We start from the raw sequence: 56916 nt of genomic DNA on the forward strand, positions 1-56916 counted from the left end.
GAATATTTAAAAGAGAAAACTGTTTCTCGTGAAGATTTCATCCAACTTCAATCTGAAATCAAATTAAAAGAGGATGAGCTCAAATACTTAAAACAGCAGACTGTTCCTCGTGAAGATTATATGGCTCTTCAAAATGAGTTGAACAGGAAAAATGATAAAATCAAAAGATTGGAAGAAATTAATACTTTCTTCAATGAGCTTCAAGAAGAACAGGAAGCTTATGATACAATCGAAAGGACTCCTCCTTTCAGGTTAGAGAAAAAACAACATAGATAAATTTAAATTCCTTTTATTGGAATTGGTTTTTGAGTCAAAATGAGACTAATCATCTCATTTTTCTTTCTATTTTTTTTAGTTTCATTATTTTTCATATGAGTATCTACATGTGTCTGTCAGTTTAATATTTTTTAGCGCCTTACTATGATATAATTCATTACTCGTCGGATAATTTTAACAAACTCTGATGTTAATGTTAAAATAATTGTGTGTAAATGTGAGTATTATTGCACTTGTTTTCCCTTCGATTTTTTGCAATGTTATTTTTCTTACTTTAATTTACTTTATACCATAAAGTATTTATATAACCTTAAACTCATGTATTAAGTAGAAAGGTTTTGTCAACACTATAACTTGTTTTCTCATGTTGATGTTTAAACTGATCTAATTATTTATAAAATTAAAAAAAGGTGATTATTTATGGCACAAGGACAACCAATTTTTATTTTACCTGAAGGTACTAACAGGTCTGTCGGTAGAGATGCACAAAGAAATAACATTTTAGCTGGTAAAGTATTAGCTGAAACTGTAAGAACTACTTTAGGTCCAAAAGGTATGGACAAAATGTTAGTTGACGGACTTGGAGACATTGTCGTAACCAACGACGGTGTAACAATCTTAAAAGAAATGGATATTGAACATCCAGCAGCAAAAATGCTCGTAGAAGTAGCAAAAACCCAAGAAGACGAAGTTGGAGACGGAACTACTACTGCAGTTATCATTGCTGGAGAATTATTAAAAAAATCCGAAGGATTACTCGACTCTGACATTCACCCAACAATCATAGCTATGGGATACAGAAAAGCAGCAGAAAAAGCACAAGAAATCTTAGATGAAATCGCAATCGATGATGTAGATTCTGAAGTATTATTAAAAGTAGCTATGACTGCTATGACTGGTAAAGGAACTGAAGCAGCACGTGAACCATTAGCAAAATTAATCGTAGATGCTGTTGAAGCTGTAGCAGATGAAGATGGCGTTGACATCGACAACATTAAAATCGAGAAAAAAGACGGAGCTGTTGTTGAAGAATCCAACTTAGTTGAAGGTGTAATTGTAGACAAAGAAAGAGTACACCCTGGTATGCCATCCGAAATCAAAGATGCAAAAATCGCATTAATCAACACTCCATTAGAAGTTAAAGAAACTGAAATGGATGCTGAAATCACAATTACTGACCCTGCTCAAATGCAAGCTTTCATCGAACAAGAAGAAAAAATGGTCAGAGACATGGTTGACAAAATCGTTGATGCTGGTGCAAACGTATTATTCGCACAAAAAGGTATCGATGACTTAGCACAACACTACTTATCCAAATCAGGCGTTTTAGCTGTAAGAAGAGTTAAAAAATCTGACATCGAAAAATTATCCAGAGCAACTGGCGCAAGCGTCATCACCAATTTAGATGACTTAACTCCAGAAGACTTAGGTAATGCAGGCATTGTCGAAGAAAGAAAAATCTCCGGTGAAGAAATGATCTTCGTAGAAGAATGCAGCGGAGCTAAATCCGTAACATTATTCGTAAGAGGAAGTACCAAACACATCGTAGATGAAATCGTAAGAGCAATCGAAGATGCAATCGGTGTTGTAGCAGCTACCGTAGAAGACGACCAAGTTGTTGCTGGTGGAGGAGCTCCTGAAATCGCAATGGCTAAAAAACTCAAAGACTACGCAGAATCCATTTCTGGCAGAGAACAATTAGCTGTAAACGCATTTGCAGAAGCTTTAGAAATCGTACCTAAAACCTTAGCTGAAAACGCAGGTTTAGACAGCATCGACTCCTTAGTAGACTTAAGAGCAGCACAAGAAGACTCATTCTACATGGGATTAGATGTATTCACTGGTGAAGTAGCAGACATGAAAGAAGCTGGCGTAATTGAACCAAAACGTGTCAAAAAACAAGCTATCCAATCTGCTTCCGAAGCAGCTGAAATGATTTTAAGAATCGATGATGTCATTGCATCAACCAAAGGCCCTGAAGACATGGGTATGGACCCATCCATGGGCGGCGGAATGCCTCCAATGATGTAAATTTAAAGAAATTTTCATAATTTCTTTTCTTTTTTTATTTTTATGAAAGACAGACTATTTTTCCTATCATCAGTTGATGATGAAATATATTATCTGAAAGATACTATTTTTGTTAAATTTAATGTTAAGCGTAACGGAATTTCCACCTCCAAGTTAAATGGAGGATTTTCCAACAACTTCAAAAGCGTTTTTAACCATCATTTATCTCAGGAAAATATTGATTATCTGGAAAACCATGATGTTGGTGATTATCTAATTCAGCATTGCTGGTCATTAAATATTGATTCTTCTTATTCAACCGGTTTGACCACTCTTGCTAGAATGAAAAACGTGAGTATTGTAACAAAATCGTTTAAAAGTTTGGAAGTTGTTGCATTGACGACTGCGGGAGTTAGAACAAATGCAGTAAGGGCAGGTGATCCTGCAGCATATTATGAGGAAAACGGCAGGTTCGGCACAATAAACACGATTATTTTAATTAATGCTCATTTGGAATATGAAACATTGCTTGAAGCGTTCATGACTGCAACCGAAGCGAAAACAGTTGCATTGAATGATTTGAAGATTCCATCACAGTACTCTAACGGCTATGCAACTGGAACAGGAACAGACGGTTTGTGCATATTTTCCAATCTGGAATCTGACAATACTCTGACAAATGCTGGAAAGCACTCCAAATTGGGGGAGTTGATTGCAAGTGCTGTTTGTGAATCCATTAAAAAGGCAGTTAAAAAACAGGTTTGGATATCTGAAAAATCACAATCAAATGCATTGGTTAGACTAAATCGTTATACCTTGGATATCAATGAGTTTTATGATAATCTGGATTGCGATAAAGAGGAATTTATTAGGCTATTGCAAAAGGATATGAAAAAACAGGATAATGTAGCAATTACAACTTCAATTTTAAACCTGATTGATGAATTTGAAAATAATTTGATTGAAAAAGAAGTGGCATTTAACCTTGCATGCTTTATAAAAGAAAATTGTGAAAGTTATCCTATAAGAAGTTTATTGGAATATTGGATTAACTATTTTATTGATTAACAAATTCGAATAATCTTCAATTCGCTATTTCTCAGTTTATTGGGTATATTTTTTATATTATTTTTTTGAACAGATATAGGCATACATAAATTTCTAATAATATAAATGATAAAATAAAATATTGATGATTAATTAGAAAGTATAAATATTTTATAAAATATAAATTAATTATACTCTGGGGAGGTTTTATTAGTGGGGAACACATTGGATAAAAACAATTTCTTAAATTTTCAAGATGACCTTAAGTTTTTAATTAACTCTGAAATTCGTTTGAAAATTTTAGGATGTTTATATAACTCTTCGGCATCAATTAAAGAAATAGAAGAAAAAACCGGCTATAGCTATAGTTCTATACTTGATAATATTAATAAACTGGAACAAAGAAAATTTATTTACAGTATTGATGACAAATTTTATTTATTCAATAAAACAAAGATTAAATTAACTAATGTGCTTTATTTTAACAAAGCATGCACTTTTTTAAAAGAAAAATCTGATTTTTTAAATTATTCTCTTATAGATATTAATATTGATACCATTAAAGATTTATCTGCATTTGAGGGATCTAAATTAATCGAATCCAATAATGTTGATTTATTTAAAGCTACTGAAATTTTTCAACGTTCATTGATGGGATTTAAATTTTTAAAAGGAATATTTCCTTATTTCCATCCAAAACATGATGATATTATAAGCTATTGGATTGATAATGATTGTACTGTTGAATTGATTCTTCCCGATGAGGTTTCCGAAGCTGTAAAAAATTTTATTAAAGATTATGTGCCTAAAAGTCCAAACATTAAAAATAAATTTGTCAAATTAAAACCTAATGACTGCAATATTCAATTTGCATTCACAGTTTCTGATAAATGTTTGGTACTGGCGTTTTATACTAAAAATGGGGAGTTCAATCAAAATGCGGTTATCACTTCCACTAGTCAAGAGGCTATCGAATTCGGATTGAAACTTTTTGATGAATATGAAAAATTATGCGGGGATTATGTTTCATTAGAAGACATTATTTATCCAAACGGCAGGGGGGAATGATTATTAGCTCCAATTTTTTTGATGAAAATAGCAATTTAAGTGATTTTAATTATCTAAAATTTATTCTTTCATCTGAAACAAGATTAAAATTATTGCTTAGTTTATATGAATCCAGTAAAACTGTTAAAGAACTTGAATCAGAGTTCAATAGAAAATCAGGGAATATTTCTAGAGGGCTAAACGATTTGAAATCTTGTAAATTTATTACACGTTTGCCGAATAGGCAATATGCTGTTACATCAATAGGTTTTTTATTTGCAAAGAATTTACAAAACCTATCATCTAATTTTGATAATATTGACAATCAAGAGAGATTTTGGGAAGACCATGCTATTAAATCAATACCGAATCGTTTTTTAAAAGACATTTCTTCCTTTAGCGGGGTTTCATCTGTAAAGTCCAATATCACAGAATTCGCTAAGCCTATAAATGTATATCTGGAAAATATAAAGGAATCTACAGATATCTGTATGATTTTGCCGGTATTTTCAAAGATTTTCATGGATTCAATATATGAAGCTTTAATTGACCATGAAGGGCATTTGGATTTATTAACTGCTAAAACAATTTATGATTTAATTGTCAAATCCGATTCTGATAATTATTTCAAGGCATTGGTTCGGGATAAAAAGATTGATTATTATATTGTTGAAGATCTGTCAAATATCTTTTTTACTGTCTCTGACAAGTTTGCATCAATATTTTTATTTTATGATGATTCTGTCTTTGATAATTCTGAAATGCTTTTAGTTGATGAAGAATCTGGTATTGATGATGCTTATAGGTTCTATTATTCTTATAAAAATTATATTTTGAAATAATTTTTTTATTTTTTTTATTCGTTTTTTTTTTAAAATTATCTTTTTTTCACTGATATGAATATATTAATTTTATATCATCAACATGAATTTTTTGCATCAACATGAATTTTTTACATCAACTCATAATCATGAAATTTAATTTTAATTTTTTAATTCAATCATCTATTTTCATTGGCTCTGTGAATTTTTTGCATATTTTTTAGTATTTTTATTTTCATATAAATTAAAATCACTCTAATAAAAAATTATCAAGATTCCTTAAAAATATTATTTAATCTATATTTATCTAGTAATACTAAAAATTTACGTGGTTAAGTAGTAACTTTTATATATGGGGCTTGTAATATATTAAAATAGAAAACATTTGTATTCTATTTAGTTATTTCTAAATTAACATGTTTTTAATCATGTTTTTTAATGAAATACGTGTTTGGAGGGGTTATTTATAAACATTTTTTGTTTATATTTCCTTATTTTTCCACTTAAATTTTATATGAATGTTTTAATTAAAAGAGGTGAAAAAAATGGCAACTTTTAAAGGATTTGCAATGAAAAGACTCAATGAAATCGGATGGGTAGAAAAAGAAGTTCCTGAATGTGGACCAATGGATGCAATCATTAAACCAACTTGTGTATCTCCATGTACTTCCGATATCCACACTGTATGGGAAGGTGCTATCGGTGACAGAAGAGACATGATTTTAGGTCACGAAGCTGTTGGTGAAGTTGTTCAAGTAGGTGACATGGTTAAAAAATTCAAACCTGGTGACCGTGTAATTGTTCCTGCTATTACTCCTGACTGGGATGATGAAGCAGCACAAAGAGGATTCCCATCTCAAACAACCGAACCTCTCGGTGGTTGGAAATTCTCCAACTTCAAAGACGGTGTATTCGGTGAAAGATTCCACGTAAACATGGCAGACGCAAACTTAACATTCATCCCTGACGGATTATCCGATGAAGGTGCATGTATGTTAACCGACATGTGGTCTACCGGTATGATGGGTTCCGAAAACGCAGACATTCCTTTAGGTGGATCTGTATTAGTTATCGGTATTGGTGCTGTAGGTCTTTCCGCTATTGCTGGTGCTAAATGTTTAGGTGCAGGAAGATTATTCGCAGCAGGTACTCGTCCAATTTCCGTTGAAGTTGCTAAAAAATACGGCGCAACCGACATCATCAACTACAAAAACGGACCAATCGACGAACAAGTAAGAGAATTAACTGATGGCGCTGGTGTAGACTCAGTAGTTATTGCAGGTGGTAACTTAGAAAACACATGGGCTGAAGCTATTAAATCTGCAAAAGCAGGAGGAACCGTATCCAACGTAAACTACTTAAGTGGTGCTGACAACGTATTAATCCCTCGTGTAGAATGGGGTTGCGGTATGTCCAACATCAACATTAAAAACGGATTATGTCCTGGTGGAGCAGTAAGAATGGAAAGACTTGCTGACTTAGCATTATGCGGCAGACAAGACCCAGAATTATTAGTTACCCACAAATTCAAAGGTCTTGAAAAAATCGAAGATGCTTTACTCTTGATGAAAGACAAACCTAAAGACTTAATCAAACCTGTAGTAATGTTAGATCTCGACTAGATATAGTTTATGTAATGATCTTATCATTACATATTATTTCTTTTTTTTATAAGGTGATATTATGAAAGTTGCAGTTATTGGCGGAACTGGTCCACAAGGTCTCGGAATTGCAAAAAGATTTGCAATTGAAGGTGTTGAAGTAATTGTTGGATCCCGTAAAGAAGAAAAAGCTTTAAGCATAGTTGAAGAAACAATTGAAGAACTTAAAGATTATGATTTGAATATGGTAGGTATGGCTAATGAAGATGCAGCAAAAGCAGGAGATATCTTAATTCTCACTGTGCCTCTTGCAGCTCAAAAACCTACACTTGAAGGAATTAAAGAATTTTGTGCTGATAAAATTGTTCTTGATGCAACTGTTCCTCTTGAAACAGCTATCGGCGGAAAACCATTCCGTTTCATTGATTTAATGGAAGGATCTGCTGCAGAAAGGACTGCTAAAATCCTTGAAGGAACCGGCGCAAAAGTAATATGTGCATTCTGTAATATCAGTAACTCCCATTTATCCAATATTCCAAATGAAATCGACTGTGATTGTTTAATTGCAGGAGATGATAAGGAAGCTAAAGAAGTTGCAATTGAACTTATAGATAAACTTCCTGGTATTCAAGCAATCGACTGCGGAATATTAGAAAAATCAAGGATAATTGAAAAAATCACTCCATTATTAATCGGATTGAATATTAAATACAGATCCCATTATGGAGGACTTAGAATTACTGGAATCCCACAGTTCGAGAAATAAGATTGAAAATTTGAGTAATTTTTATACTGCTCTATTAGTAAAATAGTTGTCTTAAAATAAAATTGGTATTACTAATATATTTAATTTCAACTTCAGTTAAATATTTGGGAAATTATGTCCATCTCTATTCCATAATTTCTTAATATTTAACTTAAGATTCCTTAATTATGAGGTGATTTTAATGATAATGGTTTTAGCAAAAGCAATTCCTAAAGATGAAGATGCATGTGCAAAAATTGTAGAATTTGCACAAGATTTAATTGAGAACACTAAAAAAGAAGAAGGAAATATAGATTATAATTTATATTCCAATACTGCAGATGGCACATTGTTATTTGTAGAACAATGGGAATCAAAAGAAATTTTAGGTTCACATTTACAAACAGATCATTTCATCAGATTCGGAGAAAATATTCAAGATTTAGTTGCAACCGAACTCATCATTGATGTTTTTGATGCAAATGCTGTAGATCTTTAAATTTTCTTTTTTTCTTTTTTGAAAAATTAAATACAATTTTCACTCTGTTGAATTGAATTCAACAACATCTCCATTGTCTTTAACGATTTTTGCAATTGATTCTTCCGCTTTTGATAACTTGTTTTCACATATTTTAACTAATTGCATAGCATTGTTAAACTCATCGATTGCATCGTCCAACGGCACATCTCCGTTTTCTAATTTGGTCACGATTTCTTCTAATTTTTCTAAACTTTCTTCAAAACTTAAATTTTCCATTTATATCACCCTTGTATTTACAGTCCCGTCATCAAATTCAACATCAAGCTTGTCCCCAGACTTTACGTCTTTTGCTGAAGACACCACTTTTCCTTCTACCTTTGTTAATGTATAACCTCTTTTCAATGTCAAAAGAGGATTAAGAACATTTAATTTATCAACGTTTCTCATATATGGTTCTCTTTTCATTCTAATTATTTCATCAGGATTTTTCATAATATTCTTGTTTTTCATTTCCAGCAACTTGTTTCTATTTTCTGCAATTATATTTTTAGATGAAAACTCCAATTTTGTAACCAGATTATCCAATGTCATGGATTTAATTTCGTAAATGGATTCAGGATTTTTAAAAATCTGCTTTTCAGAAACATTTTTTAATTTTATTCTATTTTGTATAATCTTTTCGTTAATGTCTTTGTTTAATCTGTTTCTTAATTGCATAATTTTGAATTTAACGTCATTTACATCCGGAACGGCCATCACTGCAGCGCCTGTTGGTGTTGGAGCTCTCACATCCGCTACAAAATCGGATATGGTGAAGTCAACTTCGTGGCCCACTGCACTTATGACGGGTATTTTGCAGTCATATATTGCCCTTGCGACAATCTCTTCGTTAAATGGCCATAAATCCTCTATGCTTCCTCCTCCACGACCTACAATCAATGTGTCAATGTCAAATTGTTGTGCATGTTCAATTTGACGCACGATTTGAGGGGCAGCCTGTTCTCCCTGAACAAGTGTTGAAAAGACCAGGACTTCACAATATGGATATCTTTTCTTGATTGTTGTTATGATGTCCCGTATTGCTGCTCCGGTCTGTGCAGTAACGACTCCTATTTTTCCAGGGTATTCTGGAATTTCCTTTTTATGGGCATCATCAAATAGGCCTTCGGCTTTAAGCTTTTTTTTCAGCTGTTCAAAGGCAACGTGCAGGTTTCCGATTCCGTCTTCAGTCATTGTTGAGGCGTATAACTGGTATTTGCCGTCTCTTTCATAAACTTCGATTTTTCCTTTGATAATCACTTTCATGCCGTTTTCTGGCTGAAATTTGAGGCTATGCTTTCTTCCTTTAAACATCACTGCCGGAATTTGTGATCTTTCATCCTTTAATGTAAAATAGCTATGTCCGCTTGGATAGGTTTTGAAATTGGATATTTCACCCTTGACATAGACATTCTTCAGGTTATTGTCAAATTTCAGCTTTCTGTTAATGTAGGCGTTAATTTGAGATACTGTTAAACATTCAATCTCCATAGGTTCACCTTTTAATTAATGTTAGTATATTGTTCTTATTAAATACAATTTTTTATTCGGAAGCAGTTTTGCCGTCTTTTTGAACATCGGAAGTTATTTTGCCGACAAATTAAATATTATTCACTATATTTAAATATTAAATTGAACATAACTTCAAAATGGAATTATTTTAATCTTTAAGACTGAATGAATGAGGAATTTTTATGGCGGCATTTGAAAGAGTAAAGTCAGGTATCGACGAGTTGGATGAGACATTGGATAACATCCGTCTGGGAGATAATGTGGTGTGGCAGGTTTCAAACCTTAAGGAATTTTCTTATTTTGTAAATCCCTATGTAAAACAGGCATTGGAGGATAAAAGAAATCTGATTTACATTAACTTCGGCCAGCATGAGCCGTTAATCCCAATGGATGAAAGTGATTTTGAAAAACTTGAAGATGAAAGAAACAATCCAGATACGGAATTTGCAATGATTGAAAAGGAAGGGATTAAAATCTATAAGGTGGACCCGATGGAGCAGTTCGAGTCCTTTACATTGGAAGTCCACAATATCATTACAAAAGAAGGATTTGATGCATTTTACGTATTTGACTGTCTTTCAGACCTGCAGGCAGCATGGGCAACAGATTTGATGATGGGAAACTTCTTCAGAGTAACTTGTCCGTACCTGTTCATCCTTGACACTGTCGCATTTTTCCCTGTCATTCGAGGAAAACATTCCTTCGAATCCATTGCAAAAATAAGGGAGACTACCCAGCTGTTTTTGGATGTTTATTCAAAAAACAATGATGTTTATGTTCATCCTTTGAAAGTCTGGAACAGATATTCTCAAACAATGTTTTTAGGCCATAAATATGATCCGGAAACAGGCAGAGTTACAACATTGACTGATGGAATGGAGGTTTCCAAATTTTATCAGGTAATCAATTCCGCTTCAGCATTCAACAATGAGCAGAGCACAGATAGCTGGGAGAGATTCTTTACAGCTACTGAACTCCTGCACCAAAACGGCGTTGATGTATCGGACAAATGCGATTTGATGTGTTCTATGATGCTGGCTAAGGATGATCAGGTCATAGAAAAAATCAAGCAGTACTTTGACTATGAGGACTACATCAGCATATACAACCGTCTGGTTGGAAGCGGAATGATAGGTGGTAAGGCCTGCGGAATGCTTCTGGCCCGTAAAATCATAGAAAAGGACCGTCCGGATTTATATGCCAATTTTGAGCCTGACGACTCATTTTATATAGGTTCTGATCTGTTCTACACATACATAGTTTCAAATGACCTTTGGAACATTCGCGTAAAGCAGAGAACCAAGGAAGGATACTATGAAGCGGGCCGTGAATTGGAAGAGGGCCTTAAAAACGGAACATTTCCAGACGACATCAAAAACGAATTCAGAAGGGTTTTGGATTATTTCGGCCAAAGCCCAATCATTGTACGTTCAAGCAGTCTTTTGGAAGACGGATTCGGCAATGCATTTGCAGGAAAATACGAATCAGTATTTTGCGTAAATCGTGGTTCTTTGGAGGAAAGGCTGGAAGCATTTGAAGATGCGGTAAAAACAGTCTATGCCAGTACGATGAACATTTCAGCATTGGAATACCGTTCGCTAAATGATTTGGATGACTGTGATGAACAGATGGGACTTCTGGTTCAAAGGGTATCAGGGTCATATTATGAGGACTATTTCTTCCCTACAATAGCGGGTGTTGGATTTTCATACTCCCCATATTCTCCGCAGCCTGACATGGGGCATAACGGAGGAATGCTAAGGCTTGTAATGGGGCTTGGTACTAAAGCGGTTGACAGAACCCAAAATGACTATCCGAGGATAATCAATTTGGACAGGCCACATGCAATTGACCATCCGGATGTTGCAGAGCGCCACAAATACTCACAGCATTCCCTTGATGTTCTGGATTTAAGGGAAATTTCCCTGCATGAAATACCTGTTGAAAAAGGTTTGGAGGTTCTTCCAAGATATGCAAAACGTCCTGTAATCGAACATGACACCGAAGCCGAGCGGAGATTCCGGGAGCGTGGAAAGAAACGTGAAATCGTTTTTGTAAACTGTAACGGTATTGTAAACAACGACAAGTTCATTTCAATGATGAAAGATTTGCTTAAAACACTTGAAACCGCTTATGACTATCCTGTTGATGTGGAATATACAGTCAACATTGGTGCAGACAATTCATTTGTAGTCAATCTCCTTCAGTGCAGACCGCTTCAAATTTCAACAACAAAGGAAGTCATTGAAATACCTAAGGATGTTGGCCAGACTTATTTCCATATCAAAAAGGCATCAATGGGCAGGTCAAGAAAAGAGCGTATTGACACTTTAGTCTATGTAGACTCACACAAGTATTATGAATATCCATATGCCAAAAAAAGCTTGATTGCAAGAATAATTGGTGAGATAAACTCATATTGCAAAGAAAACGACAAGACCTCAATGCTGATAGTGCCCGGAAGAATTGGAACTTCATCTCCTGAACTGGGAATTCCTGTTGTATTTGCAGAAATCAGTCAATTCAGAGCAATTTTGGAAGAGTCCTACAGTAAAGTGGGATATGTTCCGGAGCTGTCATTCGGAAGCCATATGTTCCAGGACCTGGTTGAGGCAGACATTTATTATGGTGCCATTTTCGAAAATGATAAAAGGTTGGCCTTCAACAAGGATTTAATCAGAGATTATCCGAATAAATTGTTTGACATTAATTCAGAACTTGACAGCGAAATATATGACATGATTCATGTAGTCAATTTCGATGATGACAATCTTGAATTTTATCATGACATGAGAAATGATGAATCTAAATGTATTTTAAATTGAAAATACAATATATGTCATAGGTGAGACTATGAGAATTAAAGATGAATTATTTGGTAAAGAAGTTCTCGATGCGGACATTCAAATTGTTGGTAAAGTAAGTGATGTTGTCTTTGATAAGGATTCCTTTGAAATTACAGATATCGTACTTAAAAAAACCGGCTTTTCAGAACAGATAAAATCCAGTGAAAACATGATTCCAATGGAACTTGTTAAGGTTATTGGAGATAAAATTCTGCTTAAGGGCGAAGATGATATCTAATTGATTAATATGGTTTCTAAAGATTATTTAATTGATTTATTAAAGGAAAATGAAGTATTTCTTGAAGGGGATTTCACATTATCTTCAGGAAAGAAAAGCAATTATTACATTAACATGAAAAAGGCAATCACTGAGCCTGAAATTTTATCCACAATTTCAAAATTAATCACAGAAAAGATAGCTGATGACGACATTGACAAAGTGGCAGGACCAGCTTTGGGTGCAGTTCCGATAGCTACTGCAGTCTCTTTAGAGTCAAAACTCCCTCTGTTGATGATTCGTAAGGAAAAGAAAGGTTATGGTACTTCCAAACTCATTGAAGGTGTGTTGAATGAAGGCGATAATGTTATTGTTGTTGAAGATGTCTCAACTACTGGCGGATCTCTTCTAAAGGCAATTAAAGCCATTCAGGAAAATGGTGGTAATGTAAAAAGAGCCTTTGTTGTAGTTGATAGGCAAGAAGGAGCTATTGAAGAGTTTGAAAAAGCAGGAATAAAATTAGAACCTTTAATAAGTGTTAATGAGTTTTTCGATTAAAAAAAGAAAATAATAGTCAACTACAACGACATAGTCGTGTAGTTGTTCATTTTTTTACATGATGAACAAAATGAGGAAGTTCATCAATTATTATTTCTAATGCGGTTTTAACGGCATTAGGTGAACCGGGCATTGAAAAAATTATGCATTTTTTATAGATTCCGGCTGTTGCTCTGGAAAGCAATGCTGCAGAACCGATTTCCTCATAGGATTTCATTCTGAAAATTTCTCCAAAACCATCTAGTTTTTTTTCAAAAAGTGATTCAACGGTTTCAACGGTTATGTCTCGTGTATCTAGTCCTGTTCCGCCGGTTGTTAGAATGACATCAGTGGATTTGGATATCATCTCTTCGATAGCATTAATCAGTGCATCTTTTTCATCAGGAATTAAGATTCTTTCGGTTAAAGTATATCTTGATTCAATTTCTTCTGAAATGTATTTTCCAGAAAGATCCACCTTTTTTGATTTTCTACTATCGCTTAGGGTAATGACACCGCATGTGATGTCTTTTGATGATTCATTTTGATGTTGTTTTGAAGTTTCACTTTGCATATTTCTTTTGGCAATGATATTCCCGGCATTATATGCCTTAGGAATTGCCGTCCTCCGTTCATTTGTTTGGCATATAACCTAAAATATATTTTATTCTGGTTTCCAGATTATGAGTATGCAATGTTATTTTGGCGTTTTAAATGTAATCGTCACAGTTATTGTATGTGACCGATTCAATCATTCTCATTTAAGCTATAGGCCATTTAACATATGCACAAACCATAGACTTTAGAATAATATGTAAAAAGTCAACAAATGCTGGCTTTAGCCATATCTCCTAAATATAGGTGTTTACATTATTATTCTATTGATTGTCAATTTGTTTTCTAATATCAATATATTCATCTAGGTTTTTAATTAATCTATCGCCAGGATAATAAAATATTTTTTTCTCGAATTTTTCTTTGGTAACATATCTGTGACTGCAAATGATATCCAAATGGTAAGTAATGGTTTTATAGTCCAGTTTTAACCGTTTGGATAATTGATTTGCATTACTTGGTTTAATCAATATTTCATCGATTATTTTCATTCTTGTTTTTCCACCGTCACTGCCCATTAACATGGAATACAGTTCCTTATCTTTAATTTGTATGCTTTGAATACTGTTTGAAAAGATCATTCACTTACCCCTAATTCTTTAATCAAATCATATGCCCATTTCAGAGCATTTTTATCTTTTCCGATTAAAATTTGGGAATCATCATAATGTCCATCTTTAAAAAATAAAGTGAGGGACATGAATTTTTCAGAGTATGTTAAAAATATTTTCAAATTGTCTTCTGTGATTTTGATGAGTACTTTTTCGTTTTCAAGTAATTCCTGTTTGAATGACTCATTTTCACAAATGGAGTCATAAATCTCTTTGCTAATGATTAATCTTAATTCATCAATTTTTTCATTGTTTAAAAGATCAATCATATGCTTGAAATGATTTTCAGAATATATTGGCATGATTATCTGTAATTTGCGGGCATTTGAAATTAATTTTATGTATCTGTTGAATGCAATGGATAAATCGCTTGTTGTTGAATTTACGTATTCTGCATCTTTTAGAAGATAAATACTTTTAATAATTTCATCTGGAATGTCAGTCAAATCATGATTGTCCCAAAAAGTCTCGTTTTTTGCTAGAGAATACCAGTTTTCAATCAATTTGACCATATTTGTGGTTAATAAATAACCATTTGATGTTAATTCGTAACATTTTTGAGCTTTTCTAACCAAATTAATTGCCTCTAGTTCTTTAAGCCCGTGCAAAATGGTTGCAGAAGGCTTTTTTAATTCATTTCTAAGTTCATCCAAATTTCTTGGAATTCTGTACAATGCCAAAAGTAATTTAGCACGCATGCTAGACGTCAAAATATACTTGACATCTTTAAATTCTTTATTAAGTTCCTGTTTGGTCTGTATGTTGGTCATTTTATCACCATGTGTTTTACGTGTTTAAATAATTCGTTGGCCCATTCATGTGATTTTTCGTCATCTGAAATCAGGATTCTGTTCTGGTCAAAACTTCCGTCGTTTTTAAATAGTCCTAAACTCATTTTTTCATCACATATTGTAAGATACAAATCCAAATCATTTGTAACTGCATATATGGTCAGTCTTCCGCTGTTAATTGCTTCTTTTTTTATTTTATCATTAATTGGGGAGATCATTGCTTTAAATATGGTTCTTGGAACAATCAGTTCAACAGTTCCATTATTTTGCAATATTGTTTCAATTAATTGAGGGTATTCAGGATGCAAGTATGGAAAAATGGCTTTCACGTCTTTTGATTCAATCAACTGGTTTTTTGTGGTATTGTGTGTTTTGTATATGTCTAATGGTGTTGTCTCAATTAGTTCTGAATCTTTCAGAGCGGTAATGTTTTTCATGGAATCGATGCCTAACTGGGTTATGTTGTGTTTGTTCCAGAAAGCATCATAATCATAGATTAGGTCAACGCTTTTTTTGAAGTCCATTAACGCTTTGAAATAGATTTCAGCCATTGGATTAATGTAATATTTCTTTTCGACTTTTCGGATATAGTTATTTTCCTCTAACTTGTTGACATTACTTGAAACGGAACTGTAGGTAATGTTTGTCTTTTTTACAAGTCCGCTGACGTTGTTTGGCTGTTCATGGAGTTCACTTAGGATTTTTAATCGGATTTCGGACTGTGCAAGGAATCTGATATTTTCATTAATTTCGCTAGGGTTATGCATTTTTTTCTCTCCTTTTTTTTTTATCATGAAAAAAATTCTTGAAATTCTCAATGAATTTTTCTGCAATATCAATTCTTCACATCTGAATTTAAATAAATTTTTCCAAATTTATCCCAAATCTCTCCAAATTTTATTCTAAGCTTTTTCCAATCTTTTTCCAGATTTATCCCAAGTCTCTCCCAAATCTTTCCCAATCAAATTTCACACTTGAGTCAATATTTCAAAATGTTTTAAAATATTGCCAAGATTTATTAGTTTTTATTGTGAATATATTTAATCATGGAAATTTGTTACGTGTTGGATGCATCGGCATTCATTAACGGGTTTGAGATTTCTTCAAAAAGGAATTTCACAGTTCCTGAAATCACTGAAGAAATCAAGGATTTCGAATCTCGTCTGAAATTTGATGCAGCAATTGACCAGGGATTATTAGTTATACAAGATGTAGCATCTCAGTATTTATTTTGTGTAAATAACATTATTTATGAAAGTGGTGATATTTTAAGATTGTCATTTCCCGATAAGAAATTGATTGCTTTAGCATATATGTTATCTCAAAAGGGAGAGAATGTAAAAGTCATTACTGATGATTATACTATTCAAAATACTTTAAAAATAATGAATATTGATTATTCCGGTGTAATAACTGAGGGAATTAAAGGAATTTACAATTGGAAGAAAATATGTGAAGGTTGTAAGAAGGAATATCCTGAAGACTATAAATTTGATGACTGTGAGATATGCGGATCTAAAATTTTTAAAAAAAGAATCAAGGTGAACAGATGAAAATAGGCGTTGTTGTTCATGGACCCAATGTCATTGATTCGGGCTATGCATTAAAATTAATCAATTTGCTTGGGGAATATGGTGAAGTCAAGGCAAGACTGGGAGGAACCATGGGTCGGACTGCAGTCATTGATGCGGGTCTTGAAAATGTCATAGACATTTCAAGAAAACTGGTTCCAAGCGACTCCTTAAAGATTTTTCATGATGAAAATGTTGATGTGATATTTTTACTTAATTATGGAAAATCCGATGTAACGGGACAGGTATTCGGATATAAGGTCTTTAATCATTATATTGAAAAAATATCTGACAATAACATTCCAGTAATTCAAATTGAAAGGCCTGGCGAAGATGACGGAAGCATAATTTGCTGGAACGGTGATTTGGATATTGCCGAGGAGTTGTCTGTGAAATTGGGTTTGGCCAAAATAACTCCTCAGGAGGTTTATGACAATCATATCAGACAGGATGATGCCGGGGTCAATCAAAGAATTGTTCATGGAGTCAGTCCGGGTGAAAATATAATGGTCAACAGTGTTGTTATTGGGAAAACAAACTCTGACAAGCTAACCTTGATATCCAAGGATAATCATATTGTCGATATCATAGGTGGGGAACTTAAGGCTCACGGTCTTGAAAAGCTGGGGGAAGTTGATCTTGAATCCGCCATTATAAAGACTGGTCTTTTAAGACATGCAAATGTTACTCCAAGGGTTATCGGACATGATGAGTCCAGCGGTTTTAAGGTAACATTTTTAGACCATGCCGGTGAGGATGTATATAAATTCAGGGATTCGTCTCTGGTAATTACTGTTGGTGATGACACTACATTGATATCTTCTGATATTTTGTACCGTTTTGATATACCTGTAGTTGGAATAACTGATGGCGATTTGGATAAGGTTGTAGAATCCGGATTTAAGGTTAAAAATTCTATCATCTTTGAAGTTGAAAGTGGCTTTGATGACATCTGCGGTCAAGATATTAAAACGAAAATGTTTGGTGGCGGGCAGGTCACTTATGACTATTCAAGCATCGGTGAAGTTGAAGGCAAAATAATCGAAATAATAAAAGATATTAATTGCAAATACAAAATTAATTATATTGACTAATAGGAAGTGTAATCTTTGGATTTTAAAAATCTCGTTCGTGAAATTCAAGAATTTAAGGGAGTGTCACGTAAAAGCTCAATCGACAATGTAATTTCTCTTTTAAAAGAATCATATAATGTTTCAGGGGATGTTGTCATTGACATTGGGGATGACGCTTCAGCTATTGACATTGGAAACGGTCAGGTAATATTGCTTGCTGCAGACGGAATATGGGGGGACATAATGAACGTCAACCCTTATTGGGCAGGGTACTGTTCAGTTTTAGTAAACGTCAATGATATTGCGGCAATGGGTGGAAAACCGCTGGCCATGGTAAACATAATGTCAATAAGCAATGATGGGATTTATGAAGATTTATTAAACGGAATCAAAGATGGATGTTTGAAATTCGGTGTTCCAATGGTTGGAGGGCACCTGCATCCTGATGGTGAAGTGGACTCATTGGGAGTTGCTATTGTTGGAATTGCCCAAAAGGATAAAATAATAACAAGTTTTGGAGCTGAAGCGGGCGATAAGGTAATTGTAGCAATCGATTTGGATGGAAAACCTCATGAAATGTTTTCCCTAAATTGGGATACCACTTATGACAAAGATGCGCAATTGGTCCAAGACCAGATTACCGCTGTACAATACCTGGCTGAAAACGATTATATAAAATCAGGAAAGGATATTTCAAATCCTGGAATATTGGGAACATTGGAAATGCTTTTGGAAACGTCCGGTAAAGGTGCTGTCGTAAATCTGGAAGACATTCCAAGAAATGAAAGTGTTGAATGGGTAGACTGGCTCAGGTCATATCCTGGTTCAGGTTTTGTTTTCACGGCTAAAGAGGAATATTGCGAATATATTAAGGACTATCTTTCAAGATTCTCAATCGAGGCAAATGTCGTTGGAGAAGTCACTGATTCCAATTCACTTTACCTGAATTACGGCGATGAACAGGCAGAAGTTTTCAATCAGGACAAAAATCCTGTATTCATATTCAGATAATTATGTATCAAAGTATTGACGGTATATCTATAGATGACTATTCCTATGATGTAGTATGTCTCAATTGCAGATATTGGATTATTAATCCCGGGGGAATGGTTTGCGGCTTTGGAAAAGGCTTTACAAATCCCGATGATTCATGCTGCATGTTCGTGGCATTGAATTCTATGGATGATGATTATAACAGTTACTTAAATAAATCACAAAAAATGGAAATTTGGAAAAGCAGCTTTTAGTTAAGGTGGTTTTATGGATGTTGGAATAATAATATCAAATTCATTAAAGTACCCTTTTAGGAATATCAAGAAATTGCCGATTCTTTTTGTTTTATTTATTTTGGCGGCAATAATTCCATTGGGAATAATATTTGACAATAGATATGTTACAATTTTCGGAGTTATCTCATTTTTCTTATTTATTCTTATTGTTCCGGGATATTTATTTTCAATTGTTAATATAGGCGTAAATGAATCTGCAGTGATGCCTTCCTTAAGTTTCAAAAAGAACATTTATGATTCTCTTAGACTGTTTGTCTTAAGGATTGCATACATGATTGTGCCTGCATTGGTATTCTTTATTGTCCTGTCCACACTGGGAATGTCAAGCATTGATATGCTATCAGATCTCAGGGTTCTTAGTTTTGCACTGACTGCGGGCCTGATATTCTTCATTGTTTTAATCACATATCTCCTATTTGAAGTGCTGCTGTTTTTTGCAAAAGCCAGATTGGCTTATTTAAACAGTTTGACTGAGGCTTTAAAGATTAATAAAGTGGTCGGAGATATTAGGGCTATTGGTATTGGAAGGATTATTGCATGGCTGATATTCATGGTGATATTGCTGATAGTTGCTTCATACCTTTCATCACTGGTAATGATGATTCCATATGTTGGATTTTTAGTTTATATGATTATTGTCATTCCAACATTGGAAAGTATAGGAAACTATTCATTGGGACTTTTATATTCAAACATTGCTGTCAATAATGATGCAAGTTTGGATAAGTTTGAAAGGGAAATCGAATTATTGAAATATTTTGATTAATTAGAGGTAGTTAACGTTGATTAACTATCCTTCATTCTTTTCTATTTTTTTAACGTTTGAAAATTAAAATAAAAAAAGTCAAGGATTACAGACCTTGCACGGCATGTATCCCTGTGAAATTGCATCGTTTCTGCTGTTGAAATATACTCTATTGTGTTCTGCTGTTTTTTGACCCCAACTGCAGGTTGATTTATGGAATTTGCCTGAATTTGAGTTTCCGATATAATCTCCGGTGTCACTGGAGCCGGAATCTGATTGTGTATTCGCATATGTGTGCTGTGATGTTGGAATGTGTGTTGAACCGTCCGCCCAGTTATACGGATAGAATTCACTTGGAGGAATGTACATTACCTCGGCAAGACCTTCCTTTAAAAGCATCTCATTCACATTTTTGCCGTCAACAATAACGACAGCCAATGTACGGCCGTATTTATCATTGTGTTTGGCATTGTCAATATCAAGCCCCACCTCTTTATTTAAACATAATTTCTGAACAAAATTTTTTGAGGTAATATAACCCTCAACACCTCTCTCTGGAGTGTTGACGCCAACAAAACGTACTTTTTTGCCGTTGTTTAAATAGATGGTATCTCCATCAACAACTTCTGTGCACACTGCACTTTCTTCAACCTGACAGTCAGTATCGGAGTATTTGCCCAAAATATCGGATGCTGACATGTCATGGTATTTTGATGACGGAATATTGTGTGTAAATCCTGTTCCGGTATATGCGGTTGCAACTGAAATTGCTCCTACAGCCAATATCAAAATCACGAGTAAAGAAAAAACATGTTTTCTGGTAATTTGCATTTCTTTTCCCTCCTTATTATATTGTTAGAAAAGTGTGTTAATATAATTTTTGAAATTCAAATAAATAATTTTAATATATAATAAAATTATAAATATATAATATTAAAAATTCTTATTAGGAGATTGTATGTTAATTAAAATTAATGGAGAAGAAATAGATGTGGCAGAAGGCTCCTCAATTCAGGATGTGATTGAGGAAACTAATGCTCCATATACTCCTGGTAGTATTGTTTGTTTGATAAAAGGAAAAAAGGAACTTGAAAAAAATATAAGCAAATATAAGATTAAGACAACTCAGGGTTCCATAATCCTTCAGCTCGACGAATCTGATGAATCCAAACCGTTGGTTGACGTTTGGAAAAATCAGTATGAGGAGTTTGTCGATTTGGACATAAGGTGGTCAACCCCTACTGAGGTGGCTATCGGTCCTGTCGTAACCGATCTGGAACCTACTCATGATGAATTCAAATATTTTGAAGGAGATGTTGTTTTAAGTTTATCTAGTTTTAGTAATGAGTCTACTCACTTGATTATGCTTAAGGAGAACACCACCAATGTTTATGGTGTACCGCCATTTAATAAAGGTATTTTTGCCCGCGTTATTGGAGGTAGAAAAACATTGGAAAATCTCACTGATGATGATAAGGTAACTGGTATAGAACCTATTATCGAGAGAAGCACAACAACCGACAGTGCTTCTGTATCCGACCTGAGCATTGTTCTGGAAGAGGGAAATGAGTTGTACACATATATCTCTTTTGAGATTGATGAAAACTCCCCTGTCTGTGTAGAACATTTGTTCTCTATAGTTAAGGATGGCAGAATCAAAGTTTCTTTTGATAGTGAATCATTTTTAGGATTTTATGAGTTGGAAGGGCTTGAAAAACCTAAAGAGGACACCACTAAAAGAAATCGCGGAACAATGACTATCAGAAATAATGGTAAAGGTGTAGGAAAACTATTTATTTATCGTGAAAACAGAGTTTTAACTCCAAATCACACCACTGTAGGTAACATCGTTCAGGGTATGGAACTTATAGATATAGCAAAGGAAAATGATTTCATCACTGTTAAATCAGAACAGCAAAGACTGATGCTATTGAATAAAACCCAAAGTGAAGCTACTGAATTGTTGTCAGCAGCAGGTGTTGAGCATTTAATTGATGGATTGGTTGATGATGATGCAATTATCATAGAGCAAAATCCATTGCATACGATTGATATCCTAAAAGAAGGTAAAGTAATAACTAAAGCTATCAACAAGGAGGATTTATGTAAAATTAAATTTGTTGATAATGCGCCAAGGTCTGTTAGATACTTCAAACTATTGTCTGGCCTTTTGGAAAATCCTATCGGTCAAATAAAGGTTCACTTTTCAGTACCTGGAATGCACATAGTTATTTTTGAGGGAGATAAAAACTCCGCCAAAGGTTTAATCCCTGAAAATAACCCTGTCGATAAAGTAATAAGAGGTCAAATAGGTATTACTAACATGTCTTCCAAAAGTGCAGGTTTAATAGGTGTTAGATTTGAAGATAACGCCGAATATGGACCAACTGCAGAGACTTTTGGAGCAACAAATATTGTTGGTGATATTGTTTCTGATTATGATCATCTTGAAAAATTAAAAGAAGGAGTTGTAGTGTATGTCACCGAATCTAACAATGAGTCCTGATTTAGGTAAAGAAGATTGGGATCCGGATGTAATTACTCGTATGATTTTTATTGGGCCAGGAGCTCATGTAAGTGAACAGGAGATAGTTAGTGAATTTCATATGCTTGGTTTGCCTCTTACAATAAAGAACACTTGTTATGGGTCAATGATAAGTGGCAAAAGTGAAGATGTTTATAAGGCAATTGAAGAGATTAGAAAACTAGATCCAAGCCACATTTTCACAAAGGAAAGAGGTTTCGCTCCGGGAGATCCTAGAAGATGCAGAGGTCACAGATTTGGACCGAGAGAAGGATTCCACCAAATGGAAAAAGAATATAGAATACTTGGTTTTGTATCCGAAGCTTTAGATAATCCTAAAGAAGTGGAATTAGAAGAGAAAAAACCAATTGAAGTTGACGAATTTAAAAAAATCATGAATGAATGTTTAGAAAATAAAGAATAGGTGAAAACATGGTTAAAATAGCTATTTATCCTCCAAATTCATTAATCTTAGCAGATTTACTTGAAAGAAAAGGTCATACTCCTTTAGTTCTTCAAAAGCAAATTAGACAAAAAATCAAAGACCCGGAGATTGATTCTCCACCTATGAACATCACTGAAGATGACCCGATTAAAGGCCTTAAATATGCGGCTATCGAAGTTCCTTCCGGTGTCCGTGGAAGAATGGCAATTATCGGACCGCTCATAGATGAAGCTGAAGCAGCTATTGTGGTTGATGGCGCTCCATATGGTTTTGGTTGTATCGGCTGTGCTAGAACTAATGAATTATCAATATTTTTACTCAGGAATAAGGGAATTCCTGTTTTAGAACTTACATATCCTACTAATCAAGATGAAACATATGTTATGGTGAATGAAATAAATGAATTTATAGATTCACTTGAAGAAACTGCTGGGGAGGAATAATAATGGTTAAAATTGCATTAGTTTCATGTGGAACAGAATATAGTGGAATTCAAAAGGAAATTGAAAAGGCTGCAAATAAATTTGGTGCAGAAATTGTTCTTCCTGAAATCGATTTGGACTACATTGACGAATCTTATGAAAAATTCGGATTTTCAGCTCAAAGTTCAAGTCTGAAATTAATGATTGCAAGAGCTATGGCTATTGTTGAAGGCAGATCCAAGCCTGACGCAGTATTTATTGCAACTTGTTTCAGATGTGCTGAAGCCGCATTGGTAAGAAATGAAGTTAGACGTTTTATCCAAAACAATACTCGTATTCCGGTAGTTACTTATTCATTTACTGAAAGAACAAAAGCTGATGAATTGTTCATCCGTATGGAAGCGTTGGCTACTACTGTAACTCGTAGAAGCATTCTTGCTCGTGAAAAACAAGAAGGACTTACCCTTGGTTTGGATTCAGGTTCAACCACTACAAAAGCGGTTCTTATGGAAAACAACCAGGTTATCGGAACAGGTTGGACTGCCACTAAAGACATTATTGAATCTGCACAAACAGCCGCTGCTGAAGCATTTGCAAACACAGATTATGGCTGGGATGATGTGGACGGTATCGGAACAACCGGTTACGGTAGGTTTACCATGGGTCAGGAATTCGGTGCAGAACTCATCCAGGAAGAACTGTCCGTCAATGCTAAAGGTGCAGTATATCTGGCAGACCGTCAAAAAGGAGAAGCTACAGTACTGGACATAGGCGGTATGGATAACAAGGTAATCACTGTAAACAACGGTATTCCTGATAACTTCACCATGGGTGGTATCTGTGCAGGTGCATCCGGAAGATTCCTTGACATGACTTCCCGTAGGTTGGATGTGGACATCACTGAGTTAGGTCCGCTTGCAGTACAGGGTGACTGGAGAAAAGCAATGCTGAACTCCTATTGTATTGTATTCGGTATTCAGGATCTTGTTACCACTCTTGCGGCAGGAGGTTCCAAAGCTGATGTCGCAGCTGCGGCATGTCACTCCGTATCTGAACAGGTTTATGAACAGCAACTTCAGGAAATTGACATTCGTGAACCTTTAATCCAAGTAGGTGGAACCAGTTTGATTTCAGGTCTTGTTGAAGCGGTCAGTGAAACTTTAGGTGGAATTGAAGTCATTGTTCCAGAATACTCACAACATATTGGTGCTGTAGGTGCAGCTCTTTTAGTATCCGGAATGGGACACAGACATGATGATAAATAAATTTAAAGGGTTGATTTAATGTTAGTTGAATGCTATGATGAAAGAGGCGCTGAAGTTTACGAAATCATCATAAAGCAAATCTTTCAGGATTTGGTTTTAGGAGCTTCCGTTGATGATTTGAGAGCTTATGTCAATCCTGATGATCCTGTATTTGTCTTAGCTATTAAAATGAAGAAAACTTCAAATGCAGTTGCTTTTGGAGATGTCGCCACTTTAACTTATGTTAAGGATGAGGACATTACCAGAATTATAGTCGATAATGAAAACTATCTTCCGAATATCTTAAAGCAGTTATGGAGAAGATACTCAAGGGAAGAGATTTATCAGCCAAACAGATATCAGCTGGAAATTGCCGGGGACCATGTTGATTTGGGTACCATTATTGTAGATGACCCTCACTCCAATCTGCAAAGAAGGGTTTATGACGCAATATTTAGGATATTGCCTGAAGGATTTAAAATCATTAAGGACATGTCAACAGAAGATATCGTTACTGTTGTAGCTACTGACGAGCTAATTGCCGATGCATGGATTGAAAAAGCTAATGAATATATTGCTGAGTTAAGTGACCAATAGAAAACTTTAAATATTTGTTCGTATCAATACAAAATAACAGGAGTTATATGTCGGAGAAGTGATAGTATGGCTGAACATAAAGGTTCAAGATTTGCACACATAACAAAAGCACATCCATGTTTCAATGAAAAAATGCACGATAAAGTAGGTAGGGCACATGTGCCGGTTGCACCTAAATGTAATATCTTTTGTAACTTCTGTACAAGAGATATTAATGATGAAGAAAACAGGCCGGGAGTTGCAAGCTGTGTAATGGATGCAGATGCTGCAATTAAACATGTTAATGACGTTACTGCTGATGGTCCGATTGCTGTTGTAGGAGTCGCAGGACCGGGAGATTCACTAGCTAATGAGGAAACATTCAAATTCTTTGAAAAACTTGCTAGCGAACAGCCTGATTTAATCAGATGTATGAGTACAAATGGACTTTTACTTCCAAAATATGCAGATAAGCTTGCAGAACTTGGAGTAAATTCCGTTACAGTAACAATAAATGCGATTGATCCTGATATAGCAAAAGACATCTATTCTTTCATTAAGTATGAAGGTAAAGTTTACAAAGGTCGTGAAGCTGTAGAAATCTTAATTAAAAACCAATTGGAGGGTGTTGAAAAAGCTGCAGCCAACGGTTTGGTAGTTAAAGTTAACTCAGTTTTAATACCTGGATTGAATGATGAGCATATTGTGGAAATAGCTAAAGAGGTTAAAAAACGAGGTGCTTCTTTAATGAACATTTTACCTTTAATTCCTTTAGCTAAGATGAAAGACTATGAACGTCCGGACTGTTCAATGATGGAAAGCATCAGAGAACAAGTGGAAGAAATCATACCTGTATTCAGGGCATGCACCCAATGTAGGGCGGATGCTTACGGAATACCTGGTAAGAAAAGCGAAGATTATCATTTAGGAATGACTCCACAGAGTCATTACTAAAACTCTTTTTTTTATTTTTTGTTTAATTAAACAATTTTTAATGGTTATTTTTTTTTGCATGTGATGGCTTTCACTGTAATTTTAATCAGATTAAAAAAGAATGGGAGGAGCGTTTTTAACGCTCAAATTAAAAATTTTATTCTAAATAAGGATTTCCGCTTGCTTCTTGTTCTGCATAGTTTGAAGCTAATTCAAATGCATCCGCACCATCACTTTGACCGCCTACAACAACTCCATATTGGTTGTAGTAGAAGTTGTATTGAGCATCATAGTAAAGTATTTCATCAGTTTTGTTGGTGGCATTTGTAGTATTGGTTTTAGTAGTATTATCGTATTTTATAGTGCTTGCAGTTGAGTTAGCATTGGTTTTATCGTTGGTTGATTTTCCTTCAACGATTTTGATGGTTTCTTCTAATTTGCAAGGGTTATATTTGTTATTTCCAGTGTAGTTGATAATGACTTTGTGGTCGCCTAAAGCCTCATTATACAGTACCAGATATCCGTTACCGTGTTCGTCAGTAATGACTGAGTAATTTTCATATTTTCCATTTGCTTCAAAGCTTATGTTTACTTTTTGAGATGCAATTTCTTTTCCTTGTGCATCTTTAAGTTGGAATTCGATGTCATCTCCATTTTTCAAGGTTTTTTCACTTAACATTTTTATTTCAGTGTTGACTTTTGCTTCGGCAGCGATTGCGCTTCCTGCCACAACAGCAACAATGAAAATACTTAAGAGTACTAAGATTATTTTTTTGTTCATTATTTTCTCCTCCTTTATGTTATTTTATATTCATTTATATAAATATATTTGTTATTTGTATTCATATTGAGTATAATATTGTTGTCATTATATTGTTTTGAGGTTATTTGTTTTCATTGTATTTTCTAAATCGCAAAATTAAATATCAATGAAAAAGATAATTTAATTAGTAACGTTAATTTTATAATTTTCGAGGAAAACGATAATATGGTTAAAACTTATGTTTTTGGACATAAAAGTCCTGATAGCGATAGTATCACTTCAAGTTTAGTAATGACTAACTTGGAAAGGGAATTGGGAAACGATGAAGCTCAAGCTTTTAGATTAGGTAACATCAACAAGGAAACTGAATTTATTTTAAATTATCTAGGCATTGAAGCGCCGGAATTATTGGAAAGCGTTGAAGATGATGCTAATGTCATTTTGGTTGACCACAACTCTCCTGCTGAATCAGTGGACAATTTGGAAAATGCCAAAATTTTAAAAGTTGTTGATCACCATAAGCTTGCTTTGGAAACTTCATACCCGTTATTTTTAAGATTTGAGCCTGTCGGATGTACAGAAACTATCTTATGCAAACTATATGAGGAAAATGGTGTTGAAATTTCAAAGGAGATAGCTACTTTAATGTTATCTGCCATTATTTCAGACACTTTGCTTTTAAAATCACCTACAACAACTGATGATGATAAGGCAGCTGTTGAAAAACTCTCAAAAATTGCTGAAATTGATGCAGAAGGATACGGTTTGGAAATGCTTAAGGCAGGAACTGATTTAAGCAGTTTCACCATAGATGAAATTTTGGCCCTTGATGCAAAACAGATCGACTTTAAGGATGTTAAATCAATTGTAAATCAGGTCAATACTGCAGATATCAGTGATGTTATGGCAATGAAGGATGATTTGGAAGCAGGAATTAACAAAATCATTGAAGAGGAAGATTTGGACTTGTTCATGCTTTTGATTACTGATATTGTAAACAGCAACTCCCAGGTAATTGCACTTGGTAAGGATGCCTCTCTTGTTGAAAAGGCATATGGTGTGACATTGGAGGATAATACTGTTTTGCTTGAAGGTGTTGTTTCACGTAAGAAACAGGTAGTGCCGATTATGACTGAAAATGCATGAAGTATTAGTGGGATTGTTAAAAATTCAATTTTACATAAAAATTTATAAATGATAACTTGATAATGTAATATATAAGATGTATTTTTAATACGTCTCTAATCAAATCCTTTATTGGGTTATTTACTAAAAAAAGCATAATTATAAACAATGCTCAAGCATTAAACAAAATTAGAAACTAACACTTAATTATGCTTTTTTTATCTATTTTTATGACATTTTTTTTAAAAGGTGTTAATATGAAAACACTTGAATGGGAAGAAAATAAACTAAAACTTATTGATCAAAGAAAACTTCCTGATGAGTTGACTTATGTTTACTGTGATAATTATCAGGATGTTATAACTGCAATCAAAAATATGACTGTTCGTGGTGCTCCAGCTATTGGAGTATCAGCGGCTTTTGGAATGGCTCTTGCAGATATTGATGGAGTTGATTTGGATAAGGCTGCAGTTGAGATTAAGGCTGCAAGACCGACTGCAGTTAATTTGTTCTGGGCTGTTGACAGGGTATTGAACAGTGATGATGCCCTTGGCGAAGCATTAAAAATGTATGAAGAGGACATGGCAACAAACAGGGCTATCGGAAAATATGGTGCTGAGATAATCGATGATGGTGATACAGTACTGACACACTGTAATGCTGGTGCTCTTGCATGTGTAGATTATGGAACTGCATTGGGAGTATTTAGAGCAGCACGCGATGCCGGTAAAAACATTAATGTGATTTGTGATGAAACCCGTCCGCGTGGACAGGGGGCAAGTTTAAGTGTTTGGGAAATGCAGCAGGAAAACATTCCGGTAAAACTGATTCCTGACGTGGCTTCAGGATTTTTGATGTCACAGGGTAAAATTGATAAGGTTGTAATAGGCGCCGACAGAATCGCAAAAGGCGGTGTTGTAAACAAGGTGGGATCATTTATGGTGGCGCTGGCTGCAAAACACCATGACATTCCTTTTTATGTGGCAGCACCATATTCAACTTTTGATAATGAAATCAATATTTATGATACTGTAATTGAAGAGAGGGACGGTGATGAGGTAAGGTACTACGGCGGTGCTAGGATATGTCCTGAAGGTACAGAAGTAATAAATCCTGCTTTTGATATTACTCCTAAGGAATTGGTTACTGGTATAATTACCGAAAAAGGAATTATTGACCCAATCTAATAATGCTGAAAAACAATGTGTTTTAATATGATGATGTTCAAATAGTAAAGTAAGTTTAACATATGGTGATAGAATGCAAATTGAATACAACAAAGAAGAAAAATTGCCTCCTTTAATAGAAGATTTGGTTAATGAACTGCAAAAAGATGATTTTGTACATTTTAAGATATTATGTGCAAATGAGGTACATCATTTCCATAAGGAAGAGGATACAATCATCGAGTTTCAGTTAACCTATGTAAAAGAAACCAGACCTAATGGGGACATGCTGTATATAGCTTATCCTGATATTTTCAGAGTTAAATTATATAGGGATTTAGAACAATATCTTGAAGATGAAAAGAAAGCTGATGCTTTTGAAGATTCCGATTTATGGACTGGTAATAGGATTATTTTCTAATTACCTTTCTTTTAATTTTTTAAGACCTTTCCGTCAATGGCAACATGCCATTCGTCGGGTGAAATTGATTTTACCTTTCGACAATTTATGATTTCCACTTTTTTTCCGGCACTTTCGCATGCCATTTCAAGACGTTTTATTCCTTGTTCATATCCATTTGAAAACTCATAATAATTGATTGTTCCACCATCTTTAATTAAATCGACGGCAACATCAAGGAAAGTGTATGCAAGGCCTGGAAGATTCATAATTATCCTGTCAAATTTGCAGTTAAATGACTTTGAAACCTCTCTCACATCTCCGCAGTATGGTTTGATGGTTCCTTTCAGTTTGTTTAACCTGATATTCTCCTCCAAATATTTTATTGCTGATTCGTTAATGTCAACTGATATAATTTCAACATTTCTGTTTCGGGCTATTACAATCGGGAAAGGCCCTATTCCACAGAACATGTCTAGGATCTTTTCACCATCACGGACACTTTCCATTACTCGTTTTCGCTCTGTTGCGAGTCTAGGTGAGAAATAGACTTCACGAACATCAAGTTTCAGGCGCGCTCCGTGTTCCTTGTGAATTGTAACAGAATCGTCAACACCCGCTAAAAATTCCAAATCTCGAATGCGTATTGTTCCTTTAATTGCACTTTTTTTCATATAAACTGCTTTTCTTTTTGTAAATTTATATGCTGCATCTCCAATGATTTGCCTTTTGTCGTATAACTCATCAGGGATTTCCAGAATCACGATATCTCCAATTGTATCGAAAGAAGTTTTCAGGTTTTCAATTTCCTCTGCTGTCAGTTCATCTTCAAGCAGTTCGGAAAAATTTTTAACAATCTTTTTCATAGGCTCCAATTCAATATCGACGATTTCATAGTCATCAAGGTCCTCATTGACTGGAATATATCCGTATTCTCCGTCAGCCTTGATTCGAAAGTCCATGTTCATCAGGCCTTTTTCCATTAGTTTTATACGGGTGTCATTCAATTGTTTTAATGGAACTTTTACACATTTCATAAGATTTATTATGTTTAAATTATTATATAATTTAATATGTTTTATTTAGTTGGTTTAGGATTATTTGATGAAAAGGACATATCTTTAAAAGGTTTGGAATGTTTAAAAAAAGTTGATAAGATTTATGCCGAATTTTTCACATCCAGATTGTTCGGCTCCAGTCTTGAAGCTATTGAAGAGTTAATTGGAAAGGAAATTGAAGTCCTGGTACGGGGTGAGGTTGAAGAGGAACACAAGTTTATCGAGGAGGCCAAAACTTCCGATGTCGCATTGGTTACCGGTGGAGATCCTTTGATAGCAACAACTCACAGTGACTTTTTAGTGCAATGCTCAAAAAAAGGGATTGACTATGAAGTTATTCATGGCTCTTCAATATTATCCTCTGCACCAGCTATTTCAGGTTTACAAGGCTATAAATTCGGTAAAGTAACTACAATTCCTTTTCCGGATTATAATTTCTATCCAAAATCTCCTTACGAGGCTATTGAGGAAAACTTGAAAATGGATTTGCATACACTTGTTCTGCTTGATATTCAGGCTCACAAAGACAGGTACATGACTGTCAATCAGGGTTTGGAATACCTTTTGAACATTAAAGATACTTTGGACCGCGAAGGTTTGATTGACGAAGATACTTTGGCGATGGGTATTGCACGTGTTGGTTCAAAAGATGTCTGCGTTAGGGCAGGTAAAATCTCAGAATTGATTGATTTTGATTTTGGAGGTCCACTTCACTGCATAATAATTCCATCAAAACTTCACATTGTCGAAGCGGAGTATTTGGTTCAAATTGCCGGAGCGGACTCTAATATTCTTGATGATGTTTGATTTATAAAAAGGGGGAGTTGGAAGTAGTTTTCACTACTTCCATGTTTTAGAACATATTTTTAACATTTCGGAGATTATAAAATGATTGACTGATGTTCATAGATAGATATGTAATTTAATTCATATCGTTTATTAATTATATTTTAATTCTATTTAAATGTTATTGTTTTTTTCATAAAATATGGTGAACTTTTTTTTATTTCTTTTATAAAAAAACCATAATGCTATCTTTAAAATTGAGTTTATATTGGGATAAGTTCTTTAATATGAAATTTTCAGTAAAAAAAGGGGGGGAGTTTCGGAAGTAGTTTTATTTGCTACTTCCTTAATGAAACACATTCTATCATTTTGGAGATTATAAAATGGTTGAATCGTGTCATGTGCAAATATGAAATTCAATTCACATCGTATAATACTTATATTTTAATATTATATAAATGTTTTCATTTGATTTTTTAATTTAAAAAAGAATAAAAAAGGATTTTAATATTTGTAAAATCCTTTCCCTGCATTGATGCGGGTTTCACCATCATCTATTTTTTCCTTAAGCATTTTAGCTATTTTTCCAGGTGTGGTTTCAGGGTCCTGTGCTTGCGGGTTCATGATGACAATATTGTATGCGGTTTCAAGACAGGCAATGTCCAATATGTGGAAATGACCTGCTGGTGCACCTGTTGCTAAAATCCATGTTTTGTCATTGGTTTCATGATCTGAAACATCATTTGCAGCAATGCTTCTGCAGCACTTAAGAACGGAACTAAAATGGAATTTAAAATGTATCTCTGCTTCCTCCAGCGACCACTACTTTTTTAATTGTCATTTTGTTCGCCTCTATGAAAACTATATTAATAGTTTACATGTGTAACAGTAGTGTATATGATTTTTAAATTTGCATCATTTAAAATACATTAATATATTAGAAAATCTATATTTTTACACACAAGTTAAGCAAAGTGGTGATTTTATGGAAAGAAATAAAATGATTATTGTGGCATTGATTGTTGTCATTGCATTAATTCTCATTGGTTTGGCTGTAGCTCTTCCGGGATTCAGCAAGGAAAAGACAAATATTACCGTTCAGGGTGGTAATGATACAATTAGCCAGGGCGAATCCATTAATGTTAAGCTGACTGACGTAAACGGAACCCCAATTGACAATGAAACAGTAAACGTCACTATCACAAAAGTTAATAAAACTGCTAATAAAACTTTAAATAAAACAGTTAAAAAGAAAACCGTCCATACAAATAAGAAAGGTGTTGCTAAAGTCAAGATAGATGAGGAACCTGGAGATTATATTGTGGATTGTACTTTCAGCGGAAATGATGAATTTGAAGAGGATACAACCACTGCTGAGGTTGAAGTTGTCGACTATGATGATTCAGACTATTATTCCGAAACTCAAAGTGATGATGGTGATCCAGGAGCATTCTACAGTGAGCAGGAAGGAAGAACCATATATACAGGCGAAATCCATGACGCTCCTGACGGACACAGGTATATGCATTTAGGATATAACGAATGGGAAATGATTGATTAGATGATTCATGAAAATGCCAGTAGGGTATGTTCAAACTGCAGATATTGGGTGGTGGATGTTCAACTTAGAGGTTCTGCCGATGGTGTAATATGCACTATGGGACAGGGCCATACGAACCCATCTGATACCTGTCCACTTTTTTTACCTAAAATTAGCTAAAGCAATATTTTTTTACTTTCAATTAAAAAATTTTCAAATCAAGGGGATTTGGTCCTCACATACTCAATCTTTTTTTGAAAAAACATGAAATAGAATTATAATAATGATTTTAATTAAGCTTTAAAATTACTGATTCGCACGAATATTTAATTTCATACATCAAACTGACTTGAAAAAACACTAACGCATTTATTAACTAGTGTGTACAATCTATTTCTATGTCTAAAAACAAACGCGTTACAATAAGCATCAATAATGACATTGACTTGAATTTTCGCAAAATAGCCTCCAATAAAATGTTATTTAAAACTGGATGGTATTCAAAAGCAATTGAAGAAGCAATGTTGTTGTGGATTGAAAAAGAGGACAAATAAAAAATTTTTTTCTCTTTTTTTCTTTTTTTTACATTAACTATTTAAATAAAACTCTACTATTTATTAATATAGAGTGGTGTTAAATAATGGAAAGTGATGAATTTAGAACTGTTAGAGTTTATACTAAAAAGTACAACAGTAAAGACAAAGACGGCAATCCTATTGAAAAAGAATCTCAACAAAAGCAAGTAAGTCTAAAAAAAGAGGATCCTTTTCAAGATAATGAACTTGTAAAAGTATTGGCGCAAAAGGAATATGAAGACTTAATTGAAAATCAGTTTTCAGACGAAAAGCTCAATGAATTCGACCAAATCATTCAGGATAAGGATGCTGAAATCGAAAATTTAAAAAGTCAGATTCAGGCATTGAAGGGTTCATTTTTTGATGATGTTGGTTCACTTAAGGAACAGCTCACTGATAAGGAAGAACTTCTGAAGGCCAAGGATGAAATTAATGAGCTAAATAAGAAAATCACAAAAATCGATGATGAAAGGGTAGCTATTTTTAAGGAACTTGACTATAAGAATAAGATGATTCTTGCATATAATGTGGAGCTCAACAAATCTATTTTAAATGCCATTAATGTTGTCATTGATGAAGCCAGGGACAACATCAACAGGCGCAATGCCGAGCTTGTGGACGGTTTGGAAAAATCAATTGAAAAATCCAAACATGAAGTCAATGAAAAGAACAAGGCTATAGCATATGATATTCAGGCAACTGTTGAGGATATGAACGAGCAAATCAGAAACACCAGCACTCTTAAAATGGTACTCAACAAAAGAAAAATTAATTTAAGAGTACCTGTTGATGACCTGCTTAAACCATTCGAATTTGATTTTGACACTGAACAGTTACTTGCAGGTCAGGCTTTGGAATTGGATGCTTCTGAAATTCTAAAGGAAGTAATGCCAAAACTTCCTGAACCATTTTCCAAATATATTGACACTCTCGATGAAGAAGACATTCCTGAAACAATTGATATTTCATCAAAAAAAGAGGATTAAGTTATGAGAACATTCAAATCAGGTAAAATCACTTTTGAATATCCGGATTCCTGGGAAGTGGAAAAGGCGGATATCCTGTCCAATCCGGACTGCATCGCCACACTCTCTAAAGGGGAAGATAATCTAGTAAATGGGGTTATGTTTCCCACAGCCACAAATCTTGATGACTATAAGATTTTCATGGAGGATGCGATATCTGATGATGGTGGAGTGATAATGTCATCTGATTTTGTCCAAATTGCCGGAAAGGATGCTATCAAGCTTCACGCTAATATGGACATGCCTGAAATTAATTTTGATATTCATACCTATGTTTTCATTGAAAACAGGAATATCTATATTTTTGAAATGAGAACCTTGGATATTTCCGGTGAATCCGAAAGGGAATTCAAGAATATGATTGAAACATTTAAAATAACTGGGTAAACTCAAGCAAATAATCCATGCAGGTTCTGTCAAGTATTTTTAAAATTGAGATATTTTGTGGGGTGGTTGCGGAACGTTCTTCTACGAGATTTCTCAATGACCTGTTTTTCATGTGTGCATGGATTTCCTTTATGACAAACTCCATATTCTCAATATTTTTTTGTTCTAGTTCTTCCTGAGTGATGTTTTCATAAATAGGATAGGTATTCAAATCATATGATTTTGTTGGAGTTTGCAGGACATTTAAATGACTGTAATAATTTGCAGAATCCACTAAAAATCCGTCAATGCCCATATATGTTAATATTGGCATGAATGAAAGCTCTGCAAATGAAAAAATAAAATAGCTTGTTTTTTTAGCTTCTTTTTTAAGGGAAATTACAAGTTCGACAAGGTCTTTCGGATTGGTGAGAAGAGCATCACCGTTGGCTATGATGAATCCGTTATATCCGATTTCCTCTAACTGTTTTAAACATTCTACTCTTAAATCAGTATATTTGGACCCTTGGATTACTGCAATGTCACATTCATTGACATTTTCCTGGGCAAGTCTTAAAGTCTCCTTAACGTTAAATTCAGCAATTTCACGGTCAATGTTATATGCAGACCCTTCATTTGGAGCAATTTTCAAATCTTTTTTATAAAATATTTTTGGTGTTAGCTCGCCGTCAATTTTTCCTACTCTTCCAGGTCCGTCATGTGATCTGATTTCGAATTTTTTTATCATTTGATTCATCCTATTTTTTGTTGGTATAATATTTGAAGTTAATATTTTATTAAAATTGTTATAATGACTGTAACCTTTTTGATTACACTGACTAAAATTTTAGTAACCTTTATATATTAACTTTTAAAGAATATTAGTATGGATTTGAGGAAATAGTTCCAATGATTATCCGAGGTGTGTTTTCAATGACTATTATAAATCGATTAAAATCTCTATTTACTGGAGAAACAGATAAAGAAGAGAAAGACATCAGTAATGATGTATCAAACACATCTGATGATGTCCAAGTTACATCTTCACAAATTGTAAATGATGATGTCGTCTCTGGTACTAAAACTACTGTTCCTAGAGACCCAGTAGTTAAGAAAGAACCAGAAGCAGACAAAAAAGATTTAACTTTTAAAAGTGACATCGAAACTTTAGAAGAAGCTGTCAATCCTGAAAAAATTGTGGAAAAAGTTAAGGAAATTACTGTAAGTGTTGAAGAAACTTTAGAAGGAGCCAAAGAACTCCGTGTTGAAGTTGAAAAGAGCACTAAAGTAATTGAAGAAACTCCTGTTGAGGAGGAAGCAGCTGAAGAAACTTCTGAAGATAATGTCGAAGAAGTTAAAGAAGATTTAAACAAAAAAGAAACAAAGAGAGATACTATGACTTTATTGACTGATAAAGAATTATTAACTGATAGTAATCGTGATCCAGATTTCACTGCTGAATTTATTGACGCAGGTATTGAAACTGTAAAACACTGTTTCCAATGTGGTACTTGTAGTGGTAGTTGCCCATCTGGAAGAAGAACTCCGTACAAAGTAAGACAAATTGTCAGAAAATGTTTATTAGGATTAAAAGAAGAAGTTATCACTGATGATGCTTTATGGATGTGTACTACTTGTTACACCTGCCAAGAAAGATGTCTCAGAAGTGTTAAAATCGTTGAAATTATTAAAAAAGCTCGTAACATTGCTGCTCATGCAGGATACATGGCAAAACCACACAAAATGACTGGTGTATTTGTAATGAACACTGGACACGGTGTACCAATTAACGATACTGTTAAAGCTTTAAGAACTAAAATTGGTCTTCCAGAAATTCCACCAACAACTCATGCTTATCCAGAAGCATTAGCTGAAGTACAAAAAATCTGTAAAATCACTGGTTTTGATGAATTAATTGGTTACGACGAAGCAACCGGTGGATTAAAAGAATAAATTTATTAGGAGAGTTATAATATGGAAATTGCATACTTCTTAGGTTGTATTATGAACAACCGTTATCCTGGTGTTGAAAAAGCTACCAGAAAATTATTTGAAGCATTAGATATTGAATTAAAAGATATGGAAGGAGCATCTTGTTGTCCAGCTCCTGGTGTATTTGGTTCTTTTGATGAACAAACCTGGGCTACCATTGCAGCTCGTAACTTAACTCTTGCTGAAGATATGGGTGCTGACATCATGACCGAATGTAACGGATGTTTCGGTTCATTATTTGAATGTAACCACATATTGAAAGAAGATGAAGAAAAAAGAGCTGAAATTAACGCAAACTTAGCTGAAATCGGCAGAGAATACAAAGGTACTATTAATGTAAAACACTTCGCTCAAATCTTAAGAGACGATGTTGGTTTTGAAAAATTAGCTTCATTAATTGAAAAACCTTTAGACTTAAACGTTGCTGTTCACTACGGTTGCCACTTCTTAAAACCTACCAAAACTATTGGTATTGAAGATAATGCTGAAAACCCAGCTATCTTAGATGATCTTGTAGAAATCACTGGTGCTAAATCAATTGACTACAAAGACAAAATGATGTGCTGTGGTGCTGGTGGAGGTTTAAGAGCTAGAGACAAAGACGTTACTACTAGCTTCACTAAAGAAAAACTCGACCACATGACTGCTGCTGGTGTAGATGCAATTGTTAACGTATGTCCTTTCTGTCACATGCAATTTGATGTAGGTCAAGTTGAAGTAAACGAAAAATACGGAACTGACTTTGCAATACCTGTATTCCACTTAGCTCAATTATACGGATTAGCTATGGGATTATCAGCTGAAGAATTAACCTTCGATGCTCAACAAATTGATGCAACTCCTGCAATCAAAAAAGCATTAGGTGAATAGATTCAATAAAAAGGATTTTTCAATCCTTTCCTTTTTTATTTTTAGGCATTGAAAACACATTTTGGATAGTTATCATATTTTATGATAACTTTTTTTTATCAACATTTTTTTTGTTTTATTATATACGAACAGTTCGTAAGCATATTTATATATGACGAATAAGAAAAGATATACTATTAATATATATGAGGTGTAATTATGTTTGTAGCAACATTAGATGGTATTTTTAAATATTCTGACCTTCCAGAAGAATATGAGCCATATGTACAATTTAAAGCAACAATCGATAAAAGAAAACTAAAACCAAGTGATGAAATCGCAATTTTAAACATTGCCGGAACTTCAACTCATCATGTTCTATTCTTAGATTCTTATTCCAGCACCGAAGAAATTGAAAGAGAATTAAAAGATGCTGATGCAAAAATCAATCACACTACTTTAAAAATTATAGGTGGACATTTATGAGTTTACCATCAGAACAAAGCTGGTTAGTTCTTCATAATCTCATTTCTGATTTGACTAAAAAGGGATATGAGATGCCTAGTGGAATTAACTCTGAGATGGGTTTAATAAGGTCCTCTATCAGTTCATATAAAAGAGATCCTTCCCATCCTGATTTGATTAATGGTTTGGCTCAAGCTGAGATGTCTTTAAATAATATTCAAGGGACTGTATTAACTATTGCAGAAGAAGAAGGGGATGAATATGTCGATCACTGGCTTGATTTATTTAAAAGAGCCATGAAAGGTGAAAAAGTATTCGAATTCTCTAAATCCCGATCAAAATTTTTAGTAAATGCACCTCCTGGCTTAACTACAGGTATGATAAATTTAAAGGAAGCATTAGCTGAAGAAAGAGTTCAAGAAATTGCAGAATGGAATGGTCTCATTATTGAATTTGACGATGATACTAGAATTCAGTTGCATGGAGATAAACCTGACCTTCAGGCAGGTTTGAAGGAAATGGGATCTTTCTTTTTAGAACAACAAGGTGATTAGATGACTAAAATTTTAGCAATAAGTGATGTTCACGGTGAAGAAAACGAAAATTTATATACATATTTAAAAAATAATGACATTGACTTGGTATTGATTCTTGGAGACATTACAGATTTCGGACCTTTGGAATTTGTAGGCACTTTCATTGATAAAGTGGCTGAATGTGATGTTGATGTAATTGCTATTCCTGGAAACTGTGACCCTAAAGGTATTTGCAATGCTATTAATGAAGTTTCATTCTGTCTTCACAATAACATTATCGCTTACGGAGATGCAATATTGTTTGGATATGGCGGATCCAATGAAACACCATTCAACACCCCTGGTGAAATCCAAGATAACAAAATCTATGGAGATGTTTATGAACTATTGGCCAATTATGATTATGTATACAACACAGATGTTCCTAAGGTAAAAATATTGGCTACACATGCTCCACCATACAATACCGAAGCAGATAAGATGGAAAACGGAGAACATGTAGGTAGTTCAGGAATCTTAAAATCAATTCATGAATTTGAACCTGAAATTAATGTTTGCGGACATATTCATGAAGCAAGGTCTCTCAGTAAAATTGGAAAAACTACTGATGTAGCAAATCCGGGCATGCTTAAAGATAATGGTGCTGTCTTGATTGATGTTAAAGACGGCTCAAATTATGATATAAGCATAATTTCTTTAGATGAATAGAATTCATCTTTACTTTTTTTTATTTTTTCTCATCTCAAAATTCAAATAACAAATTTTATTTAATATTATTTTAAAATATCTTATCATATTCAAGCCCATGGTGTTATTATGATTTGGATTACAAGTGATGTTGATGGTAATGTCTATAAGGAACCATTTTCTAAAGGAATTTTGTCACGTTCGCTTGATATCTCAGATATTGGGGCTCAAAAGGCTCATGAAATAGCTAGTGATATTGAAAAGGAGTTAATTGAAAATGGAATTACCGAAATTCCAAGTTATGAATTGGCAAATGTGATTTTAAATCACCTTGAAAATATTAATCCTGTCATAGCCAATAAATATAGAAATTGGAGATCACTCAGGACTTCCGAAAAACCTCTTATTATTCTTATTGGTGGAGCTTCAGGTGTTGGTACTTCATCCATGGCTTTTGAACTTGCAAGCAGGCTAAGATTAAAAAATCTCATAAGTACAGATATGATTCGTGAAGTAATGCGTAAAATGCTTTCCAAAGATTTAAGCCCCATTATTCACAAATCAAGTTTTGATGCACATGAAAGCATTAGAACAACATCAATCAGGATAGACAATGTCATTGAAGGATTCATCAGTCATGTTGATGTTGTTAATGTAGGTATTGAGGCCATTATTGAGCGGTCTGTAAAAGAAGGTATCAGCATTATCATTGAAGGGGTTCATGTTGTTCCGGGTTTTATTAAGCCGGAGTTAATGGAAAACAATAATATTATCATCTTCACATTAACAGTTGATGATGAGGAATCCCACAAGCAGAGATTCTATTCAAGATGCAGACAGCCTTGGGTAAAAAGGTCACTTGAGAGATATATGGACAACTTCGATGCAATAAGAAAAACTCAAAAATTCTTAAAGCAGCAGGCAATAATTAATGATTCTCGTATTATCGACAATATGGATATTAATAAAACCATTGAGATTATGGTAAATGATATTCTTGATGAATTTGGAGGTATGGATAATGTTGAGCAACAAAAAAGTAAAAGACATAATGACCACTGATGTAATTACAACAACAGGAGATATTGATGTTGTATATGCATTCGAAAAGTTGATGGAACATAAAATTAGTTCCCTTCCTGTTTTAGAAGGGGATAAGTTGGTTGGAATTATAACTGCGACTGATGTCGGCCATAATTTAATTTTGGACAAATATGAATTGGGAACAAGTGTGAATGAAATCATGATTACATCCGTCATTACTGTTTCTCCAGAAGACAGTGTTGAAGATGCAATTAAAATCATGAAAGAGGGTGTTTCAGCTTCAGGTATTTTAAATCAACTTCCAGTAGTTGAAAATGAAAAGTTAGTAGGTATTATTTCTGATGGGGATATTATACAAGAAATTTTCTAATTTTACTTATTAATTTTTTTAATTTTTAATTTTAGGGCTTTTTCATTGATTTACTATAATTTTATATTTTTCTTAGAATAAGAAATTGTCCAATATTTTTTTCATTCCAGTAAATGTTTTCTCTTCTAGTAACTGGTTTTTAGGTAACATTTATATAATATTAAATGCATATATTATTAGTGGCTAGACTGGAGGGTTAGGGGTCCTCTGTAAGCACACACCCCCTTTGGTGCAGTTGAAGTTCAAAAGGCGGCTTTTTGATGAAATATAAGCCTAGAAAAACAGCATAGAAACCTCGTCCTGCAGGATTGGTGGTGATGAAATTTTTACTGGAGGGTAAAAATCAGTCATCTTCGGTATAGGAACGGGTCAGGCCCGGAAGGGAGCAGCTTTACTATTAACATTTCAATGCTTGCAGAATCCCGGGGTGGAGTTGGATTTTTAGATCACTTATATTTTTGAGATTAGTCCACTTTTGAACATGCCATTAATAAAAATAATTAAGTTTATAAATAAGTTTACACATATAATTTATTATACTGTTTTTTATTATGTCGGGATGGCCCAGCCTGGTACGGCGTCGGACTGCTAATCCGATGGTCTTATGACCACCCGGGTTCGAATCCCGGTCCCGGCGTTTTTAATATTTACATATCTATTTCTTGGTCATGGTTGTAGTCCAATCCGATAGGGCAGGCATGAACCATTACGTATTTAACTTCAGGCATTTCTCTGATGATATTGTTCTGAACAACATGGACAATTTTATGTGATTCGTCTAATGTCATATTTCCGTCAAGTTCAATGTGCAATGTTACAGTAGCATAGGTCCCCAAATAATCGACTTTAATATTGTGGGGATTGTTTACCCTCGGTGTTTCATTTGCGATTCTTTTTATATTTTCTATGAACTCCCTTGAAGGAACTTTTCCCATAATGTTGTTGATATTTTCTTTTCCGATTTCATAAGCGGTTTTTAAAATCAAACCTCCAATTACAAATGCAATTATAGGGTCTAATATAGGATAACCCATATTTGATACAACAACTCCAACAAGTATTGCAACTGAAGAAAAGATGTCTGTTCTTTGATGTTTTCCATCAGCAATTATTGCCGGACTTTTAATTGATTTTCCTAAATTAATGATGTATTCACTAACGCCAAAATTGACGAGTATACCAATAAATGCCATAATTGCCGCCAGTGTTTCGGGAACGGTTATCAATGAAGGGTTCAGTAGTTTTTCAACAGCTCCCTGCATGATCTCCCATGCTACAACAACTAAGAATATCACGATTATTATTCCGCTGATCGCTTCTGCTCTCCCATGTCCAATAGGGTGCTCTGCATCAGCAGGTTTCTGCCCAACATAAAATCCAAGATAAGCAATAATTGAAGTAATTATGTCTGATAGGGTGTGGGCACCTTCAGAAACCAATGCGTAACTTCCAGACATCAGTCCAACAGCAACATTCAAAACAGTCAATATACAATTTGCTGTTATTGCAACTATTGCCGCTTTTTTTCCACCTTTTTGGCGAAATTCATCCATTCACAACACGCTCTTCTAAAATATCCATTGCCTTTTCGATGTTTTCATAGGAATTTGCATAGGACATACGTACATGGCCCTGTCCGTTAGCTCCAAATGCAGCACCAGGGACGGTTATTACTCCTGCCTCTGCGGCTTTTGTCACAAAGTTTTCATCTTCTATTTTAGGGAAAACATAAAATGCCCCTTCGGCATTAACGGTTTCATAACCCATTTCATTCAAACGTGAAACAATCAGGTTTCTTCTGTTTTTAAATTCGCTGACCATTTTTTCCACTTCGTCTTGAGGACCTGTCAGTGCCTCATAGGCTCCTCTCTGTGATGTTGTACTTGCACATGCAATGTTGTACTGGTGCACTTTCAGAAGTTCCTCTGTAAATGTTTCATTGGCGGTTAGATATCCTATTCTCAGGCCTGTCATTGCATAGGTTTTTGAAAATCCATTAAGGGTAATTACGTTATCACTATATTTTGCCGGGGAGTAATGTTTTTTGTCATAAATTATTTTTTCATAAATTTCATCGGATATAATTAAAAAATCGTTATCCATTGACAAATCTGCAATGGCTTTAATATCCTCTTTTTCCATAACTGCTCCGGTTGGGTTAGAAGGGGAATTTAAGATAATTGCTTTTGTATTTTTTGTTATTTTTTCACTAACGTCATCGGCCTTTAATTTAAACTCATTTTCCATTTTACAATCCACAGGAACAACATCTCCTCCAGCTATTTTCACACAAGCCTCATATGATAAAAAGCCCGGATCTGGAAGAATCACTTCATCTCCCTTTTCAATAAATGCCTGAGCGCATATGAATAATGCTTCACTGGCTCCTGCAGTAACGAGTATGTTGTCAGGATTTGTGTTTATTCCGTTTTCTTTTTTGAATTTTTTAACAATTTCTTCTCTTAACTCAATGATTCCTTTATTGGAAGTGTAATGGGTATCATTTTCATCAATTGATTCTTTCATTGCTGTTTTAATATTTTCAGGAACATTAAAATCAGGTTCTCCAATTCCCAGGTTTATTGCATCGGGATTTGTCACTTCAAACATTTTTCTTATCTGTGATAATTCAATTGATTTTATTCTACTTGCTGGATTTATCATAAATTTACCTCACTAATATTATTATATATTATTATTATAGTAAAAATTATTTTTTCTAGTAATTATTTTTCACAGCTTCCACAGTTGTAGCATGGGGATTCTTCACACCATGGGGTCTGCTTTAAATTTGTCAGTTTGTTGTTTTCTATTTTCAGAAATCTTTCATTTATGCCGACATCAATATTCGCCCAAGGCAATTCATCGCCGATTTCATAATGGGGGACTTTTTCTCTCCATTCCTTTAGTGTGGGTTTTTTTGTCAGGGACTTTTCAATAAGTTCCCCAACATCCCTATTTCCACAGGACAGTATATACTGAACCAATCCTTTTTTAGGGCTTTCACATTTTATATTGTATTTTTTCATCTCCCTGTTAATATATCTGGTTTTCTTTTTTATGTCTTTAAAATCATAGCCTTCCCATTGAAGTGGAGTGTGTGGTTTTGGTATTATAGGATTGACACTGAATTTCACATTTTTAATGTTATTGTGCATGTTGGCTATTTTTTTCATATAGTCCACCAACTCTTCAACATCACCCATACTTTCATTAGGTATTCCAATTAGGAAATACAATTTGATTTTAAAGTCAAGTTCAACTGCATCTTGGATTACGCTGAAAATCTTATCATCGGGAATGTCCTTGTTTATTACCTTTCTAAGTTTTGCAATTGATTCCGGGGCAAGGGTTATTGTTTTAAGTCCGCTCCGCTTCAATGTTTCTAGCGTATCCCTTGTTATGGATTCTATTCTAAGGGAGGGGGTTGAAATTTGAAATCCCTCTTTTTCAAGTTTTGACGTTAGCATTTCAAGCTGGCTGTAATCCGAAACTGCAGCACCTATAAGTGTAATTTTATTAAGGCCTGTTTTTTTCCGGGTCTCAATTGCAATGTCAATTAGCTTTTCATGATTTGTTTCCCTCATTGGGCGATAAATGTATCCGGCCATACAGAATCTGCATCCCCTTGTACATCCTCTTGAAACGTTAAGCATTATGGTATTGTTAAAGACTGTCTGGTAATCCTCATCATCACTTTTGCTGATGACTGGCTGTGTGATGTGATAGATGTTGTCCATATTGTCTATAAGGGATATTTTTGTTTTGTTATTGTATTTAGGAATATAGATTCCCTGAATTTTCAGATATTGCTCAAATTCCTTTTTGGAATTTTTATATTCGTCAATAAACTCGTTTAGGGTGTCCTCCCCTTCGCCTATGATGAAGATATCAATATAATCTGATAATGGAAGGGGATTTGCTGTCGGACAGGGGCCTCCTGCTATGATTAGGGGATCATCTTCTCCACGGTCTTCTCTTTTAAGAGGAATATCTGCTTTTTTAAGCATTTCCAGAACATTGAAGTAGTCTTCTTCAAACTGCAGTGTAAAGCTGATGATGTCGAAATATTTTAACGGGGTATTTGATTCGATAGATTTTTCATCGGGATAAATTATTCTCTCACACCAGGTATCCTCACGCTCATTAATCTGGTTGTATAATATGTTATAACCCAGTGAGGACATTGCGGTATTATAAATATTAGGATAGCAAAGACCAAAATGAACCTCTACCTGTTTGTGATTTTTAATGAATGTATTCTTTTCATATAACATATTATCAGCTTTTTTTTTGAAAAAATCATCATTTTTTCATTTTTTCATTATTTTTCTTTATTTGGAGCATAATTGTTTTTAATCAAATCATTTTTAGTATTTGAGACAATTTATCATTGAATTTTGCTATAAATGAGTTAAATATATTTATTTTTGATATAAAAGAATAATTTTCTGAACTGTTATTTTTCATCGTTCAAAAAAATTTTTATTTCCGATTCAAACTATATAATCTTATATTATTGTATTTCCTTTTAAATTTTCTTTTATTTTAATTTTATATATGATTTCTATCTTTTTTTATTAATTTGCTTTATTTTAAGTTGTTTTTCAATTTTTTAAGTTTTAAAAACATTTATATAATATTAAAATATATCTTTATCCACTCATTATGAAATACTATGTTTTAGTATATATCATATTTTACTATAAAATTTTCGTAATGAGAACCAAGAGGTGGAAAAATTTCGATTAAAAATAAAGCATTGATTATTTCTATTGTACTCATTTTTTTCGTGTTTTTGGGAAGCACATGTGCAGTAGAAATGAATGATGTTTCAAATACAGAAGATTCAAATTTAACTAATGATAATGCAGTCGCATTATCTCAAGAAAAATTAGAAGTTTCTAGCGGGAATTCTATCTCAGAAACTAATTTAGTTAATTCTCATGATGATAATTTAAACGATTATCCTAAAGATTCACTGCTGATGGCTAGTGATGAATCTTATTATGAGGATAATGAGGAACAAAAGTTAGGTCTTGCAGAAGATGACATTAATGAAACTGTGTCTGTATCAAATGATGACTCTGCGGTGTCTGCTGCAGATAAAATACAGACCAGTATAACAGCAAAAAACATGCACTATAGCAGTACTACAACATTCAAAGTCGTTTTGCAAGATGCCAATGGAAATTATTTAAATAAACAAACAGTGTCTTTGGAAGTCAACGGAAATAAATACACAGGGAAAACCAACAGTAAAGGTAACGCATACATTGAAACTGCAACTTTGCCTGTTGGAACTCATGATGTGACTTTAAGTTATGCTGGAAATTCAAATTATGCTCCAGTATCCGTTTTAAAGAAAGTAAAAATCTCAACTTCCCTTAATGGAAAAGATTTGAAGAAATCCTATGGTGAATCAAAATATTATACTGTTACTTTTTGGAAAGAAAGATCTGCTTTAAATTATACAAGCGTAACATTCAACATCGGCGATAAAAAATATGTTGCCAAAACAGATGCTAACGGTGTTGCAATACTTAAAGAGGATCTCAAACCTGGAAAATATGTTGTAACTACAACTAATCCATATTCCAAGGAAAATTTAACAAATACCATAGTTGTCAAAAAGGATTCTACAAGTATTGCAGGTAAATCAAAAGTGTATATTCCAAAAGGCAATACTTATTATTATAAGGTTGATGTAACCTCTAATCATTCAGCTCCTGTAAAAAATAGTAAAGTATCTTTCACTATTGCAGGCACTACTTTGACTGCAGTAACTGATAAAAACGGGAAAGCAAACATAGCTATTCCTAGTTTGAAAAAAGGTACTTACGATTTGACTTATAATTTGGAGAAAAATGATTATTTCTATACATCCAATTCATCAGCTAAAATATATGTTATAAATCCTTCAACCAAATTTAAAGCTTCAAATTTAAAACTCAAATATAAACAAAGTTCCAAATTTAGTGTTACATTCACAGATAAGTCAGGTAAAGCTTTACCTGATAAGCAAATCAAATTTGTTTTCAATGGTGAAAAATATTACACTAAAACCGATTCAAAAGGTGTTGCTAGCTTAGCTATAGGCAATAATTTAAAACCTGGTACATATAAAGTAAAATATTCATATTCATCCGACGGTAAAAGCGATTACAATTATGGAACCAATAAGGTAATCGTAAGCAAATTGCCTATTCAACTTACAGCTAAGAATTTGGTAATGAAATATAATGACGGTTCAAAGTATAAGGCTTATGTTAAAGACAGTTCTGGAAAGGCTCTAAAGGACATTAATGTAGTGTTTAACATTAATGGTAAGAATTATGTTAAGAAAACTAATTTGAATGGAGTCGCTAAAATGGTAATTACTTTACCTGTAGGTTATTATACTGTAAAATCATCTATTTCAGATGCAATCTACAACGCTGATCCGGTTTCTAAACATATTTTAGTTAATGGAACTAAATTCAAGGCTTCCAATAAATATGTTGCTTTTGGTTCAACAGCATATTATTCATTAAAACTCTTTGACGGAAAGGATAATCCTATTAAAAATGCACTAATTAAGTTTTCATTCGAGGGCAAGGATTATACTCAAAAAACAGATTTGAATGGTTTTGCAAAAGTCAACTTGGGCGATTTAAGTGTTGGTACTCATAAGATTAAATACTTCTATAATAATGATACCCAAGGCACATCAAAGATTTATGTAGTTGATACATTTCCTTTAAAAGATGTCATTGCAGCATCTCAAACTGTTAAAGCGTATATTGAAGATGAGGAAAAGTTACCTTCATCCGTAAAAATAGGCAAGGTTACTGTTTCCACAGCTCAATACCTGTATTTAGCTTCAAAAGCTATTGTGGAATTAAATTCAGGTAAAACTTCAGACATTGTTCTTAAAAAAGTTACTAATCCAAGTAAACCTGGTGCTGCGGAAAATCTTGAAAATTTAAAAGATTATGTTGCAGTAGCAAAAAGTCTCATAAGCACTATCGACTCAAAAGGCAAAATGCCTGATTCTGTAAGTTCCAGTGTTGGAGATATAGGTTATAAAGGTCTTGTTTACGCGTTTGCTCGTGTTGTTGCATTTTATGATGATGAAAATGCAATGCCTTCATATGTAGCTATTAAACAGTTAAGTTCAGGTTCAACTAGTAGTCTAAACTCTAAGAATACCATTTCTAATTTAGCATCATACTTGGCTGCTTCTACAAACTGTCAAGTTAATAATGATAAAATAAAGCAGTTAGTTACTAAATTGACAAGCGGACTTACTTCAGAAAAAGCAAAAGCTACAGCAATTTATAATTATGTAAGGGACGCAATATCCTACAGTTTCTATTATGATACCAGATATGGTGCTGTAGGTACTTTGAATGCAGGATCAGGTAACTGTGTGGATCATTCACATTTACTTGTAGCTATGTATAGAACCGCAGGTCTTCCTGCTAGATATGTACATGGTACCTGTACTTTCTCAAGTGGTACATATGGTCACGTATGGACCCAGGTATTGATAGGCGATACTTGGATAGTAAGTGATGCAACAAGTGCTAGAAACTCATTTGGTAATGTTGTAAATTGGAATCCGAGTTCCTATAGCCTTCACGGTTATTATGCGGGAATTGATTTCTAATTTCAATTTTTATTTTTTTTCTTTTTTTCTTTTTTTCTTAAAATAGCTAATAATTTATAATAGTTCTAATAAAAGTTTAAACAGCAAACTAATTAGGACAATATCATGAATTCTAAAAAATATAATAAAGTGGCTGTTGGTGGAACTTTTGACAAATTTCATGATGGTCATAAAAAATTATTATCTATGGCTTTTGAAATTGCTGAAACTGTGGAGATTGGAGTAACTTCAGATGCATTCGGTGGTTTGAAAGGAGATATCGATTCTTGTGAAGTTAGAATGATGAATCTCAAGTCTTTTTTTAAGGAAAAATCCAATTTCATCATTGTTCCTTTAGAAGATCCGTACGGAACCACTATATATGATGGTAATTTCGATGCAATTGTTGTTAGTGAAGAAACTGAGCCTACGGCAGTTGAAATCAATAAGATTAGAGTTTCAAAGGGTATGGATCCTTTAGATATTGTTGTTGTTAGTTTTGTGTTAGCATATGATGGCACACCTATCTCATCTACTAGAATCAGACGTGGAGAGATTAATAAAAATGGTGATGTGATAATTTAATTTCAGAAAATAATCGATATGTTTATATGTTCAGTTCGTTAATATATGTATAGGGCATGTAAATTATGTTGAATATTTTTATATGTTTATGAGGTGGTTATATGGCAGTAAAAATAGATGCTAATTTGTGCGGACACATTCAAGACTGTCCGGTACAAGGTTTATGTATTAAACTTTGTGAACAAGGGGCAATCATCGAAGAGGATGGGGATGTTAAAATAGTTCCTGAAAACTGTGATGATTGTGATCTTTGTATACAAAATTGCCCTAATCAAGCTATTTCCAAAGCTTAAGGGTGGTTATAATGTTTAATATAGAGAGAAAAGGTGAAGAAAATCGTAAATTATCATACAATGATGTAAATTGTGTAGGTTGTGGCATTTGTACTGATGTTTGTCCAACTTCTTCTTTAAGATTAGGTCCTTTGGTTCCTATTTCCAGAGGTTTAATTGAAATGGATTTGATTTCAGTTAATGCAGATAGTTGTGTATTTTGTGGATTATGTTCAATTGCTTGTCCATTTGAATCTTTGTCCTTAGAAATTGATGGAGAAAATATTAAAGAAATGGGCAATTATCCTGTTTGGGAAGTTGAATCAAAAGTCGATGATGAAGAATGTATATACTGCGGTAGATGCTATTCAATATGTCCTAGAGATTCAATTATCTTTGAAAGAAATCTTCCAGACCCTGTATCTTTAATTAGGGGAGAAATTTCCATAGATGAAGAAAAATGTATATACTGTTCTTTCTGCGCTGATTTATGTCCTGCAGAAGCAATTATCATTAGCAATAAGCCTACATCTAGTGTAGATTTATTAAATAATTCTATTGAAGTGGATTTATCAAAATGTGTACAATGCGGTGTATGTAAAAGGGTCTGTCCTGAAAATGCGATTAGACAAATTTGTTCTACTTGTATGTTGAGGGATGAAATTCCAAAACCTGAAATCACTGGAAATACTTTTATTGCAGAAGATAGTTGTGTAAATTGTTCATGGTGTTCTGAAATTTGTCCTGTTGATGCTATTTCTGTAACTAAACCGTTTGATGGTAAACTGGAACTGGTTGAAAATGAGGCTGAAGATAAAATTTGTAAAGGCGATTCCTGCCATGCCTGTCAGGATGTATGTCCTTGTAATGCCGTAACAATCGTTGATGGAAAATCCGTTACCAATCTGGACTTCTGTAACTTGTGTGGTGCCTGTGTCACTGCATGTCCACAGGATTTAAGGGTTTTAACCAGAACAGGTATGAACTTGGTTAATATTAAATCTGAATCCTGGAAAGAAATTTTAAATACATTGATTGATGGAAAATAGAGAGTTTAACTCTCCATTTTCAAATTTTATTTAATATATAATCTCTTTCTTTTTTTAACAAGTTATTGATACTTGTTTGAGTTTTTTGAGTTATATTTGACAGATAACTTCCGACAAAAAGCACTATTATTAATAATCCTCCTATTATCAGGATCAGTTCTGCGCTTCCCTGTCCTTTGTTATCCAATTTTTGTCTATACATGGGTTCTGTTGTCAAGAATTGTGTTCCTGACATCGATGATGTCGTCTTTTGCTTTTAAACTTCTGTCACTGGTGTCCATATATGATCTGTATATGGTCAGTGCAAGCAGGGCGATTACAATAACGCCTCCGAACAGGAGAATGTATTCTGCCGCTCCTTGACCTGAATTTTCATTGATGAATAATTTCATATCTTTCATAGTTTTCACCAAATTAATATTGTATTTTTTTCTATATTAATATTACTATTTCATAAAAAAGTATTACTTTATATTTTTTTCTCGTTTTTTTGCCCTTTTTTTCCATTAACTTTATAAATGGTGTTGTAGATAATCTATATTAGTTAAAATATAGAGTGATTAAAAATACTAAGGGTGAAAACATGGGAAATACTATAAAATTAGTTTCAGGTTTTATTTTATTTGTAATTGGTATTCTCATAGCATATGAGACAAGTGTATATAATATGTTAGATATTCTGCTGATAGTGGGTTTAATAATTTCTATCGTCGGAATTATCTTAATAATTAGCTATTTTGTAGAGTACAATGCGGATAGGACTACAAATATGCTAAAAGACTTTTTAACATCAGATGAGTTCGAATCATCTTCTTTAAATAATTCATCTTTTAACAAACCATCCATAAATATCCCTAAACCATCTTTTAATAAGTTTGAAAGGAAACCTAAAAATAATCCTCCAAGCCTTAGAAAAGAATATAATGGATATGATGATTCAGGATATGATGATTTGGTATTGGATGGGGAATCCGGAGAATATGACACAAGTCAATTCGTAAGGGATGATTATGATGAGGATTACGAGGATATTTATTCCAAGTCTGTTTTAACTGTTGTTCCTCAGGAAGAAACTAATGTGGACTTTGATAGACAATTGGAATTTACTCCTAATTATTCAAAACCAATTAAAGTCACTAGAGCTCCTAAAAAACGTGAAGGAGATTATTTCGATACTGAAATTCCAAAATTCAGGGATGAAAACGATAAGTCTGATGATATTATTCGCGTATTGGCGGAGGAACCTATCATTCCTGAACATGTTGAAACTCAAACTAAAGCTGCTCCTGAAATTACAGAGCCAAGGGATATTAAAATAGATGTGAACAATCCTGAAAGTTTACCTGTTCCAAACTTGCTCAAAAGTTATATAATTTCTGAAAATGGTGTTGTAACTTCACAGGAAGCTTTTGATGAATTGGCAGTTAATGTCCACAAGGAAATCATGCTGGAAATTCCGTCATTAAATGATTTGTCAGACAGATTCTTATCTCACGTTCCAACAATCTATTCCAGAGTTATCATTGATGAATTTGATATTTCTGATGTATCATACATGTTTTTGATTTCTTCTCTTTTAAAACAGGGAGTGCATATCAAAACAGTTCCTAAAGTACATACTGTTAATTTAATCACTGATGATTCTCATGCAATCATTATTTCAGAAGGACAAAACGACTTTGAATATGGAGCAATTTATGATGACAGGACCTCTATTTCAAATATCAGATCCAATTTTGAAAAAACTTGGAATATTGCATCTAATTTAGATGAAAGCATCATTATTAATGCTATAGGAGGAGCTGCATAATGGAAATTAGATGGTTAGGCCATTCAGCTTTTGAAATTATCAGCGATGATAATGTAAAGATTTTAATTGATCCGTTTATCAGCAATAATCCTGCCTGCCAGGTCCCTGTTGAAGAATTAAACCCGGATATTATTTTAATTACTCACGGTCACTCTGATCATTTTGGCGATGCATTAGAAATATCCAACAGCACTAATGCACCAATAGCCTGTATTCATGAAATTTCACTCTTTTTAGCTAAACAGGGGATTAGAAACATTGGCGTAAATATTGGCGGATCATTCATATTTAGAAATATAAAATTTACAATGCTTGATGCTAAACATTCATCTGACATTGATATTGTAGAGGAAACCACTCCTGGTGGTTCTGCCGCAAGCTTTTTAATAACTTTCGAAGACGGTACTAAAATATTCCATGCAGGAGATACTGGCCTATTTGGTGATATGAAAGATATTATTGGTGATATCTACAAGCCGGATGTCGTAATGATTCCGATTGGTGATAAATTTACAATGGGTCCTTTCGAAGCAGCACTTGCTTCAATGTGGTTAAATCCAAAAGTGGTTATTCCAATGCATTACAATACATTCCCACCTATAGAACAGGATCCTGCGGTGTTTGCCAATTTTGTAAGTCAGTTTAACCCTAATATTGATGTAGTGGTTATGAATCCAGATGAATACTTTGAGTATAATCCTGAAGATTATCAGGATTAACTTCTTTCATATTTTTTTCTTTGATGATATTCTTCGTCAATATCGCATTTTCCGGATGGCAATACTCGTATGATGTCGTCGAGTGTTAACAAATCATCCTCATTTATTTTACTAAGAATTTTTTTAGCTATTGCTTCTTTTTTTGTAAATCCTGGTTTGAGAACAACAAAATTTTCACAGTGTGCCTCAAGAGCATCGATTGGTCCGGCCATTATTCTTTTTCCCTCATAATCCACAATACCAATCGCAAGTTTCACTCTTGCGCTTCGGATGTAGTTGCGATGACCCCTTATTACAAATGACCCTTTCGCTAAAAACTCACCTGATTCTGGTGTTTTTGAAACTTGGTCAGGATGCACCCAATATACGTCTTGAGATGTGAATCCCAACGACCAAGCAGATGAAAATGATGCTGCAAACTCCCCGGATTCTTTAAGGATATTGTCATTTAATTCATTGCCATTTAATTTTATTGCAATTGATGACGCACCATGTATATCAGCATGTAAGTAAATGTCATTTGGGTCAAGATATTTTTTTACAATGCTTTCATTGGTGTTTGCATCACGGCCTCCAACAACCAAAATGTCGTCCGAACTTAAGAACCATCTTAACTTCTCATACCATTTCAGATTTTTCTTAACCCTCTTTTTAGGTGTGGATATGTTTTCCATGGCTATGTCTTTTTTAGCTTTTACATCTTCAAGTTGTTTTTTGGTATTTTCAATTGCTATTAATGCACCTTTTGTTTTTCTTTTGGCTTTTTTGGCTTTTTCATAGTAATTTTCAGCATTTTCAGGTATAGGCAATTTCGGATCAATGGTTAACTTTGTATTGTCAATGTCTAATGTCAAAACGCCCATCTTGTCGATTGATTCAAAAATTTGAGCTTCATTCATACCTTCCTTTTTGGCATTTTTTAGGATTTTTCCAATTTCTTTAAAAGAGTAGTCCTTACTTCTTGCCTGATTGACAACATTAATTATGTTTTCGATGGTCGGATAATTAGAATAAATAACCTCTCCTTTATGTTGGCAGTCTTCGATGGTAGTGTTAAAATTATCAAGTGTTTCTTCTTGTAAACGCAATCTTTTTTCCAACTTATTTACTTTTTTATTCCATGCCGCTTCCTTCATATCTTTTATGCCGGTATTTACTTTTTTGGAATAGAATTCATCACAGGCTTCATTGAAATTTGAATAATATGTCTTTTCAAAATCATCATATTTAATCAGGTCAATCGGCACAACATCCTCTTTTGATTCATTTTTAACGATTTGAGGCTTGACGGAATCATTTTTCAAATTATCAAACAGGTTTCTAAGACCTTCATATAATCCGTTTAGTTGTTCATCACTCAATTCGGCGTTCGGTGTATTTTTGTCAATTTCTGTTATTTCATTTGCTCTTTTAACGATTTCTTCCGCATAGAGGCTGCCCAAACCGTTTCTTGCAAGGGTCCTGACAACATCACTGTCCTCCTCAAATAACAATTTAAATTCTTCATTGCTGACTGTTATCGGATTTATGCCTCTTTCTTCTGGAAATATGTATTCCTTTTTGGAACTTATGTCTCTGTTGCTCCAGTGTTTTCTTTTCAATGGCAAAATGATGTTATTTTCATCATCCAAAAGGATTATGTTTCCTTTATCGAACAGTTCCACTATGATTGTATAATATTTGTCTTTTTTAACTCTAATTTCAACCACACGATCGAAATTATGCTGTTTGATGCTTTCCACATGAGCTCCTTTAATCCTTTTTCTTAAAAGCATTGGAAATGTCGGTGGGGTGGTTGGATTTTCAAGAGGATATTGGCTTGTATGTATTCTGGAGCCGCATTGCATTACCAAATCCACTCTACCAGTTCCTGGAACATGGAATCTCATTACAACAATGTCTTTAGTTGGTTGGAATGATTTATCGACTCTTGCACCACTTAATAAATTATTTAATTCATCACTTATTGTATAAATATCTACATTAGACATTGTTTTCATAGTAAACACCTTTTTCAATCAATACTTTAATATATAATAATCACTAAAATTATATTAATATAATTTATTATGGAGGATATCAATGGACGCAACTGTTAAAGTCACAACAATTCATATTATTTTTGGTCTTATTGCAGCTTTAATTTCAACTGCTTTTACATTAGGTTGGCTTGGATTTAAAAATGATATTTTTGCTGGATTCATTGCATTAATCATTTTGTACTTTGTCGGCCAATTCTGTCAAAAGATAGCTGGTGATGAAATTTCCGGATTCTCCCAATGGTTATGGGATGGAATTTCACCGTTCTTTTTCACTTGGGTTATTTCATACACATTATTTGTAATGTACTTATAATCCCCCAAAGAAAATCCACATAAATACTATTAATAATGCAGTAATAAGCAAAACTGGAGCTATAATTTTACTTACGGCCACAACTGAACTGATTGTTGATATCAATTCGGTTGAATTGTTAGGGCCGAAAGTATTAAGATTTTTAATCTTTTCGGTTCCAGTTCCAACTTCTACTTTTTCTAAATCTTTAATCGCTTCCTGAATACCTGCTCTAACATATTCAATGATTCTTTCTCTTTTTGCTATTCCAATTGGATTGTATCCCCGTGATATTGTATTTACGGTATGGGTATCTGTTGTCATCACTTCTATTTCATCAATATCCAAATCGCTCACGGCATCCATTATTTCCTGTCTGAATCCAATTTCCATGTTGTTTGAATCGAATAGAACATAAGCTGTTTTTTGATTGTCAACTTCAATAACCATGATTTTTATGCCGCTTTCACCGACACCTTGCTGCTTGTCCAAATCATCCATGTTGTTTTGCCAACAGCCAATTTTAATTGGACATTTTTTCTGGTCAGGGTCGATTTTATCAATAACGTCAATCAAGTCGAACACTTCGGAATTTCCAGGAAGAACCTCACCGCTTTCAGGCGCAAATGAGTTATGGCAGTCAACAATGACTGAGTCCTCTACATGGCATCTGCTTCTGCTTTGAGCCATCATTGTCAGGCCAACACCAAATTCGATGTCATCCACTGCTTCAGGTGCAAATGTGGATAATATAATCATACCATCATTGAAAAATTGCACTCCAATATTTGCTTTGTCAGAATTGTATCTTACAAATTTACTTGCATCTGGTGAATAATGGACATATTTCAAACCTTTTTTCACGGTGTTTTCGATTTTATCAATTTCAGAAACTGCAATCGGATTAAAGTCATGTGTTGAAGGGCCATGGGCCACCATTGTAAAGTGATCAAATTTATTTGCAAGGATAGTTGGCATGTTTGATCCTCCCAAATCTCCGAGAGGTCCCGGATGGACTGATGGGGAAATGAATAATGCTTTTATTCCTTCTTCAGTTTTAAAGCTGACGAAAGTGACTACAGTGTCAATGGCTTCACTCATATTTTCGAATAACCCTTCCAGAGAATTTGATCCTTCATTCATATGTGCGATAAATAAACTCAATAAATCCAGAACACCGATTCCCAGGTTTTTCTTAAACGGTGAAGCAATAACTCTGATGAATGCATATATTGCTAAAACAAATATTATACCTGCGATAATTGCCTTTAAAGTAATCTGTAAAATTATAGGTCCGATAAAACTTGTATCGGCTCCTAAGAAGTTAACTAGAGTAAACATTGCCAGAATCAATATTGGTTGAATCAAACCGGTTCCTGCGGCAATTACAAATCTTACCTTGGAGGTTGCCCAAAATACCAATGTATTGAATCCGAATATTAAAACGCATCCGAACAATAATGAGTTTATATACAAATCCACTCCTATGATTCTTGTTATTATCTCTCCGATAATTATCACTAAACATAAGAATGTCATTGAAAGGGCGGACAGGAACATTGAATGTTTAATTTTTAAATTGATTCCATGAAAGCTGCTGATTGTCTGCTGATTAAGTGCCCCGCTCATAATTGAAGTGAATCCGAAAACCATCAATCCGAACAGTCCACCATAGAATATGTCTGCCAATATGCCGAAGTTAGTTAAATCAAGCAGATAAGAAATACTTCCCATCAAAAAACTAATTACAAT

General features: G+C 34.0%; 62 protein-coding genes, 1 tRNA gene, 1 other RNA gene and 1 pseudogene (2 of these 65 running past the window's edge). 47 read left to right on the forward strand and 18 right to left on the reverse strand.

What is annotated here, in order from left to right; genetic code table 11:
• The 8 genes from QZU83_RS01335 to QZU83_RS01370 all read left to right on the forward strand — a co-directional run.
• Positions 1-276: the final stretch of a hypothetical protein gene (locus QZU83_RS01335; RefSeq protein ID WP_295609156.1), read on the forward strand. The gene continues 1449 nt to the left of window position 1, outside the view; 276 of the gene's 1725 nt are visible here — the last part of the coding sequence; the start codon falls outside the window, past its left edge; the stop codon is at positions 274-276.
• Positions 277-696: 420 nt separating this feature from the next.
• Positions 697-2307, forward strand: coding sequence for a thermosome subunit alpha (gene thsA, locus QZU83_RS01340; RefSeq protein WP_295609157.1), 1611 nt, complete (start codon positions 697-699; stop codon positions 2305-2307).
• Between the two features lie 42 nt (positions 2308-2349).
• Complete coding sequence (locus tag QZU83_RS01345) at positions 2350-3354, forward strand: adenosylcobinamide amidohydrolase (protein ID WP_295609158.1); 1005 nt, start codon at positions 2350-2352, stop codon at positions 3352-3354.
• A gap of 204 nt (positions 3355-3558) precedes the next feature.
• Positions 3559-4401: a winged helix-turn-helix domain-containing protein gene (locus QZU83_RS01350; protein ID WP_295609159.1), complete on the forward strand. Its 843-nt coding sequence runs from the start codon at positions 3559-3561 to the stop codon at positions 4399-4401.
• Positions 4398-5222 carry a winged helix-turn-helix domain-containing protein gene (locus QZU83_RS01355; protein WP_295609160.1) on the forward strand — a complete coding sequence of 275 codons (825 nt, stop codon included), beginning with the start codon at positions 4398-4400 and terminating at the stop codon, positions 5220-5222. The genes QZU83_RS01350 and QZU83_RS01355 overlap by 4 nt, the downstream gene beginning before the upstream one ends.
• Before the next feature lie 524 nt (positions 5223-5746).
• Positions 5747-6823 (forward strand): NAD(P)-dependent alcohol dehydrogenase, encoded by a 1077-nt coding sequence (locus QZU83_RS01360; protein WP_295609161.1) that lies wholly within the window; start codon positions 5747-5749, stop codon positions 6821-6823.
• A 61-nt stretch (positions 6824-6884) separates the two neighbouring features.
• A complete protein-coding gene (npdG, locus tag QZU83_RS01365; protein WP_295609162.1) occupies positions 6885-7568 on the forward strand; it encodes an NADPH-dependent F420 reductase in 684 nt (227 codons plus the stop codon).
• Between the two features lie 181 nt (positions 7569-7749).
• Positions 7750-8046 carry a putative quinol monooxygenase gene (locus QZU83_RS01370; protein WP_295609163.1) on the forward strand — a complete coding sequence of 99 codons (297 nt, stop codon included), beginning with the start codon at positions 7750-7752 and terminating at the stop codon, positions 8044-8046.
• Positions 8047-8085: 39 nt separating this feature from the next.
• Here QZU83_RS01370 and QZU83_RS01375 read toward each other — a convergent pair whose 3' ends face one another.
• Together QZU83_RS01375 and xseA are read right to left on the reverse strand one after the other, a co-directional pair.
• Entirely contained in the window at positions 8086-8304 is a 219-nt protein-coding gene (locus tag QZU83_RS01375; RefSeq protein WP_295609164.1) for an exodeoxyribonuclease VII small subunit, read from the reverse strand.
• Positions 8305-9558: an exodeoxyribonuclease VII large subunit gene (gene xseA, locus QZU83_RS01380; RefSeq protein ID WP_295609165.1), complete on the reverse strand. Its 1254-nt coding sequence runs from the start codon at positions 9556-9558 to the stop codon at positions 8305-8307. It abuts the gene before it with no gap.
• A 203-nt stretch (positions 9559-9761) separates the two neighbouring features.
• Between xseA and QZU83_RS01385 the strand changes: the two genes are divergently transcribed.
• The 3 genes from QZU83_RS01385 to pyrE are packed head-to-tail and all read left to right on the forward strand — an operon-like array spanning position 9762 to position 13200.
• Positions 9762-12404, forward strand: a complete 2643-nt coding sequence (locus tag QZU83_RS01385; RefSeq protein WP_295609166.1) for a PEP/pyruvate-binding domain-containing protein — start codon at positions 9762-9764, stop codon at positions 12402-12404.
• Positions 12405-12432: 28 nt separating this feature from the next.
• The gene (locus tag QZU83_RS01390) at positions 12433-12663 is read left to right on the forward strand and encodes a PRC-barrel domain-containing protein (protein ID WP_295609167.1); all 231 of its coding nucleotides are present in this window, start codon (positions 12433-12435) and stop codon (positions 12661-12663) included.
• A 9-nt stretch (positions 12664-12672) separates the two neighbouring features.
• Positions 12673-13200 carry an orotate phosphoribosyltransferase gene (gene pyrE, locus QZU83_RS01395; protein WP_295609168.1) on the forward strand — a complete coding sequence of 176 codons (528 nt, stop codon included), beginning with the start codon at positions 12673-12675 and terminating at the stop codon, positions 13198-13200.
• Between the two features lie 46 nt (positions 13201-13246).
• On the opposite strand, the gene QZU83_RS01400 is transcribed toward pyrE, so the two are convergent.
• From QZU83_RS01400 to QZU83_RS01415, 4 genes are all read right to left on the reverse strand, one after another.
• Complete coding sequence (locus QZU83_RS01400; RefSeq protein WP_295609169.1) at positions 13247-13753, reverse strand: molybdenum cofactor biosynthesis protein B; 507 nt, start codon at positions 13751-13753, stop codon at positions 13247-13249.
• A 304-nt stretch (positions 13754-14057) separates the two neighbouring features.
• Positions 14058-14375, reverse strand: coding sequence for a winged helix-turn-helix domain-containing protein (locus QZU83_RS01405; RefSeq protein WP_295609170.1), 318 nt, complete (start codon positions 14373-14375; stop codon positions 14058-14060).
• The gene (locus QZU83_RS01410; RefSeq protein ID WP_295609171.1) at positions 14372-15175 is read right to left on the reverse strand and encodes a winged helix-turn-helix domain-containing protein; all 804 of its coding nucleotides are present in this window, start codon (positions 15173-15175) and stop codon (positions 14372-14374) included. Before QZU83_RS01410 ends, QZU83_RS01405 begins: the two co-directional genes overlap by 4 nt.
• Positions 15172-15963 (reverse strand): winged helix-turn-helix domain-containing protein, encoded by a 792-nt coding sequence (locus tag QZU83_RS01415; protein WP_295609172.1) that lies wholly within the window; start codon positions 15961-15963, stop codon positions 15172-15174. Before QZU83_RS01415 ends, QZU83_RS01410 begins: the two co-directional genes overlap by 4 nt.
• A gap of 279 nt (positions 15964-16242) precedes the next feature.
• Here QZU83_RS01415 and QZU83_RS01420 point away from each other — a divergent pair, with 279 nt between their 5' ends.
• The 5 genes from QZU83_RS01420 to QZU83_RS01440 are packed head-to-tail and all read left to right on the forward strand — an operon-like array spanning position 16243 to position 19895.
• On the forward strand, positions 16243-16749 hold the full coding sequence (locus tag QZU83_RS01420; RefSeq protein WP_295609173.1) for a ribonuclease VapC: 507 nt from the start codon (positions 16243-16245) through the stop codon (positions 16747-16749).
• Positions 16746-17861, forward strand: a complete 1116-nt coding sequence (locus tag QZU83_RS01425) for a DUF2117 domain-containing protein (protein ID WP_295609174.1) — start codon at positions 16746-16748, stop codon at positions 17859-17861. Before QZU83_RS01420 ends, QZU83_RS01425 begins: the two co-directional genes overlap by 4 nt.
• A 15-nt stretch (positions 17862-17876) precedes the next feature.
• Positions 17877-18851 (forward strand): methanogenesis marker 2 protein, encoded by a 975-nt coding sequence (locus QZU83_RS01430; protein ID WP_295609175.1) that lies wholly within the window; start codon positions 17877-17879, stop codon positions 18849-18851.
• Positions 18852-18853: 2 nt separating this feature from the next.
• Positions 18854-19087, forward strand: coding sequence for a hypothetical protein (locus QZU83_RS01435; protein ID WP_295609176.1), 234 nt, complete (start codon positions 18854-18856; stop codon positions 19085-19087).
• 13 nt (positions 19088-19100) lie between these two features.
• Positions 19101-19895, forward strand: coding sequence for a DUF4013 domain-containing protein (locus QZU83_RS01440; protein WP_295609177.1), 795 nt, complete (start codon positions 19101-19103; stop codon positions 19893-19895).
• Between the two features lie 78 nt (positions 19896-19973).
• On the opposite strand, the gene QZU83_RS01445 is transcribed toward QZU83_RS01440, so the two are convergent.
• Positions 19974-20705, reverse strand: coding sequence for a thermonuclease family protein (locus QZU83_RS01445; RefSeq protein WP_295609178.1), 732 nt, complete (start codon positions 20703-20705; stop codon positions 19974-19976).
• Positions 20706-20832: 127 nt separating this feature from the next.
• On the opposite strand from QZU83_RS01445, the gene QZU83_RS01450 reads away from it, so the two are divergent.
• From QZU83_RS01450 to QZU83_RS01475, 6 genes are all read left to right on the forward strand, one after another.
• Positions 20833-22380, forward strand: a complete 1548-nt coding sequence (locus tag QZU83_RS01450; RefSeq protein ID WP_295609179.1) for a methanogenesis marker 3 protein — start codon at positions 20833-20835, stop codon at positions 22378-22380.
• Entirely contained in the window at positions 22352-22822 is a 471-nt protein-coding gene (locus tag QZU83_RS01455) for a methanogenesis marker 6 protein (protein WP_295609180.1), read from the forward strand. The genes QZU83_RS01450 and QZU83_RS01455 overlap by 29 nt, the downstream gene beginning before the upstream one ends.
• Before the next feature lie 8 nt (positions 22823-22830).
• On the forward strand, positions 22831-23286 hold the full coding sequence (locus tag QZU83_RS01460) for a methanogenesis marker 5 protein (protein ID WP_295609181.1): 456 nt from the start codon (positions 22831-22833) through the stop codon (positions 23284-23286).
• A 2-nt stretch (positions 23287-23288) separates the two neighbouring features.
• Positions 23289-24530, forward strand: coding sequence for a methanogenesis marker 15 protein (locus QZU83_RS01465; protein WP_295609182.1), 1242 nt, complete (start codon positions 23289-23291; stop codon positions 24528-24530).
• Between the two features lie 18 nt (positions 24531-24548).
• Complete coding sequence (locus QZU83_RS01470) at positions 24549-25106, forward strand: methanogenesis marker 17 protein (protein WP_295609183.1); 558 nt, start codon at positions 24549-24551, stop codon at positions 25104-25106.
• Between the two features lie 66 nt (positions 25107-25172).
• Positions 25173-26039, forward strand: a complete 867-nt coding sequence (locus tag QZU83_RS01475) for a radical SAM protein (protein WP_295609184.1) — start codon at positions 25173-25175, stop codon at positions 26037-26039.
• A gap of 136 nt (positions 26040-26175) precedes the next feature.
• Here QZU83_RS01475 and QZU83_RS01480 read toward each other — a convergent pair whose 3' ends face one another.
• Positions 26176-26799 (reverse strand): hypothetical protein, encoded by a 624-nt coding sequence (locus tag QZU83_RS01480; protein ID WP_295609185.1) that lies wholly within the window; start codon positions 26797-26799, stop codon positions 26176-26178.
• Positions 26800-27006: 207 nt separating this feature from the next.
• Here QZU83_RS01480 and QZU83_RS01485 point away from each other — a divergent pair, with 207 nt between their 5' ends.
• The 3 genes from QZU83_RS01485 (at position 27007) to QZU83_RS01495 (ending at position 29493) form a co-directional block, all read left to right on the forward strand.
• Positions 27007-27927: a manganese-dependent inorganic pyrophosphatase gene (locus QZU83_RS01485; protein ID WP_295609186.1), complete on the forward strand. Its 921-nt coding sequence runs from the start codon at positions 27007-27009 to the stop codon at positions 27925-27927.
• A gap of 236 nt (positions 27928-28163) precedes the next feature.
• Positions 28164-29093 (forward strand): S-methyl-5-thioribose-1-phosphate isomerase, encoded by a 930-nt coding sequence (gene mtnA, locus QZU83_RS01490; protein WP_295609187.1) that lies wholly within the window; start codon positions 28164-28166, stop codon positions 29091-29093.
• A 73-nt stretch (positions 29094-29166) separates the two neighbouring features.
• Positions 29167-29493, forward strand: a complete 327-nt coding sequence (locus tag QZU83_RS01495) for a hypothetical protein (protein WP_295609188.1) — start codon at positions 29167-29169, stop codon at positions 29491-29493.
• A gap of 11 nt (positions 29494-29504) precedes the next feature.
• Here the strand turns inward: QZU83_RS01495 and QZU83_RS01500 are convergent, their stop codons facing one another.
• Entirely contained in the window at positions 29505-30509 is a 1005-nt protein-coding gene (locus tag QZU83_RS01500) for a class I SAM-dependent methyltransferase family protein (protein ID WP_295609189.1), read from the reverse strand.
• A 36-nt stretch (positions 30510-30545) separates the two neighbouring features.
• On the opposite strand from QZU83_RS01500, the gene dph5 reads away from it, so the two are divergent.
• Positions 30546-31337 carry a diphthine synthase gene (gene dph5, locus QZU83_RS01505; RefSeq protein ID WP_295609190.1) on the forward strand — a complete coding sequence of 264 codons (792 nt, stop codon included), beginning with the start codon at positions 30546-30548 and terminating at the stop codon, positions 31335-31337.
• Between the two features lie 483 nt (positions 31338-31820).
• On the opposite strand, the pseudogene QZU83_RS10765 reads toward dph5, so the two are convergent.
• Positions 31821-32116, reverse strand: a pseudogene (locus QZU83_RS10765) (3-hydroxyacyl-CoA dehydrogenase family protein); the annotation flags it as partial.
• A 185-nt stretch (positions 32117-32301) separates the two neighbouring features.
• On the opposite strand from QZU83_RS10765, the gene QZU83_RS01515 reads away from it, so the two are divergent.
• The 5 genes from QZU83_RS01515 to QZU83_RS01535 all read left to right on the forward strand — a co-directional run bounded on the left by QZU83_RS01515 (position 32302) and on the right by QZU83_RS01535 (position 34843).
• On the forward strand, positions 32302-32877 hold the full coding sequence (locus QZU83_RS01515; protein ID WP_295609191.1) for a hypothetical protein: 576 nt from the start codon (positions 32302-32304) through the stop codon (positions 32875-32877).
• The gene (locus QZU83_RS01520) at positions 32878-33036 is read left to right on the forward strand and encodes a hypothetical protein (RefSeq protein ID WP_295609192.1); all 159 of its coding nucleotides are present in this window, start codon (positions 32878-32880) and stop codon (positions 33034-33036) included.
• A gap of 218 nt (positions 33037-33254) precedes the next feature.
• Complete coding sequence (locus QZU83_RS01525; protein ID WP_295609193.1) at positions 33255-33410, forward strand: hypothetical protein; 156 nt, start codon at positions 33255-33257, stop codon at positions 33408-33410.
• Positions 33411-33496: 86 nt separating this feature from the next.
• Entirely contained in the window at positions 33497-34417 is a 921-nt protein-coding gene (locus QZU83_RS01530) for a hypothetical protein (RefSeq protein WP_295609194.1), read from the forward strand.
• Positions 34418-34420: 3 nt separating this feature from the next.
• Positions 34421-34843, forward strand: coding sequence for a PsbP-related protein (locus tag QZU83_RS01535; RefSeq protein WP_295609195.1), 423 nt, complete (start codon positions 34421-34423; stop codon positions 34841-34843).
• Here the strand turns inward: QZU83_RS01535 and QZU83_RS01540 are convergent.
• A complete protein-coding gene (locus QZU83_RS01540; protein WP_394350254.1) occupies positions 34827-35579 on the reverse strand; it encodes an archaeosine tRNA-ribosyltransferase in 753 nt (250 codons plus the stop codon). The genes QZU83_RS01535 and QZU83_RS01540 overlap by 17 nt on opposite strands.
• A gap of 176 nt (positions 35580-35755) precedes the next feature.
• On the opposite strand from QZU83_RS01540, the gene hdrC reads away from it, so the two are divergent.
• The 9 genes from hdrC to QZU83_RS01585 all read left to right on the forward strand — a co-directional run bounded on the left by hdrC (position 35756) and on the right by QZU83_RS01585 (position 41402).
• Positions 35756-36775, forward strand: coding sequence for a CoB--CoM heterodisulfide reductase subunit C (hdrC, locus tag QZU83_RS01545; protein WP_295609197.1), 1020 nt, complete (start codon positions 35756-35758; stop codon positions 36773-36775).
• Between the two features lie 21 nt (positions 36776-36796).
• Entirely contained in the window at positions 36797-37684 is an 888-nt protein-coding gene (gene hdrB, locus QZU83_RS01550) for a CoB--CoM heterodisulfide reductase subunit B (protein ID WP_295609198.1), read from the forward strand.
• Positions 37685-37882: 198 nt separating this feature from the next.
• Positions 37883-38149: a DUF749 domain-containing protein gene (locus tag QZU83_RS01555; protein WP_295609199.1), complete on the forward strand. Its 267-nt coding sequence runs from the start codon at positions 37883-37885 to the stop codon at positions 38147-38149.
• Positions 38146-38682: a DUF2096 domain-containing protein gene (locus tag QZU83_RS01560; RefSeq protein ID WP_295609200.1), complete on the forward strand. Its 537-nt coding sequence runs from the start codon at positions 38146-38148 to the stop codon at positions 38680-38682. The genes QZU83_RS01555 and QZU83_RS01560 overlap by 4 nt, the downstream gene beginning before the upstream one ends.
• Entirely contained in the window at positions 38683-39372 is a 690-nt protein-coding gene (locus QZU83_RS01565; protein WP_295609201.1) for a metallophosphoesterase, read from the forward strand.
• A 108-nt stretch (positions 39373-39480) separates the two neighbouring features.
• Positions 39481-40413, forward strand: a complete 933-nt coding sequence (locus tag QZU83_RS01570) for a 2-phosphoglycerate kinase (protein ID WP_295609202.1) — start codon at positions 39481-39483, stop codon at positions 40411-40413.
• Positions 40373-40765, forward strand: coding sequence for a CBS domain-containing protein (locus QZU83_RS01575; RefSeq protein ID WP_295609203.1), 393 nt, complete (start codon positions 40373-40375; stop codon positions 40763-40765). Before QZU83_RS01570 ends, QZU83_RS01575 begins: the two co-directional genes overlap by 41 nt.
• A 176-nt stretch (positions 40766-40941) precedes the next feature.
• Positions 40942-41256: signal recognition particle sRNA (gene ffs, locus QZU83_RS01580), an RNA gene on the forward strand.
• A 62-nt stretch (positions 41257-41318) separates the two neighbouring features.
• Positions 41319-41402, forward strand: a tRNA-Ser gene (locus tag QZU83_RS01585).
• Between the two features lie 10 nt (positions 41403-41412).
• On the opposite strand, the gene QZU83_RS01590 is transcribed toward QZU83_RS01585, so the two are convergent.
• The 3 genes from QZU83_RS01590 to QZU83_RS01600 all read right to left on the reverse strand — a co-directional run bounded on the left by QZU83_RS01590 (position 41413) and on the right by QZU83_RS01600 (position 45042).
• Positions 41413-42318 carry a cation diffusion facilitator family transporter gene (locus QZU83_RS01590; protein WP_295609204.1) on the reverse strand — a complete coding sequence of 302 codons (906 nt, stop codon included), beginning with the start codon at positions 42316-42318 and terminating at the stop codon, positions 41413-41415.
• Positions 42311-43429 carry a pyridoxal phosphate-dependent aminotransferase gene (locus tag QZU83_RS01595; RefSeq protein WP_295609205.1) on the reverse strand — a complete coding sequence of 373 codons (1119 nt, stop codon included), beginning with the start codon at positions 43427-43429 and terminating at the stop codon, positions 42311-42313. The genes QZU83_RS01590 and QZU83_RS01595 overlap by 8 nt, the downstream gene beginning before the upstream one ends.
• A 62-nt stretch (positions 43430-43491) precedes the next feature.
• Positions 43492-45042, reverse strand: a complete 1551-nt coding sequence (locus QZU83_RS01600; RefSeq protein WP_295609206.1) for a radical SAM protein — start codon at positions 45040-45042, stop codon at positions 43492-43494.
• Positions 45043-45587: 545 nt separating this feature from the next.
• On the opposite strand from QZU83_RS01600, the gene QZU83_RS01605 reads away from it, so the two are divergent.
• The 4 genes from QZU83_RS01605 to fwdF all read left to right on the forward strand — a co-directional run bounded on the left by QZU83_RS01605 (position 45588) and on the right by fwdF (position 50301).
• Positions 45588-48416: an Ig-like domain repeat protein gene (locus tag QZU83_RS01605; RefSeq protein ID WP_295609207.1), complete on the forward strand. Its 2829-nt coding sequence runs from the start codon at positions 45588-45590 to the stop codon at positions 48414-48416.
• 105 nt (positions 48417-48521) lie between these two features.
• Entirely contained in the window at positions 48522-48980 is a 459-nt protein-coding gene (locus QZU83_RS01610; RefSeq protein WP_295609208.1) for a phosphopantetheine adenylyltransferase, read from the forward strand.
• Between the two features lie 101 nt (positions 48981-49081).
• Positions 49082-49273, forward strand: a complete 192-nt coding sequence (locus QZU83_RS01615; RefSeq protein ID WP_295609209.1) for a 4Fe-4S binding protein — start codon at positions 49082-49084, stop codon at positions 49271-49273.
• A gap of 11 nt (positions 49274-49284) precedes the next feature.
• On the forward strand, positions 49285-50301 hold the full coding sequence (gene fwdF / locus QZU83_RS01620) for a tungsten-dependent formylmethanofuran dehydrogenase subunit FwdF (RefSeq protein ID WP_295609210.1): 1017 nt from the start codon (positions 49285-49287) through the stop codon (positions 50299-50301).
• Between the two features lie 19 nt (positions 50302-50320).
• Here the strand turns inward: fwdF and QZU83_RS01625 are convergent, their stop codons facing one another.
• Entirely contained in the window at positions 50321-50536 is a 216-nt protein-coding gene (locus QZU83_RS01625) for a class III signal peptide-containing protein (RefSeq protein WP_366925370.1), read from the reverse strand.
• Positions 50496-50702 carry a class III signal peptide-containing protein gene (locus QZU83_RS01630; RefSeq protein ID WP_295609211.1) on the reverse strand — a complete coding sequence of 69 codons (207 nt, stop codon included), beginning with the start codon at positions 50700-50702 and terminating at the stop codon, positions 50496-50498. Before QZU83_RS01630 ends, QZU83_RS01625 begins: the two co-directional genes overlap by 41 nt.
• Before the next feature lie 182 nt (positions 50703-50884).
• On the opposite strand from QZU83_RS01630, the gene QZU83_RS01635 reads away from it, so the two are divergent.
• Complete coding sequence (locus QZU83_RS01635; RefSeq protein ID WP_295609212.1) at positions 50885-52111, forward strand: hypothetical protein; 1227 nt, start codon at positions 50885-50887, stop codon at positions 52109-52111.
• On the forward strand, positions 52111-52830 hold the full coding sequence (locus QZU83_RS01640; protein WP_295609213.1) for a metal-dependent hydrolase: 720 nt from the start codon (positions 52111-52113) through the stop codon (positions 52828-52830). The genes QZU83_RS01635 and QZU83_RS01640 overlap by 1 nt, the downstream gene beginning before the upstream one ends.
• Here QZU83_RS01640 and rqcH read toward each other — a convergent pair.
• A complete protein-coding gene (gene rqcH / locus QZU83_RS01645) occupies positions 52827-54830 on the reverse strand; it encodes a ribosome rescue protein RqcH (protein WP_295609214.1) in 2004 nt (667 codons plus the stop codon). The genes QZU83_RS01640 and rqcH overlap by 4 nt on opposite strands.
• 82 nt (positions 54831-54912) lie before the next feature.
• Here rqcH and QZU83_RS01650 point away from each other — a divergent pair, with 82 nt between their 5' ends.
• The gene (locus QZU83_RS01650; protein WP_295609215.1) at positions 54913-55185 is read left to right on the forward strand and encodes a hypothetical protein; all 273 of its coding nucleotides are present in this window, start codon (positions 54913-54915) and stop codon (positions 55183-55185) included.
• Here the strand turns inward: QZU83_RS01650 and QZU83_RS01655 are convergent.
• Positions 55180-56916, reverse strand: partial view of a DUF2070 family protein gene (locus QZU83_RS01655; RefSeq protein ID WP_295609216.1) — the 3' portion only. 81 nt of this gene lie beyond the right edge of the window; only the last 1737 of its 1818 coding nucleotides appear in the window; the start codon falls outside the window, past its right edge; its stop codon occupies positions 55180-55182. The genes QZU83_RS01650 and QZU83_RS01655 overlap by 6 nt on opposite strands.

This window comes from uncultured Methanobrevibacter sp. (assembly GCF_902771435.1).
Taxonomy (GTDB): Archaea; Methanobacteriota; Methanobacteria; order Methanobacteriales; family Methanobacteriaceae; genus Methanocatella.

Excerpts from the sequence above, each read along its gene's own strand:
- QZU83_RS01385 (WP_295609166.1), top strand. The coding sequence starts at position 9,762 with ATGGCGGCATTTGAAAGAGTAAAGTCAGGTATCGACGAGTTGGATGAG.
- mtnA (WP_295609187.1), top strand. The coding sequence starts at position 28,164 with ATGAAAACACTTGAATGGGAAGAAAATAAACTAAAACTTATTGATCAA.
- thsA (WP_295609157.1), top strand. The coding sequence starts at position 697 with ATGGCACAAGGACAACCAATTTTTATTTTACCTGAAGGTACTAACAGG.
- QZU83_RS01480 (WP_295609185.1), bottom strand. The coding sequence starts at position 26,799 with ATGAACAAAAAAATAATCTTAGTACTCTTAAGTATTTTCATTGTTGCT.
- fwdF (WP_295609210.1), top strand. The coding sequence starts at position 49,285 with ATGTTTAATATAGAGAGAAAAGGTGAAGAAAATCGTAAATTATCATAC.
- QZU83_RS01640 (WP_295609213.1), top strand. The coding sequence starts at position 52,111 with ATGGAAATTAGATGGTTAGGCCATTCAGCTTTTGAAATTATCAGCGAT.
- QZU83_RS01630 (WP_295609211.1), bottom strand. The coding sequence starts at position 50,702 with ATGAAAGATATGAAATTATTCATCAATGAAAATTCAGGTCAAGGAGCG.
- QZU83_RS01650 (WP_295609215.1), top strand. The coding sequence starts at position 54,913 with ATGGACGCAACTGTTAAAGTCACAACAATTCATATTATTTTTGGTCTT.
- QZU83_RS01435 (WP_295609176.1), top strand. The coding sequence starts at position 18,854 with ATGTATCAAAGTATTGACGGTATATCTATAGATGACTATTCCTATGAT.
- QZU83_RS01560 (WP_295609200.1), top strand. The coding sequence starts at position 38,146 with ATGAGTTTACCATCAGAACAAAGCTGGTTAGTTCTTCATAATCTCATT.
- QZU83_RS01355 (WP_295609160.1), top strand. The coding sequence starts at position 4,398 with ATGATTATTAGCTCCAATTTTTTTGATGAAAATAGCAATTTAAGTGAT.
- QZU83_RS01475 (WP_295609184.1), top strand. The coding sequence starts at position 25,173 with ATGGCTGAACATAAAGGTTCAAGATTTGCACACATAACAAAAGCACAT.
- QZU83_RS01440 (WP_295609177.1), top strand. The coding sequence starts at position 19,101 with ATGGATGTTGGAATAATAATATCAAATTCATTAAAGTACCCTTTTAGG.
- dph5 (WP_295609190.1), top strand. The coding sequence starts at position 30,546 with ATGTTTTATTTAGTTGGTTTAGGATTATTTGATGAAAAGGACATATCT.
- QZU83_RS01405 (WP_295609170.1), bottom strand. The coding sequence starts at position 14,375 with ATGATCTTTTCAAACAGTATTCAAAGCATACAAATTAAAGATAAGGAA.
- QZU83_RS01565 (WP_295609201.1), top strand. The coding sequence starts at position 38,683 with ATGACTAAAATTTTAGCAATAAGTGATGTTCACGGTGAAGAAAACGAA.
- QZU83_RS01415 (WP_295609172.1), bottom strand. The coding sequence starts at position 15,963 with ATGCATAACCCTAGCGAAATTAATGAAAATATCAGATTCCTTGCACAG.
- QZU83_RS01625 (WP_366925370.1), bottom strand. The coding sequence starts at position 50,536 with ATGTCAGGAACACAATTCTTGACAACAGAACCCATGTATAGACAAAAA.
- QZU83_RS01570 (WP_295609202.1), top strand. The coding sequence starts at position 39,481 with ATGATTTGGATTACAAGTGATGTTGATGGTAATGTCTATAAGGAACCA.
- QZU83_RS01460 (WP_295609181.1), top strand. The coding sequence starts at position 22,831 with ATGGTTAAAATAGCTATTTATCCTCCAAATTCATTAATCTTAGCAGAT.
- QZU83_RS01450 (WP_295609179.1), top strand. The coding sequence starts at position 20,833 with ATGTTAATTAAAATTAATGGAGAAGAAATAGATGTGGCAGAAGGCTCC.
- QZU83_RS01615 (WP_295609209.1), top strand. The coding sequence starts at position 49,082 with ATGGCAGTAAAAATAGATGCTAATTTGTGCGGACACATTCAAGACTGT.
- hdrB (WP_295609198.1), top strand. The coding sequence starts at position 36,797 with ATGGAAATTGCATACTTCTTAGGTTGTATTATGAACAACCGTTATCCT.
- QZU83_RS01600 (WP_295609206.1), bottom strand. The coding sequence starts at position 45,042 with ATGTTATATGAAAAGAATACATTCATTAAAAATCACAAACAGGTAGAG.
- QZU83_RS01345 (WP_295609158.1), top strand. The coding sequence starts at position 2,350 with ATGAAAGACAGACTATTTTTCCTATCATCAGTTGATGATGAAATATAT.
- QZU83_RS01605 (WP_295609207.1), top strand. The coding sequence starts at position 45,588 with ATGAATGATGTTTCAAATACAGAAGATTCAAATTTAACTAATGATAAT.
- QZU83_RS01535 (WP_295609195.1), top strand. The coding sequence starts at position 34,421 with ATGAGAACATTCAAATCAGGTAAAATCACTTTTGAATATCCGGATTCC.
- QZU83_RS01390 (WP_295609167.1), top strand. The coding sequence starts at position 12,433 with ATGAGAATTAAAGATGAATTATTTGGTAAAGAAGTTCTCGATGCGGAC.
- QZU83_RS01515 (WP_295609191.1), top strand. The coding sequence starts at position 32,302 with ATGGAAAGAAATAAAATGATTATTGTGGCATTGATTGTTGTCATTGCA.
- QZU83_RS01455 (WP_295609180.1), top strand. The coding sequence starts at position 22,352 with ATGTCACCGAATCTAACAATGAGTCCTGATTTAGGTAAAGAAGATTGG.
- QZU83_RS01540 (WP_394350254.1), bottom strand. The coding sequence starts at position 35,579 with ATGAATCAAATGATAAAAAAATTCGAAATCAGATCACATGACGGACCT.
- hdrC (WP_295609197.1), top strand. The coding sequence starts at position 35,756 with ATGACTATTATAAATCGATTAAAATCTCTATTTACTGGAGAAACAGAT.
- QZU83_RS01590 (WP_295609204.1), bottom strand. The coding sequence starts at position 42,318 with ATGGATGAATTTCGCCAAAAAGGTGGAAAAAAAGCGGCAATAGTTGCA.
- pyrE (WP_295609168.1), top strand. The coding sequence starts at position 12,673 with ATGGTTTCTAAAGATTATTTAATTGATTTATTAAAGGAAAATGAAGTA.
- QZU83_RS01360 (WP_295609161.1), top strand. The coding sequence starts at position 5,747 with ATGGCAACTTTTAAAGGATTTGCAATGAAAAGACTCAATGAAATCGGA.
- QZU83_RS01470 (WP_295609183.1), top strand. The coding sequence starts at position 24,549 with ATGTTAGTTGAATGCTATGATGAAAGAGGCGCTGAAGTTTACGAAATC.
- QZU83_RS01465 (WP_295609182.1), top strand. The coding sequence starts at position 23,289 with ATGGTTAAAATTGCATTAGTTTCATGTGGAACAGAATATAGTGGAATT.
- QZU83_RS01520 (WP_295609192.1), top strand. The coding sequence starts at position 32,878 with ATGATTCATGAAAATGCCAGTAGGGTATGTTCAAACTGCAGATATTGG.
- rqcH (WP_295609214.1), bottom strand. The coding sequence starts at position 54,830 with ATGAAAACAATGTCTAATGTAGATATTTATACAATAAGTGATGAATTA.
- QZU83_RS01635 (WP_295609212.1), top strand. The coding sequence starts at position 50,885 with ATGGGAAATACTATAAAATTAGTTTCAGGTTTTATTTTATTTGTAATT.
- QZU83_RS01400 (WP_295609169.1), bottom strand. The coding sequence starts at position 13,753 with ATGCAAAGTGAAACTTCAAAACAACATCAAAATGAATCATCAAAAGAC.
- QZU83_RS01410 (WP_295609171.1), bottom strand. The coding sequence starts at position 15,175 with ATGACCAACATACAGACCAAACAGGAACTTAATAAAGAATTTAAAGAT.
- QZU83_RS01610 (WP_295609208.1), top strand. The coding sequence starts at position 48,522 with ATGAATTCTAAAAAATATAATAAAGTGGCTGTTGGTGGAACTTTTGAC.
- QZU83_RS01525 (WP_295609193.1), top strand. The coding sequence starts at position 33,255 with ATGTCTAAAAACAAACGCGTTACAATAAGCATCAATAATGACATTGAC.
- QZU83_RS01555 (WP_295609199.1), top strand. The coding sequence starts at position 37,883 with ATGTTTGTAGCAACATTAGATGGTATTTTTAAATATTCTGACCTTCCA.
- npdG (WP_295609162.1), top strand. The coding sequence starts at position 6,885 with ATGAAAGTTGCAGTTATTGGCGGAACTGGTCCACAAGGTCTCGGAATT.
- QZU83_RS01370 (WP_295609163.1), top strand. The coding sequence starts at position 7,750 with ATGATAATGGTTTTAGCAAAAGCAATTCCTAAAGATGAAGATGCATGT.
- QZU83_RS01375 (WP_295609164.1), bottom strand. The coding sequence starts at position 8,304 with ATGGAAAATTTAAGTTTTGAAGAAAGTTTAGAAAAATTAGAAGAAATC.
- QZU83_RS01425 (WP_295609174.1), top strand. The coding sequence starts at position 16,746 with ATGAAAATAGGCGTTGTTGTTCATGGACCCAATGTCATTGATTCGGGC.
- QZU83_RS01445 (WP_295609178.1), bottom strand. The coding sequence starts at position 20,705 with ATGCAAATTACCAGAAAACATGTTTTTTCTTTACTCGTGATTTTGATA.
- QZU83_RS01530 (WP_295609194.1), top strand. The coding sequence starts at position 33,497 with ATGGAAAGTGATGAATTTAGAACTGTTAGAGTTTATACTAAAAAGTAC.
- QZU83_RS01495 (WP_295609188.1), top strand. The coding sequence starts at position 29,167 with ATGCAAATTGAATACAACAAAGAAGAAAAATTGCCTCCTTTAATAGAA.
- xseA (WP_295609165.1), bottom strand. The coding sequence starts at position 9,558 with ATGGAGATTGAATGTTTAACAGTATCTCAAATTAACGCCTACATTAAC.
- QZU83_RS01595 (WP_295609205.1), bottom strand. The coding sequence starts at position 43,429 with ATGATAAATCCAGCAAGTAGAATAAAATCAATTGAATTATCACAGATA.
- QZU83_RS01420 (WP_295609173.1), top strand. The coding sequence starts at position 16,243 with ATGGAAATTTGTTACGTGTTGGATGCATCGGCATTCATTAACGGGTTT.
- QZU83_RS01485 (WP_295609186.1), top strand. The coding sequence starts at position 27,007 with ATGGTTAAAACTTATGTTTTTGGACATAAAAGTCCTGATAGCGATAGT.
- QZU83_RS01575 (WP_295609203.1), top strand. The coding sequence starts at position 40,373 with ATGTTGAGCAACAAAAAAGTAAAAGACATAATGACCACTGATGTAATT.
- QZU83_RS01500 (WP_295609189.1), bottom strand. The coding sequence starts at position 30,509 with ATGAAATGTGTAAAAGTTCCATTAAAACAATTGAATGACACCCGTATA.